The organism is Candidatus Binatia bacterium, from assembly GCA_023150935.1.
Taxonomy (GTDB): Bacteria; Desulfobacterota; Binatia; order HRBIN30; family HRBIN30; genus JAKLJW01.
Genome location: JAKLJW010000038.1, coordinates 1 through 48,754 on the forward strand (window position 1 = coordinate 1; position 48,754 = coordinate 48,754).

Annotated in this window: 40 protein-coding genes and 1 pseudogene; 18 read left to right on the forward strand and 23 right to left on the reverse strand. The window is 67.3% G+C overall.

Translation table 11 applies throughout. The annotated features are described in order from the left end of the window. Positions 1–336: 336 nt before the first annotated feature. The 3 genes from L6Q96_18205 to L6Q96_18215 form a co-directional block, all read right to left on the reverse strand. Positions 337–1,152 (reverse strand): pyridoxamine 5'-phosphate oxidase family protein, encoded by an 816-nt coding sequence (locus tag L6Q96_18205; GenBank protein ID MCK6556488.1) that lies wholly within the window; start codon positions 1,150–1,152, stop codon positions 337–339. A gap of 77 nt (positions 1,153–1,229) precedes the next feature. Beyond that, positions 1,230–2,198: a glycyl-radical enzyme activating protein gene (locus L6Q96_18210; protein MCK6556489.1), complete on the reverse strand. Its 969-nt coding sequence runs from the start codon at positions 2,196–2,198 to the stop codon at positions 1,230–1,232. An 89-nt stretch (positions 2,199–2,287) separates the two neighbouring features. Continuing rightward, positions 2,288–4,795, reverse strand: a complete 2,508-nt coding sequence (locus L6Q96_18215; protein MCK6556490.1) for a hypothetical protein — start codon at positions 4,793–4,795, stop codon at positions 2,288–2,290. Between L6Q96_18215 and L6Q96_18220 the strand changes: the two genes are divergently transcribed. From L6Q96_18220 to L6Q96_18240, 5 genes are all read left to right on the forward strand, one after another. After that, the gene (locus tag L6Q96_18220) at positions 4,764–5,009 is read left to right on the forward strand and encodes a hypothetical protein (protein MCK6556491.1); all 246 of its coding nucleotides are present in this window, start codon (positions 4,764–4,766) and stop codon (positions 5,007–5,009) included. The two genes, L6Q96_18215 and L6Q96_18220, sit on opposite strands and share 32 nt — an antisense overlap. Positions 5,010–5,128: 119 nt before the next feature. Continuing rightward, positions 5,129–5,362 carry a type II toxin-antitoxin system Phd/YefM family antitoxin gene (locus L6Q96_18225; GenBank protein MCK6556492.1) on the forward strand — a complete coding sequence of 78 codons (234 nt, stop codon included), beginning with the start codon at positions 5,129–5,131 and terminating at the stop codon, positions 5,360–5,362. Next, on the forward strand, positions 5,359–5,772 hold the full coding sequence (locus L6Q96_18230; GenBank protein ID MCK6556493.1) for a type II toxin-antitoxin system VapC family toxin: 414 nt from the start codon (positions 5,359–5,361) through the stop codon (positions 5,770–5,772). The genes L6Q96_18225 and L6Q96_18230 overlap by 4 nt, the downstream gene beginning before the upstream one ends. A 5-nt stretch (positions 5,773–5,777) precedes the next feature. Beyond that, positions 5,778–7,499, forward strand: a complete 1,722-nt coding sequence (locus L6Q96_18235) for a DUF2813 domain-containing protein (GenBank protein ID MCK6556494.1) — start codon at positions 5,778–5,780, stop codon at positions 7,497–7,499. 46 nt (positions 7,500–7,545) lie between these two features. Then, complete coding sequence (locus L6Q96_18240; protein MCK6556495.1) at positions 7,546–9,849, forward strand: DNA polymerase II; 2,304 nt, start codon at positions 7,546–7,548, stop codon at positions 9,847–9,849. 478 nt (positions 9,850–10,327) lie between these two features. Here the strand turns inward: L6Q96_18240 and L6Q96_18245 are convergent, their stop codons facing one another. From L6Q96_18245 to L6Q96_18260, 4 genes are all read right to left on the reverse strand, one after another. Next, the gene (locus L6Q96_18245; GenBank protein ID MCK6556496.1) at positions 10,328–12,334 is read right to left on the reverse strand and encodes an aminotransferase class I/II-fold pyridoxal phosphate-dependent enzyme; all 2,007 of its coding nucleotides are present in this window, start codon (positions 12,332–12,334) and stop codon (positions 10,328–10,330) included. Then, positions 12,331–12,951 (reverse strand): histidine phosphatase family protein, encoded by a 621-nt coding sequence (locus L6Q96_18250; GenBank protein ID MCK6556497.1) that lies wholly within the window; start codon positions 12,949–12,951, stop codon positions 12,331–12,333. The genes L6Q96_18245 and L6Q96_18250 overlap by 4 nt, the downstream gene beginning before the upstream one ends. A gap of 689 nt (positions 12,952–13,640) precedes the next feature. Beyond that, a complete protein-coding gene (locus L6Q96_18255; GenBank protein ID MCK6556498.1) occupies positions 13,641–15,071 on the reverse strand; it encodes a sigma-54 dependent transcriptional regulator in 1,431 nt (476 codons plus the stop codon). A gap of 4 nt (positions 15,072–15,075) precedes the next feature. After that, entirely contained in the window at positions 15,076–15,531 is a 456-nt protein-coding gene (locus L6Q96_18260) for a CBS domain-containing protein (protein ID MCK6556499.1), read from the reverse strand. A 378-nt stretch (positions 15,532–15,909) separates the two neighbouring features. Here L6Q96_18260 and L6Q96_18265 point away from each other — a divergent pair, with 378 nt between their 5' ends. After that, positions 15,910–16,368: a hypothetical protein gene (locus L6Q96_18265; protein MCK6556500.1), complete on the forward strand. Its 459-nt coding sequence runs from the start codon at positions 15,910–15,912 to the stop codon at positions 16,366–16,368. 74 nt (positions 16,369–16,442) lie between these two features. Here the strand turns inward: L6Q96_18265 and L6Q96_18270 are convergent, their stop codons facing one another. The 7 genes from L6Q96_18270 to L6Q96_18300 all read right to left on the reverse strand — a co-directional run bounded on the left by L6Q96_18270 (position 16,443) and on the right by L6Q96_18300 (position 23,677). Then, positions 16,443–16,928: a YajQ family cyclic di-GMP-binding protein gene (locus L6Q96_18270; protein ID MCK6556501.1), complete on the reverse strand. Its 486-nt coding sequence runs from the start codon at positions 16,926–16,928 to the stop codon at positions 16,443–16,445. Between the two features lie 13 nt (positions 16,929–16,941). After that, entirely contained in the window at positions 16,942–17,601 is a 660-nt protein-coding gene (locus L6Q96_18275) for an outer membrane lipoprotein carrier protein LolA (GenBank protein ID MCK6556502.1), read from the reverse strand. A gap of 1 nt (position 17,602) precedes the next feature. Beyond that, on the reverse strand, positions 17,603–19,816 hold the full coding sequence (locus L6Q96_18280; GenBank protein MCK6556503.1) for a DNA translocase FtsK 4TM domain-containing protein: 2,214 nt from the start codon (positions 19,814–19,816) through the stop codon (positions 17,603–17,605). Position 19,817: 1 nt separating this feature from the next. Continuing rightward, entirely contained in the window at positions 19,818–21,509 is a 1,692-nt protein-coding gene (locus L6Q96_18285) for a ribonuclease J (GenBank protein ID MCK6556504.1), read from the reverse strand. Between the two features lie 205 nt (positions 21,510–21,714). Beyond that, positions 21,715–22,578 carry a hypothetical protein gene (locus L6Q96_18290; GenBank protein MCK6556505.1) on the reverse strand — a complete coding sequence of 288 codons (864 nt, stop codon included), beginning with the start codon at positions 22,576–22,578 and terminating at the stop codon, positions 21,715–21,717. A 361-nt stretch (positions 22,579–22,939) separates the two neighbouring features. Beyond that, positions 22,940–23,125 (reverse strand): hypothetical protein, encoded by a 186-nt coding sequence (locus L6Q96_18295; protein ID MCK6556506.1) that lies wholly within the window; start codon positions 23,123–23,125, stop codon positions 22,940–22,942. Between the two features lie 84 nt (positions 23,126–23,209). Continuing rightward, positions 23,210–23,677: a hypothetical protein gene (locus tag L6Q96_18300; protein ID MCK6556507.1), complete on the reverse strand. Its 468-nt coding sequence runs from the start codon at positions 23,675–23,677 to the stop codon at positions 23,210–23,212. On the opposite strand from L6Q96_18300, the gene L6Q96_18305 reads away from it, so the two are divergent. From L6Q96_18305 to apbC, 7 genes are all read left to right on the forward strand, one after another. Beyond that, positions 23,670–24,053: a hypothetical protein gene (locus L6Q96_18305; protein ID MCK6556508.1), complete on the forward strand. Its 384-nt coding sequence runs from the start codon at positions 23,670–23,672 to the stop codon at positions 24,051–24,053. The two genes, L6Q96_18300 and L6Q96_18305, sit on opposite strands and share 8 nt — an antisense overlap. Positions 24,054–24,215: 162 nt before the next feature. Continuing rightward, a complete protein-coding gene (locus tag L6Q96_18310; GenBank protein MCK6556509.1) occupies positions 24,216–24,416 on the forward strand; it encodes a cold-shock protein in 201 nt (66 codons plus the stop codon). A gap of 86 nt (positions 24,417–24,502) precedes the next feature. Further along, positions 24,503–25,624, forward strand: coding sequence for a metallophosphoesterase (locus L6Q96_18315; protein MCK6556510.1), 1,122 nt, complete (start codon positions 24,503–24,505; stop codon positions 25,622–25,624). A gap of 94 nt (positions 25,625–25,718) precedes the next feature. Continuing rightward, the gene (locus tag L6Q96_18320; GenBank protein MCK6556511.1) at positions 25,719–26,831 is read left to right on the forward strand and encodes an FAD-binding oxidoreductase; all 1,113 of its coding nucleotides are present in this window, start codon (positions 25,719–25,721) and stop codon (positions 26,829–26,831) included. Between the two features lie 45 nt (positions 26,832–26,876). Beyond that, positions 26,877–27,200, forward strand: coding sequence for a hypothetical protein (locus L6Q96_18325; GenBank protein ID MCK6556512.1), 324 nt, complete (start codon positions 26,877–26,879; stop codon positions 27,198–27,200). A 15-nt stretch (positions 27,201–27,215) separates the two neighbouring features. After that, positions 27,216–29,555 (forward strand): endonuclease MutS2, encoded by a 2,340-nt coding sequence (locus tag L6Q96_18330; GenBank protein ID MCK6556513.1) that lies wholly within the window; start codon positions 27,216–27,218, stop codon positions 29,553–29,555. Positions 29,556–29,716: 161 nt separating this feature from the next. Continuing rightward, positions 29,717–30,775 carry an iron-sulfur cluster carrier protein ApbC gene (gene apbC / locus L6Q96_18335; protein MCK6556514.1) on the forward strand — a complete coding sequence of 353 codons (1,059 nt, stop codon included), beginning with the start codon at positions 29,717–29,719 and terminating at the stop codon, positions 30,773–30,775. Between the two features lie 71 nt (positions 30,776–30,846). Here apbC and lhgO read toward each other — a convergent pair whose 3' ends face one another. Continuing rightward, on the reverse strand, positions 30,847–32,052 hold the full coding sequence (gene lhgO, locus L6Q96_18340) for an L-2-hydroxyglutarate oxidase (GenBank protein MCK6556515.1): 1,206 nt from the start codon (positions 32,050–32,052) through the stop codon (positions 30,847–30,849). 22 nt (positions 32,053–32,074) lie between these two features. Beyond that, a complete protein-coding gene (locus L6Q96_18345) occupies positions 32,075–32,506 on the reverse strand; it encodes a hypothetical protein (GenBank protein MCK6556516.1) in 432 nt (143 codons plus the stop codon). 352 nt (positions 32,507–32,858) lie between these two features. Between L6Q96_18345 and L6Q96_18350 the strand changes: the two are divergent. Beyond that, a pseudogene (locus tag L6Q96_18350) lies at positions 32,859–33,425 on the forward strand (transposase). A 198-nt stretch (positions 33,426–33,623) separates the two neighbouring features. Here the strand turns inward: L6Q96_18350 and hpnK are convergent. From hpnK to L6Q96_18385, 7 genes are read right to left on the reverse strand one after another with little or no spacing between them, the layout of a single operon-like run. Continuing rightward, positions 33,624–34,475 carry a hopanoid biosynthesis-associated protein HpnK gene (hpnK, locus tag L6Q96_18355; protein MCK6556517.1) on the reverse strand — a complete coding sequence of 284 codons (852 nt, stop codon included), beginning with the start codon at positions 34,473–34,475 and terminating at the stop codon, positions 33,624–33,626. A 57-nt stretch (positions 34,476–34,532) separates the two neighbouring features. Next, entirely contained in the window at positions 34,533–36,830 is a 2,298-nt protein-coding gene (locus L6Q96_18360) for a lysylphosphatidylglycerol synthase domain-containing protein (protein MCK6556518.1), read from the reverse strand. Further along, the gene (locus L6Q96_18365; protein ID MCK6556519.1) at positions 36,793–37,866 is read right to left on the reverse strand and encodes a Gfo/Idh/MocA family oxidoreductase; all 1,074 of its coding nucleotides are present in this window, start codon (positions 37,864–37,866) and stop codon (positions 36,793–36,795) included. The genes L6Q96_18360 and L6Q96_18365 overlap by 38 nt, the downstream gene beginning before the upstream one ends. Further along, positions 37,863–39,230 (reverse strand): aspartate aminotransferase family protein, encoded by a 1,368-nt coding sequence (locus L6Q96_18370; protein ID MCK6556520.1) that lies wholly within the window; start codon positions 39,228–39,230, stop codon positions 37,863–37,865. Before L6Q96_18370 ends, L6Q96_18365 begins: the two co-directional genes overlap by 4 nt. Then, on the reverse strand, positions 39,227–40,030 hold the full coding sequence (locus L6Q96_18375) for a hypothetical protein (GenBank protein MCK6556521.1): 804 nt from the start codon (positions 40,028–40,030) through the stop codon (positions 39,227–39,229). Before L6Q96_18375 ends, L6Q96_18370 begins: the two co-directional genes overlap by 4 nt. Further along, positions 40,027–40,734 carry an NDP-sugar synthase gene (locus tag L6Q96_18380; protein ID MCK6556522.1) on the reverse strand — a complete coding sequence of 236 codons (708 nt, stop codon included), beginning with the start codon at positions 40,732–40,734 and terminating at the stop codon, positions 40,027–40,029. The genes L6Q96_18375 and L6Q96_18380 overlap by 4 nt, the downstream gene beginning before the upstream one ends. A 1-nt stretch (position 40,735) precedes the next feature. Beyond that, on the reverse strand, positions 40,736–41,722 hold the full coding sequence (locus L6Q96_18385) for an HAD family hydrolase (GenBank protein ID MCK6556523.1): 987 nt from the start codon (positions 41,720–41,722) through the stop codon (positions 40,736–40,738). Between L6Q96_18385 and L6Q96_18390 the strand changes: the two genes are divergently transcribed. The 4 genes from L6Q96_18390 (at position 41,721) to L6Q96_18405 (ending at position 48,683) form a co-directional block, all read left to right on the forward strand. After that, positions 41,721–43,412: a glycerol-3-phosphate dehydrogenase/oxidase gene (locus L6Q96_18390; protein MCK6556524.1), complete on the forward strand. Its 1,692-nt coding sequence runs from the start codon at positions 41,721–41,723 to the stop codon at positions 43,410–43,412. The two genes, L6Q96_18385 and L6Q96_18390, sit on opposite strands and share 2 nt — an antisense overlap. Positions 43,413–43,468: 56 nt before the next feature. After that, the gene (gene glpK, locus L6Q96_18395; protein MCK6556525.1) at positions 43,469–44,929 is read left to right on the forward strand and encodes a glycerol kinase GlpK; all 1,461 of its coding nucleotides are present in this window, start codon (positions 43,469–43,471) and stop codon (positions 44,927–44,929) included. A 129-nt stretch (positions 44,930–45,058) separates the two neighbouring features. Beyond that, entirely contained in the window at positions 45,059–47,827 is a 2,769-nt protein-coding gene (locus L6Q96_18400; GenBank protein MCK6556526.1) for an MMPL family transporter, read from the forward strand. Positions 47,828–47,909: 82 nt separating this feature from the next. Further along, complete coding sequence (locus L6Q96_18405) at positions 47,910–48,683, forward strand: outer membrane lipoprotein-sorting protein (GenBank protein MCK6556527.1); 774 nt, start codon at positions 47,910–47,912, stop codon at positions 48,681–48,683. Positions 48,684–48,754 lie beyond the last annotated feature (71 nt).

The window sequence follows — 48,754 nt, forward strand, 5'->3', positions numbered from 1 at the left end:
CGCGAGAATGTCGATCCACGGACTTCAGCCTCCTGGCGCGTTCGTACGACCAGGCGGCAAATTCCAAGCTCACCTGGCAAACGTCCAACCGTTCGTGGTCCAACTTCACCGCCGCGGGTCCTCAGTCCGTGTACGAGTACGTGTACGAGTACGTGTACCGCTTCGCTGAGTACGTGTACGGAGTCAAAGCCGAACTTCAGCATATCGGTGCGGTCGTGGGGAGTATACGGCGATTTGGCGGCGGCGGTGTCGACGCTTCCGTAGCCGCGCCCGTTCGATGGAAAAGGGGATCGGGTGGTTTGTCCGGTGCGACCGTTCCCGATCGCGCCGCGCCGGCTACGATTCGAAGCGCACCGCTTCCAGCGGCTGCGGGGGGTAGACGACGCCGTGCTTGGGCGGCATGGAATTGTAGACCTGGTCGACGTCGACGACGGCGGCGCGCATGCCGAGAACACGGCGCCAACGCGTCAACGGGCCGCTGACCAGCACGCTCTCCATTCCGAGATTGAGGCCGTAGCAGGCCACGACAGCACCCGGGCGCAGGTCCGCCATTTCGGGGTGCCGCCGCCCCGGCAACACCGCGATCCGAGTCGAACCCACCGGAGGACACGGCACCAGCGGCACGATCGAAGGGAAGCCGTCGGCACCGACGAAAGCGACAAAGGTCAGAGTCGCCGGGCGACCGAGATGCCTTACTGCCCACGGGGACATGACCCGCCGGTCGGAGGCGGGGCGCAGGAACGGCCGGGCGCACTGGGCCTTGAGCGCGCTCAGCATCAGCCCCGCCTTAGAGACCTGTTCGGCCGGGGTTGCCGCGACCAGGTCGAAGTAGTGAATGGTGTGGATGCCGACGTAGGCGTTGTACCGGAACATCGGCTTCTGGTTGTAGAGCTCGTACTCCGCGCCGTGTTGCGTCTCGCCGGTCCACCGCGCCTTGCAGCGCCACAGACGCAAATCGCGGGTCATCGCCAACACCCCGACGCGTGGCTCGCGGCGCACGTTGTCTTTGCTGCGGCCCTCGCAGAACTGCCCGAACATCAACTCGCTCGGGTTGCGGGCGTGGATCGAGGTGATCAACGTGATGTGCGGCCGTCCGTCCGGGTCGACCGTCGCCAGCAACGCTACCTTCGCGTCGGCCGCAAACGCTTGCACCGCCGCATCGTCGAGCCTTGCTCTCGTTTCTGCGGGTGTTGCGCTGCCGGCGGCGCCTGCGCTTCGCATCGGTACGGTCACGACGCGGCCTCCAGTCGCACCGCGTCGCCGGCGGCCGGCGCGGAGTCGGCGACGCGGGTCATGCCGGTGGCCACGACGATCTTCGGATCGACTCCCGAGCGTCGAGCTACCGCCGCGGCGTGTTCCAGCTCGCTCGCGCCGATCGGCGGCGCGCCGGCAAACGTCCACTCGAGCTGTAGCCGCTCGTACTTGTCGGTCGCCAGCGGATTGAACGCGCACAGCTCCCAGCGGCTGACCACGTCGGCGAGGTACGTGGCGATGAAGCGTCCGATGCCCTCGATGTTCTCGTCGGTCAACGTCGCTCCGGGAATCAACGGCGTGCGGATCCACAGGGCCGGCGGGGTCGCCTCGGTGCGCATCCGATCGGCCAGAGCCCGCAGGTTGGCGAGGATCTTATCGTTCGGCTGTCCGGTGAAGCAGGCGTGGCGTTCGCTGTCGATTTCCTTGAGATCGTACAGGATCAAATCGGTGTGGCGCGCCAGATCGAGCAGCGCTCCGAGGGCCACGAGTCCGGCCGTGTCGACCGCCGTGCGCAGTCCGATGGCACGGCAGCGCTCGAGAAAGGCCGCCACGAAGGCGGCGTGCAGTCCGGGCTCGCCGCCCGACACCGTCACGCCGCCGCCCGACGACTCGTAGTAGCTGCGATCCCGGGCCACCTCGGCAACCAGCGCATCGAGATCCCAGGTTTTCCCCAGCAGTTCGAAGGCGCCACCGGGGCACTGCTCGACGCAAGCGCCACAGGCATTGCAGCGCTCGGGGTCGATGCGCACGCCCGCTCCGTCGCGCCGGAGCGCCTGCTCGCGACATACCGTGTCGCACACGCGCGTGCCCACGCAGCGCGTCCGATGCCATACCACCTGCGGCGCGAAGCAGATGGCCTCCGGGTTGTGGCACCAGGCGCATTGGAGGCTGCAACCCTTGAGGAAGACGGTGGTGCGCAGTCCCGGCCCATCCTCCGTCGACATGCGCTGGATGTTCAGGACCGACACGGTCCGCGCGCGCTCGGAGGCCGGAACGCGCCGGGCGGGTGTAGACGCCGACTGCACGGCCCGGCTCACATGCGCGCGTGGCTTTCGCGCGCAATGACTTCGTCCTGCAGCTCGCGGCCGATGCTGGTGAAGTAGGCGTTGTAACCCGTGACCCGCACCAGCAGATGGCGGTAGTTCTCGGGATGGCGCTGCGCGTCCTTCAGGGTCTCCGCATCGATCACGTTCACCTGCAGAGCCGTGCCGCCGTTGCGGCAGTACCCCCGCAGGAAGGCTTTGAACTTCTCGCGATGCTCGCGGTCGCGGAGCAGGCCAGGGCTGAACGTCATGGTGTGACTGGCGCCGTTCGGAAGCAGGTTCCGGAAATCGCCCCAATCGCCGGCTTCGAGGTTACCCGAGAGAGCCTTGCCGACGGAGTTCGCGTTGGCGGTCGGGCCGGCAATGTCCGCGCCGTTGGATGGGCAGATGGCGTTCGACAGAAACTGGCCCTGGGGCCGGCCGTCGGCGCTTGCGGCCATGATGTACCCGTCGCCGACCCAGTAGTTCCAGCTCAGCATGCCCGGCCGGAACCGGCGGCCGGTGGAGCGCGTGGTGTGCTTCCAGGTCTCCTCGGTCCAGACCGTCATGACATTGCGCGCCACGGTGTCGGCCGCATCGTCGTCGCGGCCGAACTTGGGGGCGCGGAACCGTGCCCAGGCCTGCAACGACTCGTGTCCTTTCCAGTTGTCCCGCAGCGCGGCGATCAACTCCGCCATCGTGCACTTCCGGGCGTCGAAGACGAGGTACTTGATTGCGAGCAGCGAATCGACGGTGGTCGCGAAGGTTACCGCCTCGACGGTCGTGAAGCTGAGTTCGGCACCGCCGCGGGTGATATCGAGCCCCTTCTCGGCGCAACCGCGCACCAGACACGACAGGTACGGGGTCGGCGCCAGCTCGGCACGCAACGACTCGGTCATTTCGTACAGATCGACGCAGCGGCGCAGGATGTAGCGGGTCTGCTCGACGTACGCGTGCCAGAACTCGTCCCACGTGCGGAACCGCGTCGCATCGCCGGTGCGCGGGCCGTCCTGGGTAACGCGATGGCGCCGGCCGCCGATCGGGTCGACGGCGGGTACGAGGTCGCGACCGCCGGTGAGGGCCAGTTCGACGGCCTTGAGCAGGTTCAGGTTGTTGTCGACGGTGCCGGACCGGTCGTTCCCGACCATGGTGTTCTCGAGGCAACCGACCGAAGCGTAGTCATGGACGTTGCCTGGGTTGACGAGGTGTTCGACGCCGGCCACGCGCGCTTCGCGCAAGAGTCCGGCCATGGAGCGTTCGTCGAAGTTGAGCAGGAAGGGAGCGCCCTGACTGCCGGCGATCATCTCGACGACGCGGTCGAGCAGTGGCTCGGGCGTGCCGCAATGGAGGCGGACGTTGGGCTTGGGTTCGAGGATTGGCGACATGTCGTCGATGACGTCGAGGACCGCATAGGTGAGATCGTTGGTCATGTCCCGGCTGTCCGGTCCGAGGCCGGACAGACTGATGAGTTGTCCGAAGCTGGAGTTGATGCCCTGATTGCCGCCCATACGGATCATCGCGTCGTAGGCGGTGTTGGCATGCACCCAGAAGCAGCCAAGGATCTCCTTGCCGAACTCGCGGGTCATGCCCTCGGCGAGCGAACGCTCCCAGTACGGCAACAGATACTGGTCGAAGCGGCCGAAGCTCACGCCCGCGCCGGGGTAGTTCTCGTCGGCGAGTACGAGCATATGCGTGAGCCAGAGGGCCTGCACGGCTTCCCAGAAGTCGCGCGCCGGTTGCCACGGGACGCGTTCGAGATTGTCGGCCATGCGCTCGAGCTCGGCGCGACGGGCGGCGTCCGACTCCGAAGCGGCCAGCGCTCGGCATCGGAGCGCGTACTTCGCGGCCACGTCGCGGGCCATGGTCGCGGCGGTCATCATCGCGCGTAGCTGCGCCCCCGTCGGCCCCCGTTGTTCCGCCGGTGCAAGCTCGGCGTGGCGCTCCGCCAGGTCGCTATGGATCGCCGCCCAGCCCGCGGTGAGCACGCGGGCGTAATCGGGAATGATATGACCGGGGGTGGCTCCGGCGTTGCCGTAGCCATGGTCGTGGAACCGGCGCAGAGCGGCGCGCACGCCGTCGCGGCCGGCGAGCCGGCGCTCGCGGCGCCGGGTTTCCTCGGCGGTCCAGCAGCGGGACACGAGCACGTTGAAACGAGCGCCGGCGACGAGGTCGCCGGGAAGAATATCCTGCGGCACGCAGTCGACCATGACCTTGCGATTGAGCCAGGCGCGGCGTTCGGGAAGGCTCCACGACCAGAAGTCGGGATCGAGATCCACGGGCCGCGCCGCCTGCAGCGCCGAGGCCGTAAACGGTCCCATGAAAGCGAACGTCTCCGGTACGATGTGGTAATTGGTCTCGTCGTACACGACGTCCCACGGCGTCCCGGTGGTCCAGCACGTAAACTCGTTATTCCACGGACGGCGCACACCTTCGAAATAGAGATCGCGCAGCCGTCGGATGCGCGGGGAAAGTCCGTGCGGTTCCTTGATGGCCGGGCCGATCGTGTATGCGGTTACCATCGCGGGTCCTCCCGATCGCTCCGGGGTCGGCACCCCCGGGCAGCAGTCCAACCCCACCTCTTTACGGCGAGAACCGCCGAATCACAAGGAAGGTCCGCCCCTCGCCTCGGTGGACTTCCTGCGGCGCCAGGGCCAACCGGTGCGGCTCGCCAGTTACGACGAGCGCATGCTTCGCGGCGCCACGGCGCTCGGAATCGACGTCTACCCCCTGTAGCCAGCCCGGTGCGCTCGGCAGCTCGGGGGAAGGCACGACGGAGAGATGCCCACCGGTTTCGCCCTCCCCGTGCCGCAGGTGCATTGACAGGTCAATCTGACCATGTCAGTGGTCAGCACATGGAAACGGTGAGCGCCACGGAGTTCAAGGCCCACTGCCTGCAACTAATGGAGCGTGTCCGTAAGACCCGTAAGCCGGTGCTGATCACCAAACGCGGGAGGCCTCTAGCGCAGCTCGTGCCTCCGCCGGCAACCGAAGAGCGGCCGTGGCAGAAGCTGCGCGGGAGCGTCCTTCACATGGGGGATGTGCTCTCGCCGGTTGTCGTAGACGAGGACATACAGGCGTTGAAATGACCGCGCCGCCACTGCTCGACACGCACGCGTGGCTGTGGTGGCTCGACGGAACCGGAGACCTGAGCGCGGCGGAACGGCAGGCGCTCGACGCCCTGGCCGAAACTGGCCGCCCGCCGTTTCTCTCCACTATCAGCCTCTGGGAGATGGCCCTCCTTGTCGAACTCGGCCGCGTGCGGTTGCAGCCTGGTTTCGACGAGTGGATTGAGATTGCTGCTTCACCGGCAACCGTGTCCCTGGTCGACGTCTCTCCGGCCGTCGCCAAACGACTCTTGCGCCTACCGAGGAGTTTTCATCGCGACCCCGCCGATCGCGTCATCGTTGCCACGGCGCAAGCTCTCAATCTGCCTCTCCTCACGCGCGATCGAGCCATTCGCCGTGCCGGTCTCGTGGGCCTCTGGAAGCCACGTTGACCCCCGTGGCCCAACGCCGCGACGCCATGCTCCTCGCCCACGCCACGATCGAGAACTTCCGCGGCATCCGTGCCCTCGACATGGACCTCGATCCGGTCACCGCGCTCATCGGCGAGAACAACTTCGGCAAGACCAGCATTCTCGATGCACTGGCGATCTGCCTCGGCGCCGGCGCGGAGGGTACCGCGTTCGCCTTCGAACCGGGTGACTTCCACGAGCCGGCCGAGAAGGGCGCCGCGGCCGGCGGCGCGCCGATCCGCATCGTGCTCACCTTCGAGGCCGCCGACGACGGCGATGCGATTCCGGACACGTCGCCCCTGCGCAAGGCTGTCCTTGCCGGCCCGTCGCGTCGGACGCGCTTGCGTCTCGCGGTCGAGGCTACGAGGGAAGACGGGGGTATTCGTACGGTGTGGAGCTTCGCCGATGCCAGCGGGAAACCGCTGGCCGGCGCGACCGGGCCGGAACCGTTGCTCGCCCTGCGGCGACGCTACCCGATGCTGCTCCTCCGTTCCGACGCGGTGGGGGCTCCGGAAGCGGAGAGCGACCGGGCGAAGAGGCTCGATACGGACGGCGGCGAAGGTCGCCGCCGCCGGCTGGAGGCCGAGATACTGCGCGCCTATCGCACGCTGCGGGGGACGCGCACGGAGCCGCGGCCCAGCGATATCGCGCGGGCAGTAGCGGCCGCCGACCGGCTTTACGGTCCCGGGGTGCCCTGGCCGGTAGCGACCGCCGCGCAGCCGCCGCGGTTGATCGAGGCGCTTGTCGAGGCCCCGGGGAGCATGTCTCCGGACACGGTGCGGCGCGACGCGCTGCGCCGGGCCGGGTCGGGCACCCGCAGCGTGGCCCAGCTTGCGGTCGTCGGGGCGATGCTGGCGGCGCGCGGCGACCGCCAGTTCGCCAGTGACGCGCACCCGATCGTGGCTCTCGAGGATCCCGAGGTGCACCTGCACCCGGTGATGCTCGCGTCGCTCTGGGAACTGATCGCTCGCGTACCCGCGCAGAAGATCATCAGCACGAATTCCGGGGAGTTGCTCGCTTCGATTCCGATGCACTCGGTGCGGCGCCTGGAGCGGCGGCCGCAACGGGTTCACGTGCATCGACTGCACGCCGACACCTTTAGCCTGGAGGAGCTGCGGCGGCTCGGATACCACATCCGCGTCAACCGCGCGTCGGCGATGTTCGCCCGCTGCTGGCTGCTCGTCGAAGGCGAGACCGAGTTCTGGCTGCTGCCCGAGCTGGCGCGCCAGTGTGGTTACCACTTTCCCGCCGAGGGGGTTCGCTGTCTGGAATTCGCCCAGTGCGGCGTCGAACCGCTCATCAAGCTGGCGGCCGGGCTGGGCATTCCATGGCACCTGCTCGCCGACGGGGACCTGGCGGGCCGCGGTTACGCGGAGCTGGCGCGGGAGCGGCTCGGCGGCGCTCCGGCGGAGGCGCACATTACCCAGGTGCGCCAGCGCGATATCGAGCTGTGCCTGTGGAACAGCGGTTACGCCGAGGTCTACCGCCGCGCCGCCCGCCTGGTCGACAAGGCCGGCCGCCCGCTGCCCCCCGGGCGCAACGAGAAGCCGGCCGCCGTAATTGCCCGCGCCATTCGCGCGGTCTCGAAGCCGCGCCTGGCCCTGGACGTCGCCGAGGCCGCGAACGCCGCGGGTTCGCCCGGCGTCCCGCCGGTATTGCGCGGCACCATCGAGGCGGCGGTGCGGCTGGCCAGATCGGTGGGACGGTGATGCGGGTTGTCGGGCGGCCGAACCGCCAGCCCGCGGAGTCCGGAGGATGCGCGGTTTCATTCTAACGCCGACTTACCGGGTCGTGCGGGGCGTTCCGGAGGTAAGGCTGTACGGTGTCCTCGAGTCCGGCGAGCCCTGCCTCGTCGTCGACGATCGCACCCGGCCGTATTTCTTTGTCCCTGCCCGCGACGGTAGTCGGCTCGCCGGTGTGGCGCCGCTGGCCCACGTCGAACCGAGCGAGCTGCTAACCCTTGACGGCCGGCCGGTGGTCAAGGTCACCGTCGAGTTGCCCGGCGACATCCCGCCGCTCAGGCGGAAACTGGAAGACGCGGGCATCGCGTGCCTCGAGGCGGATGTCCGGTTCGCCTATCGCTACCTGATCGACCGTGGCATCCGCGGGGCGTTTGCCGTCGAGGGGCACGGCGAGGTTCACGGTCGCATCGGGCGGGTCTTCCTCAATCCCGCGCTGCAGCCTGCGACCTGGGCGCCGCGGCTGCGCGTGCTGTCGATCGACGTGGAGACCAACGCCACGGCGGACGAGGTCCGGTCGATTGCGCTGCACATGGCCGATTTCGAGCGGGTCATCCTCGTGCATCACGATATCTTCCAGCATGCGGAGCCGGTGCCGTCGGAGAAGGCCGCCGTGCGCCGGTTTCTCGAGTACCTGCGCGTACTCGATCCCGACGTCATCACCGGGTGGAACGTCGTCGACTTCGATCTCGCGGTCCTCGCCCGTGCGGCCCGCCGCCACGGTGTGACCTTCGCCATCGGGCGGACCGAGGATGCGCTGGATTTGCGCAAGGACCAGTCGTTCGGCCGCGAGTCGCGCGCCGTGGTGATGGGCCGCCAGGCGCTCGACGGGCTGGCCTTGATGCGCGGTGCGTTCATCAAGCTCGACGATTACAAGCTCGAAACCGCGGCGCAGACCTTCCTCGGTCGCGGCAAACTGTTCGCCGGCGACGAGCGCTTCGCAGCCATCGACGACGCCTACCTGCACGCGCCGCAGAAGCTGGTCGATTACAACCTGCAGGACGCGCGTCTGGTCAACGAGATTCTCGACGCCACCGGCTTGATCGACCTCGCCGTCGAGCGCAGTCTGCTCACCGGCATGCAGCTCGATCGGGTGAGCGCGGCAATCGCTTCGGTCGACTCGCTCTACTTGCACGCGCTACGCCAGCGCGGCGCGGTGGCGCCCTCGGTAAACCCGCACGAGGCGGCGGCCCATATCGCCGGCGGCTACGTCATGGACTCGGTGCCGGGTCTGTACCGCAACGTGCTGGTGTTCGATTTCAAGAGCCTGTATCCGAGCATCATCCGCACCTTCAACCTCGACCCTCTGACTCTCGTGCGCGGGGCCGCGCCTCCGACCGCCGTCCGGGCGCCCAACGGCGCCGCGTTCCGGCAGGACCTCCCCGGCGTCCTGCCCGAACTGCTGGCGACGCTCGCCGCCGAACGCGAAGCGGCCAAGCGCGCCGGCCAGACAGTAAAGTCGAATGCCATCAAGATCCTGATGAATTCCTTTTACGGCGTTCTCGGCGCGGGCGCCTCGCGGCTTTTTTCGCCCGAGGTTGCCAACGCGGTGACCCACTTCGGTCAGGATCTGATTCGCCGTGCCGCCGCCGAGGCGCGCGCCAGGGATCACGCCGTGCTCTACGGCGATACAGACTCGCTGTTCGTTCTCTCCGCCGAGGCGGACCCGGCGGCGGCGCTCGTTCTGGGGCAGAGGCTATGCGCGGAGATTGGCGCGGCGGTTGCCGGACACATCGAAAGAACTTACGGCTGCAAGAGTCATCTCGAGCTCGAGTTCGAGAAGCTCTACACGCGCTTCTTTCTGCCCGAACTCCGCGGGGGCAAGGGGGGTAGCAAGAAGCGGTACGCAGGTCTGGTCGCGGCCGGCGGCGACGAGACCATCGAGTTCGTCGGTCTGGAAGCGGTGCGTCGCGACTGGAGCGCGGTCAGCAAGCGTTTCCAGCGCGGTCTTCTCGACCGGGTCTTCCACGACGTTGCCGTGGACGACTACGTTCGCGAATTCGTCGCCGATCTGCAGGCGGGTCGGTTCGACGACGAACTGGTCTACAAGAAGGCGATCCGCAAGGAGCTCGCGGCATACACCCGAACCACCCCGCCGCACGTCAAGGCGGCGCGCAAACAGGGAACCTTGCCCGGCCGTATCGTCGCGTACGTGATGACGACGAACGGACCGGAACCGGTAGGAGCGCTGACCGCCGTGCCCGACTATGCGCACTACATCGATCATCAGCTCGCCCCGGTAGCCGACGCGATTCTGCGTTTTCTCGGCACCGACTTCGCCACGGTGACGCGAAGGAAGAGGCAGTTGGAGTTGTTTTGAGGCCGAGCCCGGCGCAGCCCGCGCGCGTTCGGACTCGCCGCGCCGTCCACCCGACGTCCGTCATGAAGAGAAGAGAGCGCGCGCGGAGCGCACGCTCCACCATGGTGCCGGCTGCCGATTTGGTCTGCCCCCCCCATAGCGAGTTCCTGAGTACCATGGCGGCGAGAACAATATCAATGAAAGATCGCTCGACCGAAGGATGCGCTTGCCGGCCCGGACCCCCTTCACTGGCCGCGTCGGGGCTAACCCTGATGTGACAATAGACCCGGGGTCCGCAGATGGCGCAGATGAACGCAGATGCCTGCAAACAGCCGCCGGGAGTGACGCCGCCCTCGAAGCTCAGGAGCCGATCCGAAGCTCATTGGCAATGGGTTCGAAGACGAGTTCCGCACGCGGGCGATTCCAGCGCCTGATCTGCGAAATCTGCGCCATCTGCGGATTTACTTTGTCATATCAAGGCTAACTGCCTGTCCCCTGCTCACCGCAGCGCGGACGCTTCGCGCTCCAGGAAGCGCTGCACGACGTCCGGGGCGATGCCGAGCAGGCGTGCCACCATGGCGCTGGCGGTGAGGGCGTAGAGGCTGCTGTCGCCGACGATCTCGCGCCCCAGTCGGTAGTCCTGTCCCTCGACCGCAAGCCAGCGCTCCCCGCCGCGCTCGCGGAGAGCCGCGGTCGAGAAGCGATGCGCCGCGCCCGACGGGTCCATGGCCTGAAGCGCCGGATCGTCGCCGCACAATACGACGCTTCCACCTCTCTGCCGGGTCGCCTCGACGAGCGTTGCCATCTCGTTGCGCAGGACCGTCAAGCCGTCCTGGTCATCGGAGTAACTCGGCGACAGCGGGGTGATCACGGCGACGTCGGGCTGGACGATGCGCAGCAGGCGCCGCATGTCGCCTGGTTGCCGAACCCCCAGCTCGACCACCAGAACGTCGACCGGCGACGGGAACAGAGCGTGCCACACGGCGCGGGCGAGCCCGGTCGCTAAGGACAACGCGCTGCGCGTGTCGGGGGTTATGTCGAGGACGCCCAAGGCAACGCCGACCTCGGTGTTGTACGAGAGGGGGTTGCTGCGCACCCGCAACGGGACGGCGAGCAGCTCCGTGAGCAGGCGTTTGAGCACGGTGCGCCCCCTCCCGCCGGCGATGGCGACGATCCGCGGCTTGCCCCGGGCAATCGATAGCCGCGCCAGTCCGTGCAGGGTCTCGACGGCGACCTGACGCAGCGGGTGCGGTGCGGCCGGAGCGGGAGGCGGTGGCGGCGGGACGGCTGCGTACGCGCGCGGTACGCGGCCGGCGAAGTAGTCGGTCAGCCGGTCGAAAGCACGGTCGATGTCGTCGATCTCGCGCGCATAACAGAAACGGAGATGGGCCTCGCCGCTGGGGCCGAAAGCCACACCGGGCACGACCGCAACCCGGACGCGCTCGAGAATGTCGGCGGCCAGCGCTCTGGAGTCGCGCGCCATGGTTACGGTGTCCTTCACCCTCGGAAACGCGAAGTAAGACGCGTTCGGCTTCTGGTAGTCGAACACCCTCGGCAGGGCATCGAGCCGTTCTATGATGCGAGCGCGGCGCCGGCGGAACTCCTCGCGGAACTGCGCGATGAACGGCTCGCCGAGTTCGAGGGCGGCAATGGCCGCGTATTGCGATACGACCGGGGCACAGGTTACCAGCGTGTCGTGCACCTTTAGAATCGCGTCGGCCAGCGGGCGCGCCGTGTGCAGGAAACCCACCCGCCAGCCGGTCATGCCGTACGCCTTGGAGAACGAGCAGATGCGGACCACCCGGTCGCGATGCGCGGGCAGCTTCGCCGGACACCCCGGCGGCTCGTTGGTGTAAATGAAATCCTTGTACACCTCGTCGGTAATGACCAGCAGGCCGTGGCGGGCGGCCAGAGCCATCATGCGCTCGGTCGCGGCCGTGGAGTAGATCGTTCCGGTCGGGTTGTTGGGATTACAGAGGAGGATCGCGCGGGTGTTGCGGGTGATCGTATCGGCGATGGCATCGGGGTCGAGGTCGAAGTTGGCGTCCTCGTCCAGCGCCACGAAGCGGGGCCGGCCGCCGGCCAGTTGAATGGCCGGGATGTACGACGCATAGGTCGGCGACGCGAGGATGACCTCGTCGCCCGGCTCCACAAATGCCAGCAGGGTTGCGGTTACCGCCTCGATGGCGCCGCACGTGACCACGATCTCGCCATCGGGATCGTACTGCATGCCGTCGTGGCGCAGGGCCTCGCCGATCAGTTCGCGCAGTTGCGGCAATCCCGGCGTCAGCGAGTACTTCGCGCAGGCGCCCTCGGCGATCTTGTCGGCCGCGTAGCGTTTTATGGGCTCCGGGGTGTCGAAGCTCGGAATGCCCTGCGCGAGCGATACGACGTCGGCGAGTCGGCTCGCCTGCAGCTCGACGGCCTTGATGGGCGACAGCTCGAGGTCATCGACCGCGGCGCCGGGTGGACCGCCGAACAGGGCGAGGCTGCCGCGGCGCTTCACAACGGTTCGCCCAGGTGCCGGACGTCGTTCAAGACGTCGGCGACCCAGCCTCTCCCGTTAGCCGTGCCGAGAATGTGAATCGATGCAAGGTCGATCGTCAGGGTCGCGCGCTCGGCCGGAGCGAGATGCAGCAGCTCGCCGAGAATCGTTCCGATGACACCCTTGTGCGCGATCACGATTACGCGGACCGGCAGTTGCGGGACGATCCGGCGCCACGTCGCGGCAACGCGCCCGCGGAATGCCGCCACGGCGTCGCCGTTCGGATAAGTAAACGCCGCACCCGCGGCCTGCCATGCCGCGTAGCGCTCGGGGTCGCGGCGGGCGATCTCGTCGCGGGTCAGGCCTTCCCAGTCGCCGAAATCGATCTCGTTGAAACCGGGCAACGCTCGCGCCGGTACTGCCGGTGCGACGATGGCCGCCGCCGCTATCGTACGCTGCAGAGCGCTGGTAATCGCCAGGTCGAAGCTCTCTTCCGCAAGAGCCCCGCGCACCCGATTCATCTGGGCGACGCCGACTTCGTTCAAGGCCACGTCGGTAACGCCGTGATACCGGGTACTGGACTCGCCGACGGTTTCGCCGTGGCGGACGAGTACGAGGCGGCGCAGGGCGGTCTCCATGTGGGCTCCGGTCGGAGCCAGAGGTACGCGCGCAGAGCGGCGCGGTCAATGGGGCGGCGGAGGGCGGGCAGCGGGTGGAGCGCAGGGGCGCCGATTCACGTCGACACGGGGCACCCCTGCGCGGGCGAAGGTGGGGACGAAGCTGACGGCCGGGATGCGCGTAATAGCGCGGGCGACAGCGACTCGTTGCTCCTGAGTGCAGTCCGTGGGGCGGACTCCGAGGCCGGTGTGGCCTCTGCATCGCTGTCGCGGTTGGCGAGGGCGCAAGCGGACGACATCCGCTCGCCGGGCTTCGTCCTCAACTGCTTTCGCGGGACGTCGACGGACGGCGGTTCGAACCGCCGGGCGGCGAGGCGATCGGGCACGCGCCTGCCCCGGTCCGATCCGGGTTGCGGCCTGCTCGGCTTGCCGTCGGTCTGACTCGAACCGTCCATCCGGCGTCCCTCGGAATCCGTATGCTACGAATCGTTCGCGGCCGCTGTGACCAGCAGCACGAACCGGGCCAGTAGACGGACGTCAACCGCCGGCTACCCCGTGTCGTGTCGCCGGGGCAGGGCGGCTTCGCGCCGGTGCGAAGCCTTCTTGTCTACCGGAACGGGGGCGCCGCGCCGCGCCGATCGGCGTGGCGACGCGCCGCGGCGACTTCACCGCCGTGTCATGGTCAAATGCACCGGGTTCGTGCCCGGCATTCAGGCGGGTAGGGCGTGGTGGCTGGGGCCGATCTCGAACTCCTCGAGCTTGCGGTAGAGCGACGACAGAGACACGCCAAGGCGTTTGGCGGCGGCCTTCTTGTCCTGGTCGACTCTGGCGAGCACCGCCTGGATATGCGCCTTTTCGTAGGCCCGCAACGCGTCGCGCAGGTTATCGCTGGCCGGGGCGGCGGGCACGCCGGCATCCTGTTGCAGGGCGCGCGGGAGATCCTTGAGCGTGATCCACTCGCCCTCGCCGAGGATCATGGCGTGCTCGACGATGTTGTCGAGTTCGCGGACATTGCCCTTCCAGGGCAGCGACATCAGCAGCTTGAGCGTCGCACTGTCGGTACTCTTGAAGGCCTTCTTCAGTTCGCGATTGTGCATCGCGATGAAGTGCTCGACGAGGGCCGGAATATCCTCGCGCCGCTCGCGCAGGGGCGGGATTTCGATGTTAACGACATTGAGCCTGTAGAAGAGGTCGTCGCGGAACCGGCCCTGCTCGACTGCCTGCCCGAGGTCCCGATTAGTTGACGCGATAATCCGGACTTCGATTCGCAGCGGCTGGCCGGCGCCCAGGGGTTGGATCTCCTTGCCCTCGATGGCTCGCAGCAGTTTGACCTGGAGATTGAAGGGCATATCGGCAATCTCGTCGAGGAAGATCGTGCCGCCCTTGGCGCGCTGGAAGAGACCCTCCTGATTGCTGACCGCCCCGGTAAACGCGCCGCGGACGTGGCCGAACAACTGACTTTCGAGGAGGTTTTCGGGGATCGCGCCGCAGTTGACGGGCAGGAAGATGCGATCGCGATAATCGCTGAAGTGATGCACCGCGCGCGCGACGACTTCCTTGCCGACGCCGCTCTCGCCGGTGATCAGCACGGTGCTCGGGGTCGGACCGACGCGGCGTACCAGGTTCATGACCTCGCGCATCGCCGTCGAACGTCCGACGAGGCTGTCGAAGTCCCACTGGCACTCGACCTGGTGACGCAGCTCCTCGTTCTCCCAGGCGATTTGCTGGGTGTGCAGATGCTGCTCGATCTTCGAGAGCATCTCGGTAACGTGGAACGGCTTGAGGACGTAGTCCCTGGCGCCACGGCGCAGGGCTTCGACCGCCGTTTCGACCGTGGCGTGGGCGGTCATGAGGATGACCGGTACGTGCGGCGCCACCTCGCGCGCATGTCTCAGCACGTCGAGGCCGTCGATACCGGGCATGCGAATGTCCGTGATGATCAGCTCGAACGGCTGCTTGTCGAGCAGAACGATGGCCTCCTCGCCGTTCATGGCGCCGGTGACCTCGTATCCCTCGTCACGGAGGTTCTCGAGGAGGCCGTTGAGATGCACGCCCTCGTCATCGACGACGAGTATGCTGCCGCGCGCATGCGGCTGGCTGCGGACACCCGGCGGGGAGCCGGCGCCGGATGCGATGCTCATGGGGTCACGTCGACTCCTCCGGTAACTCGGGGAGGCGGTTCTTGGCCTCCGAAATGTCGAGGAGCCTGGCCAGGTGGCGCAGGCAATCGCTTTCGCTCAGAAGGCCGATCAGGCGTCCCTGATCGACCACCGGAAGGCAGCCGATACGCCGGTCGAGCATCAGTCGGACGGCTTCCGCGAGAGTGGCGCCGGGGCCGACCGTGACCACGGTGCCGGTCATGACATCGCGGACCGGAATCTTCGCCAGCCACTCGCGTTCGGCGCTGCGGTGCATCTTAAGAGACGAAGAAACCGCGGCGCGGAACAGATCCCGCTGCGAGAGGATGCCAACCAGGCGTTCTCCGGATACCACCGGCATGTGCCGGATGCGGCCGAGCCGCATCACGTCGTCAGCCAGATCGAGGCTGTCGGCCGCTTCGAGGGTCGCAACCTCGCGCTGCATTAAATCGGACACAAGCATGCGAGAATCTCCTCAGGCAAATTGCGTGCCCCCCGGTCCCGTTTTTTCAAACCGAGGTCCAAGTCTAGCCCGGGGGCACTCTGCATTCCTAGACCTCGCAAGGCTGGGAGAGCGGCACCCGCCCTATTCCCAGCCGTCGGAAAAGGCTGGGCGCAATGTATGCGGTCGGAGGCGCTTGGCGCCGCGGCATGGGCTCGGCGGGCGCATGTCGGATGCTATCGGGAGACAAGTTGCGGGGGCAGTAAAACTTCGTTGCTAGATCGTTGCCAGCGGGATATAAGCGAAATACAGCCTCTGATCCCAGTGGCGGTGGGGCGTGCATGGGTGGGGCGATTGAATCGGCGGTCTCTGGCTGTGACTTTCCAGAGGGTCGTGCAGATGAATCGCCAGCACAAACACCAAGCCGCCAGAAACGCCGTCTCCTTACGCCTCCGCCGCATGGGGTTCGAAGTCAAGGACGTACCCCGCAACGGCAAGTTCGACCTCTTGGTCAACGGGTATATCCGGGTTGCCCTGAGAGTGGCCTTTCCGGGCCGCTACGCCCATACGGTCACGGTCAACGGGCGCCGTTACGCTTACGATTACAGGAGCTGGAATTTCAACTTCCACCGGCACGGCCACTGGGAACGCAAGTATTGCGATGTGTTCGTCTGCGTCGCCAAGCGGCGCCGTACCGAAGACGAGATCTTCGTGATTCCGGCAACGGCGGTCACCGGTCCGACCTTCAGCTTGCACGGGGCGGGTAAGCCCTATCGGGGCCGTTACGCGCAGTACCGCAATGCCTGGAGAGTTTTCTACGAGACGCCGCGCGAGACGGAGCCACGGAAAGTGGCTTAAGCGGCGGCCTTGTCGCGCCGGCCTGCGGTTCGGCCGCAGCCGCCGGCGGATAGGGCGGAGGCCGGGACGGCGGGTTATTCGCGGAAATTGACGAACTGCAGGGGCAGGTCGAGGTCCTGCGCTTTCAGCAGTTGTATTGCTGCCTGCAGGTCGTCGCGTTTCTTGCCGATCACTCGCACCTGATCGCCTTGCACCTGAGCCTGCACTTTCATCTTGCTGTCGCGGATCAGTTTGGTGAGCTCGCGCGCGTGGTCGGCGTCGATCCCCTGGCGCACGGTGATGACCTGGCGTGCGAGGCCGCCGGCAGCCGGTTCGATCTTGCCGTACTCCAGGGCTTTCAACGAAACCCCGCGCCGCACCAGCTTGGATTGCAGAACGTCGACTACGGCCTTCACCTTGTAGTCGTCATCCGACACGACGCGGAGGGTATCTTCCTCGACAGCGATTTCGGTCTTCGACCCTCTGAAGTCATAACGCTGTCCCACTTCTTTGCGGGCCTGATTGACGGCGTTGTCGATCTCCTGGCGATCCACCTGCGAGACAATATCGAAAGAAGGCATGGCAGGACCTCGCTCATTCGGGCAACGGTGCGGTGACGACATCGACTCCCGGCGGCACCTGGAATACGAAGCGGTCGTCGTCAACGCCGACGTTGCGACGCATACGCGTGAAGGTCAGGCGACTGACGTTGCCCTGGGGGTCGTGCACCTCGGCGCCGCGGATGTCGTAGTTGTCTCGCGCGACGTACAGCCGCAGCTTTCCGACCCCGCCGTTCGCCTTGCGGGGCGTGAGATCGAGGACAAGCGCGTTTTCGGCCGCGTCAGGCGGCGCGAGGCTCGCGGAGAAGTTGTCCGCGATACGGCCGACTCCGGTGAGGAACGACACCGGCGTGGTGGCGCGAAACGCCGCATCGAAGGGCGTCTTCAACACCTGGCGCTCCTCCGGTTGATAGAGCCACAGGGTCGTCCCGTCGGCGACCATGATTTGCGCCGCGTCGCCTCCGAGCTCGAAACGCATGCGGCCCGGTTTCTTGAACACCATGGTTCCTTCGGCGGTCACGGTCTTGCCGAGACTGGCCACGGTTGTCGCCTGGACGACGTCGGCGGTGAAATCGCGCGTTTCGTCGTAGCGCTGCTGAACCTTGCGCACGACGCTGTCGGCGTCCGGGCCGGCGGCCGCTGCCACAGTGGCGAGCAGGAGCGTCGCCAACGAGCCGGCGCAGATACGAGTCACGTCAATCCTCCAGCGCCTGCGCGAGAACTTCACGGGGGCGGCCTCCTTCGCCGGGACTTATGACTCCCTCGCGCTCCATGCGTTCGATCATCCGCGCCGCCCGGTTGTATCCGACCCGCAGGCGGCGCTGCACCCACGAAATCGACGCCTGGCGGCTCTCGGTAACGAGGCGCACGGCCTGGTCGTACATCTCGTCGTTGTATTCGTCATCCTCGCCGCCTCCGTCCTCGTCGTCCTTGCCCTCGAGGAGTTCCATCGCGTAGCAGGGCCGATCCTGCTGCTTGGCGTAGCCCACCACCTTGCGAATCTCGGCCTCCGAGACGTACGCACCGTGCAACCGTTGCACCCGCGCCTGACCGGGCGGCAGGAACAGCATGTCACCGCCGCCGAGCAGCCGTTCGGCGCCGATGGAGTCGAGAATGGTGCGCGAGTCCACGCGCGCCGTCACCTGAAACGAGAGGCGCGCCGGGAAGTTTGCCTTGATGAGACCCGTGATAACGTCCACCGACGGCCGCTGCGTGGCGCAGATCAGGTGAATGCCGGCCGCACGGGCCTTCTGCGCCAGGCGCGTGATCGGCTCCTCGACGTGGCGCCCGACGGTCATCATGAGGTCGGCCAGCTCGTCGATGATGACGACGATCTTCGGCATGTGCTCGTGACGCCGGAGCGGCTCGGCTTCGTCGTCGTCCACAAGGTCAGTGAGCTCGATGATCCCGCCCGATTCCGCCTCCTGCTCGATCACGCGGTTGTAGCTGTCGATGTGGCGCACCCCTTTCTCTTTCAAGAGCCGGTAGCGTTCGTCCATTTGTTCGACGAGGTTCTTCAAGACAATGACCGCCTTCTTGGGGTCGGTCACCACGGGAACCAACAGGTGCGGAAGGTCCTCGTAGAGCGAGAGCTCGAGCATCTTGAGGTCTATGAGCACGAAGCGGACATCGCGCGGTGTAGCCTTGAAGAGCACGCTCATGATCATGGCGTTGATCGACACGGACTTGCCGGTGCCCGTCGCTCCAGCCATCAGGAGGTGCGGCATGCGTGCGAGGTCGGCGACTACCGGGTTGCCGGCACTGTCCTTGCCCAGCGCGAGGGTCAGCTTCGAAGCCGAGTGGGCAAAGGGCTCGCTCTCGAGGATCTCGGTAAGGAAGACGTGTTCGCGATCCTTGTTGGCGACCTCGATGCCGACCACGGCCTTGCCGGGGACGGGAGCCAGGATGCGTACGCCCACGGCGCGCAGTGCCATGGCAAGGTCGTCCTGCAGATTGGTGATCCGATTGACCTTAACGCCGGGGGCCGGCTCGATCTCGAAGGTGGTGATCACCGGCCCGGGGCGTACCGCTACGACGCGTCCCTCTATGCCGAAGTTGGCGAGCTTCGCTTCCAGGATCTCGGAGCTCTTGCGCAGCGTCTCCTCCTCGATGCGAACGCCGCTGTGTTTCGGTTCGTCGAGCAGACTGAGCGGTGGCAGGTCGTAATCGCCGTCACCGGCAAACGGCAGGGACGGTTGCGGCGACTCCCGCGTCGTGCGGGAAGACGGGAGCGGCTCGGGTGCGTCGCGCAAAACGATCAAGGGCGCCGTGCCCTTTCCGGTCGGCGAGCGCTTGCGGTTGGCCGCACTGCGCTCCGGGGCGGACGCGGGCGGTTCCCCGTCGCTGCCGCTGCCGCGCAGTCGATCGACTGCTGCGCGCGCGCGGACGGTCAGGGCCGAGGCGCCGGCCTGCAGTGTCCAGCGCGTCGAGAACATAAACGACAGCACGCACGATGCTCCCGTCACGACGACCGCACCGACGGCGCCGAATCCCTCCCGCAAGATGGTGGCGACGAAACCGCCGAACCAGCCGCCGGCGCGTATCACCTCCGCGGTCGGGTTCAGCAGTCCCAGGGTCACCGCCACGCTGCCGAGGGCAGTGCACGCCGCGGCGAGCCGGACGATCGACAGTTCCGCAAACCCGGAACGTAGCAAGCGCCATCCCAGAGCCACGAGATAGACCGGCAGCAGGAAGGCGGCGCGGCCGAGTGCCGGCATCAGCAGGCTGCCGATACCGTAGCCGATCGGGCCGCCCAGATTGGCGCGCGGCTGTCCCGCCTGGAACGACAGCAGGCTCAAGAGTGCGAACGCCGCCAGTGCGAACACGACCACGCCCGCCACCTCGTTCAGTCGTTGGGCCGAGCCCGGCTCTTCCACCGGCCTTACTGCCGCTCCACTGCGTGCGCCCACCTCACATCTCCATGACGAACGGCACGATCACCGGACGACGCTCCAGGGTCTTGGTGAAGAACCGCTTGAGCGCTTTGCGCACCTCTTCCTTGACTTCGAGCGAGTCCGCGCGCGATTCCGCCGTGAGTTCGGCGAGCGCATCGAGAACCACCGTGCGTGCCCGCTGGATGTATTCCTGGGTGTCCTGCTCCGGAATGAACCCCCGCGTAACGAGGTCCGGTCCCTGAATGACCTCGCCGCTTTGCTGATCGATGGCCAGGATGGCGAGGACCAGGCCGTCGGAGGACAGGTGGCGGCGGTCGCGCAGGACGACATCCTCGACGTCGCCCACGCCCTTTCCGTCGACAAACACCCGACCCGCGTGCACCGGTTCGACCACCGCCGCCCCGCCGCCGTCGATCTGCAGCACCTGGCCGTCTTCGAGGAGAAAAGTCCGTTCGGCGGGTATGCCCACGGACTGCGCCAGGCCGCGGTGCTCGACCAGTTGGCGATACTCGCCATGGATCGGCACGAAATACCGGGGACGCACCAGCGTCAACAGCAGTTTGAGCTCTTCCTGACTGGCGTGTCCGGAAACGTGCACGGGCGCGCTGCCGGCATGGCACACGGTCGCCCCGCGGCGATACATGTGGTTGATGAGACTGCCGATGGGCTTCTCGTTTCCCGGGATGATGCGCGACGACAGCACGACGACGTCGCCGGGATCGACGCGTGCCTGTCCGTGGTCGCCCACGGCCATGCGCATCAGCGCCGAGAGCGGCTCGCCCTGGCTACCCGCCACGAGCAAGGTCACGGCGCCGGCAGGCAACTGCCTGAGATCGCTCACCTCGGCGAACAGCGACGGGGGGAACTCGAGGTAGCCGAGTTGCTCGGCGATGCGGATGCTGGTGTTGATGCTGCGCCCGAGGGTGACCACACGGCGCCCGTAACGCTGGGACAGGTCCAGTACCTGGGAGAGCCGGTGCACGTGCGACGAGAATGTGGAGAAGATCACCTTGCCCCCGGCGTCGCCGAAGATGCGGTCGAGGCCGCTGTGCACCTGACGTTCCGAGGGGGTGTAGCCGGGGCGATCGGCGTTGGTCGAATCGGAGAGAAGCAGGAGCACTCCCCGCGCGGCGTACTCGGCAAGCCCCTGCAGATCCGACGTCACTCCGTCGATCGGTGTCTGGTCGAGCTTGAAGTCGCCGCTATGAATGATCGTCCCCAGCGGGGTCGTGATCGCCAGGGCAACGGCATCGACGATCGAGTGCGTCATCTGGACCGCTTCGATGCCGAAGGGACCCATTTGCCACGGCCGGCGGGGTCGGAAGACCTCGAGGCGCGCGCGTCCGGCAAGGTCGTACTCGCGCAGCTTCTCGGTGAGCAACCCCACGGCCAGAGGCGGCGCGTACACCGGCACGTCGATCTCGCGCAGTACGTACCGCAAGGCACCGATGTGATCCTCGTGGCCATGAGTGATCACGAAGCCGAGGAAACGCTCCCCCAGGCTGTCCAGATAGCTGAGATCGGGAATCACCAGGTCGATGCCGAGCATGTGCATCTCGGGAAACATCAACCCGCAATCGATGCCGATCGCGAAGCCGTTGTATTCGATGAGCAGGCAGTTGAGCCCGATCTCGCCGAGGCCGCCGAGCGGAACGATCCGCAGCGTTCCCGTGGCGCCGCCGTTGTCGCCGACCGCGTTAGCGTCCATCGTCGCCGATCAGGTCCGCCCACTTAGCGGCGCAGAGTTGTCCACGAAGGAGCAAGGCAAGAACCTCACCATCCACCCAACAGCACGGCTGATGATACGCACGGCCCGCCGCCCCAGTCAACGCGAGCACGATCGGCCAGCGCCGATCCTTGACCTTGGCTTCGAGGGAGGGAGACCGCGGTTCGGGCGAACCGCCGCTGTGCGGCTACGGGGTGAAATTCAGTCGGTCCCGGTCGCTTCGCCGTCGCCCCGCCGTGGTGCCCCGCGCAATCAACTTCACGGCGCCGCGCGTGAACACCGGCGGCAACACCACATCGACCTTGCGCGTGCACCCCGGCGTGATCGGCGTGAACGCCGCGCTCAGGTCCTGCGCCTCCATGCGCGCGACCTTGAGCGTTACGGAGAACGCGGGGCGGCGCTCTCCCGGCAGTTGCACGCCGAGGTCGGGAACGCCGGCGTAGTTGACGACGAGCCGACACGTGTTCGCCGGCTGATTGCAGTCAGTGTCGGTGAGGCACGGGTCTGCGACCTTGCCGGCCGTGCACAAGCCCGTTGCCAGGTGGCACGTCCCGCTGGTAGCGCAGATAGGATTGGTCGCAACAGACACGTCCCGGTCGCTCGGGGCGCGGAACGCGAGCAGCACTTCTCCGCCACTCTGGCTGCGACCGCCGGAGAAGACATTGGCTTGCAGCGGAATCTCGGCCGGGTCGAGCGGATTGCAGGACACCTGTTGCTCGGCAGCGTCACAGTAGCCGTCGGCATCGGTATCCGCGCCGCCGGTGCCGACGCACACGCCGCCTTCGCAAACGTCGCTTGTCGTGCATATGTCGTCGTCTTCGCAACGGAAGCCGTCGACCATTGGCGTCCCGGGCTGACAGGTCTGCCCGGGGCCGCAAGTCTCGATTCCGTTGCACAACTCCCCGTCATCGCACTCCGCGTCCGAAGTGCACGCGGCGGCCACTCCAACGGCGGTGAGCAAGAAGATCAGCATCGCCGCAGTTGCCGCGATCCCCCGCCCCACGCGCGCATAATGCTTGCCGGCGAGCGGAAATCCCCGGTTCGGCCCCATTATGGCTCTATTCGGACAATACAGCATGAGGCGCCCCCTTTCTCAGCGCGCGCGACCCATTCCGTGGCGCGTCAATCCGACACACGTACAGCTTCCCTGTCACACGGGCGGGGGCGCGTTGTCAAGAAAATTCTCTGGCGCGCCGGCGTTCCGGCGAGCTTCCTGGCAACTGGATGCGGATCGGTAAGGATCAGGAGCCCTGCCGGGCCCCGGCGACGCGAGTCGTTTGCCGTCGCCGTGCGAACGTGGCACGGTGGCGCGTCGGGGAGCTTGCCGTGCTGGTCGCCCTGGTCGCGCTCGTCCTTCTCATCGGAAATCCCGCTCCCGCCGCAGATTGCTCCGGCGACTGCAATACCGATGGTCAGGTTACCGTCGATGACCTCCTGACGCTGGTAACCATCGCCATCGGCGACCGCGCCCTCTCGGCCTGCCCGATCGGCGACGCCAACGCCGACGGCGCCATCGCCATCGACGACATTCTGACCGCGGTCGCCAACGCGGTAAACGGCTGCCCGCCGCCGACCCACAGCCCTACGCCGGCGCCCACCGCTTCGCCGACGCCAGCTCCCGACGCGACGGCAACCGCAACGCTTCCTGCAACCCGGTCCCCAACACCCGTGTCGTCACCGGTTCAGCCGGCCACCGCGACGGCAACAGAACCACCCACGGCAACGGCGCCGCCGACCGCGACACCGCCGGCCACCGCAACATCGCCCGCCGCCGTAACACCCTCGGCCACCGCCACGCCGCCCCCGAGCGCCACGGCCACACCGGAGCCCTCGGCCACCGGAACGACGTCGTTCACCGCCTCGCCGAGCGCCGGACCCAGCTCGACGCGCACACCGTCGCGCACCATGACCGGGTCACCCACCGCAACCGGCCCGCCGACCTTCACACGTACACCGTCTCGATCTCCGACGAGGACCCCGACCCGCACGGCGACTCGCCCCCCAGTCCCCACCGCTACCCGTTCGGCCACCGCGCCACCAGGCACCGCAACCGTAACCCCGACGCCGCTGGTGTATTGCCGCGAACCTCCCGGCGGACTCCTCATCCCGGACGGCAACGCCAGCACCGGGGTAACGGATTCGATGACCATACCCGATCTCGGCGGCGTCACACGCCTGCGCGTTCACGTCACCATCGACCATGGCCTTGTCGGCGATCTCATCGTCGAACTCGAGCATGTCGACAGCGAACGCGTGGCTTTGTTGCTCGACGCCCCCGGCCATCCGATCACCGAGTACGGCTGCGACAAGGCCAACGTGAACTGCGTTTTCGACGACACCGCCGTCCTCGAAGCGGAGTTGATGTGCAACCCGACGCCGCCGGCGATCGGTGGCACGGTCCTGCCCATCGACCCGTTGCTACCGCTCGCCCTCGATGCCGTCGACGGCACCTGGGAACTCAGTGTCTACGACGAGATCTTCGAGGTCCAGGGACGCCTCCTGCGCTGGTGCCTCGAGTTCCGCTGATGCCGCGACCTTGAAACCCTGAGCGCGGTTGGCTACCTAGCGAGCCACAGTTACACCGGTCGCTTCGGGAAGTTCATGCAGCACCATCAGCACCATCGTACGTGCGCCACTGAACGTGCGGTGCCTCCGGTTAACGAGTTACACGAAAGGGAGGAATCGCAGATGGCGACCGGAACCGTGAAATGGTTCAACGCAGAAAAAGGCTACGGCTTTATCCGCCAGGAGAATGGCGAAGACGTCTTCGTCCACTACTCCGCAATCGTCGGCGACGGGTTTAAAAGCCTGGAGCAGGGCGAGCAGGTGAGTTTCGACGTCACCGATGGCCGCAAGGGCCCGCAGGCGAGCAACGTCTCCAAGGCCTGATCTGCCTCATCCAACGGAGACGCCAGCCGCACCGGCGGCCGGCGTCTCCCGTTGACTCTCCCCTTCCTACCGGTAACAGTCGGCGAATGTCGACTTTTGCAATCGTTTCGGATCCCCACGTCGCGATCCCAAATCCCGAGACCGGCTGGACGCCGCCGCCCATGCCGCACGAGCCAACGATGTACGCCCAGAGCGTCGAGCTCGTGACCGCCGCAATCGAGGAAATCAACGCCGACCCTACCATCGACTTCGTCGTTGTTCTGGGCGACCTCACCAAGGATTCCGAACCCTACAACCACAGCCGGGCCCGTGAGATATTCAGCGGCTTTCGCAAGCCGGTCTTCTGCATCTCCGGCAATCATGACCAGCCGCGCCCGCCCCGCCTGCGGCCGGCCAATCTGCTCGACCCCGACGTCGCCCCGGTGCGGACCCCCGAGATTCCCCGCCTGTACGGCGATTTCGGCTTCGATCGGACCGACCGTATCGCCTATAGCCGCAATCCTACGGCAGACATACATCTCGTCGGCATCTGCTCGGCGAAACCCGACGACGACCGCGGCTACATCGCCCCTGAAATCCTCGCCTGGCTCGACGACGACCTCACCCGTAACGCGGGCAGCGGTCGCGAGCCCATCGTCATGCTGCACCACAGTATCATCGAGCACGTTCCCGGGGAGCGCGTGAACCCGCACTTCTCGTGGTTCCACGTCGAGAACGTCGACGATTTGAAAGCCGTGCTGCGCAAACACGCCGTCCGCATCTCGCTCACGGGGCATCTGCACATTCAGGACGTCAAACGGGAGAACGGACTGTACAATATCGTCACCTCGTCCCTCGCGGGCTATCCGCACGCCTACCGCGTCGTAACCCTGCACGACGGGACGCTGAGCATTCGCAGCCGCAGGCTGAAGGCGATTCCGTCGATTCCGGACCTGCAGGCATACTCGCGGCGCTTCACCGGGGATGCGTTCGTCGGCATCCTGACCGACGTGATGGGCGCCGCCCCCTTCAATTACACCCGCGAGCAGGCCGAGACGCGCGCCGAGGCGCTGCGCGACTGGTGGCCAAACATCGCCGACGGCGATGAGCGCTTCGCTTACACGGAAGAACAGGTTGGCGATCCCATGCTCGCCTCCTACGTGAACGGCTTCAGCGACAGCGATCCGCCGGACAACGATCTGGCGATCGAATTGAAGGCGCGGTCCTGAGGGTTAGCAGGCGCCCACCGCGCAACCGCGGGTCCGGGTTCGATTGCTTGCCGGCCGGCGCTGCCCTGCTACTTTCCCGAGCGAGGCCGAATCCGTGCGCACTGCCGAGGTCGTCATTGTCGGGGCCGGTTTTGCCGGTGCCGCGACCGCGTATCGTCTTGTTCGCCGTGGCGTGCGCAACGTCGTCTTGATCGAACGGGAGCCGGTACCCGGAATGCACGCCTCGGGACGTAACGCCGCCCTGGCGTTCCAGGCACTGGCCGATGCGGTGGAGGCACGTCTGGCCGTGGAAGGGGCGGCGTTCATTGCCGCGCCGCCGGAAGGATTTGCCGATGCGCCGCTGCTCCGGCGTACCGGTTCGCTGCTGGTCGCCGGTGCCGAGGGGGTCACCGCGCTGCGCGCACTGGAAACGCCTTTGCGCGCACTCGGCCTCTCGCAGGCGGGTGCGATTTCCGTGGCCGACGCGCGGCGCGCCGTTCCGGCGCTGCGTGGCGCCCCGTTCGCCGCCGCCTTCTGGAACCCATCCGACGGCGTGGTCGACATTCATGCCTTGCTGCGGGGCTATCTCGACGGAGTCCGTGCCCACGGGGGCCGCGTGGTCTATCGGCGCATGCTCACGGGCGTCGAGACCGCGGGTGGACGTGTCGCCGGCGTTGCCACCGACGACGGAAACATCTCGACGCCGTGCATCGTCGACGCCGGAGGGGCATGGGCCGGCACGGTGGGCGCGCTCGCCGGAGTCGGTACGCGGACGCTGCAGCCGCGCCGGCGCCATCTCTTCCAGACTGCGGTCGATATCCCCATCGACCGCGATTGGCCGTTCGTGTGGCACAACGATCTCGACGTGTACTTCAGGCCCGAGGGCGACGGCTTGTTGACGAGCCCGTGCGACGCGACCGATCACCCACCCGTCGAGCCCGTCGTCGACGAGACGGCGGCGCAGTTGCTCGCCGACAAGATGCCGAGGGCGTTCCCGGCGCTGGCCGGCGCGCGCATCGTTTCCGGGTGGGCGTGTCTGCGCACCTTCTCTCGCGACGGCCGCTTCGTCATCGGCCGCGACCCCGATCTCGACGGTCTGGTGTGGGTCGGTGGTCTGGGCGGCCACGGCATGACCACCAGTCCCGCCGTGGGCCGCCTCGGCGCCGCGGCGGTCTGCGGCGAAACCTCCGAAGCCCTGGCCTACTTCTCGCCCGCCCGACTGGCTTGAGAGGTCGAGATCGATCCGTTAGAGGTCGACGAGGCTCGCACCGCCATGGCCTCCAGTTCCAGCCCGCTGCCGAAGATGATGCTCGGCTTTGTCGTTCGCCGTTGTGCGACCGCGCTCGGCCGCGCACCCTCGCCCGAGGAACTTGCGGAGTGGGCCAACAACTACCGGGAGGGTGGCCGTACCGTGTACCTCTTCGGACGCAAGATCTCGCCGGCCGAAGCGCGCCTAATCCTCCGCTACCCAAGCCGGCCGGTCACCGCCCGCGGCGCCAGGCCGGCCGAGCAATCCCCTGCCGATTGCGACCTGCCCCCCAATGTCGTTCGTCTGCCGGATCCGACCCGACGTCGCGGGCGCCGGGCCGGCCGGTGACGGCCCGCACCCGCCATGCGGCCGCGTGACCTTGCCGCGCTGGAGCTGGATCGCGTTGGCGCTCGACTCGCCGACTTCGCGCATTCGATCCCGGGTAAAGAGCGCTGCCGCGAACTGAAGCCGCTGGCAAGTCGCGATGCGGCGGTCGCCGCCCTCGACGAAGCGTGGCAGGCGGTGCGGCTGATCGAGGAGGCGGGCGACCTTCCGCTCGGCGAATTTCCCGACATCCGTATCACCCTGCGGCGCGCCAGCCACGAGGGCTTTGTGCTCGACGGCCCGGCGCTGATCGAGGTCCGCGCAGTGGTCCAGTCGGCCGCTACGCTGCGCGCGTTTCTGCTGCGCCATGCGGAGAGCTTCACGCGCTTGGCCGGGTTGCCCGAGCGCCTGCGGCCGCTCCCGGCCTTGCGGACCACCCTGGAACGCGCCCTCGACGAACGCGGCGAGGTCACCGACGACGCCAGCGATGAACTCGCCGAGGTACGGCGGACGGTGCGGCAGTTGCGCGAACAGGTGACGCGCCGCCTCGATCGTCTGCTGGAACGGCCCAGCATGACGGAGCTGGCCGCCGATAAGTTCGTCACGCTGCGCAACAACCGCTTCGTGATACCGATCCGCACCGCTGTCGCCGGGCGATTTCAGGGGGTGGTGCAGGATCGTTCGGTGTCGGGAGAAACTACGTTCGTCGAGCCGCTGTTCGCCGTCGAGCTTAACAATCGCCTGCTGCTCGCGGCCAAAGAGGAGGAGCGTCTCGTCCGCCGTATTCTCGCCGATCTGACCGAACTGGTGCGTGACGCTCATGAAGCGTTGGCGGAGACCTTCGCCGCTCTGACGGATATCGACGTACTCTCCGCCAGGGCGCGTTTCGCCCGCCAGTACCGGTGTACCCAACCGCTGCTCGACGACGCGGAAGTGGACCTGCGCGCCGCCCGGCACCCGGGCTTGCTGTTCACGGAACGCCCGGTAACTCCGATCGACCTGCGCCTGCCGTGCGGCAAGCGCGTGCTTGTCGTCACTGGACCGAACACCGGCGGCAAGACGGTGGCCCTGAAGACCCTCGGCTTGCTCACGCTCATGGCTCAAAGCGGGCTGCTCGTCCCCGCCGCGGAAGGCAGCCGGCTGCCTTACGTCACCTCGGTCTACGCCGACGTCGGCGACGACCAGAGCATCGAACGTAACCTGTCGACCTTCTCTGCCCACGTCGCCAATCTCGCGCAAATCCTCGCCGCCGATCTGACCGCCGCCCTGGTTCTGCTCGACGAGCCGGGTGTCGGCACCGACCCGGAGGAAGGCGCGGCACTGGGAATCGCCCTCATCCGGGCACTGGCCGCCCGCGGCGCTCGCGTCGCAGTGACGACCCACTACGCGGCGCTGAAGGTGTTCGGTCTGACCGACGCGAACTGCGTGACGACCGCGGTGGACTTCGACGTCGAGCGCCTCCAGCCGCTCTATCGCATGACCTACCACTCCGTCGGCGAGAGTCTGGCGCTGCCGATCGCGCGTCGCCTCGGCTTACCGGCCGCCGTTCTGGACGCGGCGGAGCACGAGCGCTCGGCCGACGCGCGGGCGCTTTCCGCTGCCATGACGCGGCTGGAAAGCGCCCGCCGGACTTACGAAGAACGCCTGGCCGCGGTCGAACAGGATGCGCGCGCCGCGGCGGCTGCCCGGGCGGAGGCCGAACGATTGCAAAGCGAGTTGCTCGGCAAACGGCAGCATGCCTGGCAGGACGAACTGGAGTCGGCGAGGTCGTTTGTCAGGGACTTGCGGGCCGAAGGCCGTGAGATGATTGCCCGTCTGGAGCGCGGCCAGGCGGACCGGCGGGCGCTCGAACGGCTGGTGCGTGCGCAGGACACGGCCGTGCGGGAGCGCGCGGCAGCGGTAACGGTGCCGGCCATGGCAGAACCGGTGCCGGCGGGGCCGCCCCGCGCCGGCGACGAGGTGGTGGTGGGAGACCGGGGCATACGCGGGCAGTTGCTCAGCGTCGACGGGGATCGCGCCTGGATACAGCGCGGCAACATGCGCTTCGAGGTCGCCACGGCCCTCCTGCGGCGGGTCGAACCGGTACGCAGCGTGCAAGTTGCCGTTCGTCTCGAAGCGGCGCCGGCCGAGGCGGCGCCGGAGATCAGCCTGATCGGCATGCGGGTGCGCGAGGCGATTGCCGCCCTCGACGGATTCCTGGATCGGGCCGCGCAGACGAGTCTTGGTTCGGTTCGTATCATTCACGGCATCGGCAGCGGCGCGCTGCGCCGTGCCGTTGCAGAGTACCTTTCGATGTCACCCTATTGCGTCGGCTTCCGCTCCGGCGAGGCGAATGAGGGTGGGGCAGGAGTCACGATTGCCGAGCTCGCGTCCGGGTAGCCAACCGGCGCCCAACCGCAAAGTCGGCTGAGGAAGTACCTCGATGCGCGGCCACGGGGCGGGTCCCGCTCGCCTCCGCTCGCCTTTCCGGCTACGTTCGACGGCGATAAGTGGGTGAGGAGTCGCGCGCCCCCGAATCGCCGTTATTACAAGGGATGCCCATGCCCACACCGCAGGAGATCCTCGAAACGCTCAAGACCGTGAAGTACCCGGGTCTCGGCCGCGACATCGTTTCGTTCGGCCTGGTCAGGGACATCGAGGTCGGATCGGACGGAATCACCGTCATATTGGCCCCCACCACGACACGGGAAGAGGCGATCGCCGAGTTGCGGGCGGCCGTTGCCCGGGCGGTGACGACGATGCCGGGAGTGGCCACGGTCGACATCGTCATCGCTCCACCGCCACCCCCTGCTCGGCGGGCGAGTTCGACCCCGGCCGGCCTCCCGGGCGTTACTCATATCGTGGCCGTGGCCAGCGGCAAGGGCGGCGTCGGTAAGTCAACGGTAGCGGTCAATCTGGCCCTGGCCCTGGCCCGGTCGGGAAACCGGGTCGGCCTCCTCGATGCGGATGTTTACGGACCGAGTGTGCCCCTCATGCTGGGGCTGACGGAACGGGCCGCGGCCACCGCCGACAAACGAATTCTTCCCATCGATAAGTTCGGTATCAAGATCGTTTCGCTGGGTCTGTTCGTCGACGACCGAACCCCGATCATCTGGCGCGGGCCGATGCTCGGCAAGGCGTTGACGCAGTTCCTGCGCGACGTCCAGTGGGGCGATCTGGATTACCTGGTCATCGACCTGCCGCCGGGAACCGGCGATGCCCAGCTCACCATCACGCAGCAGGTTGCGCTTACCGGTGGGCTGATCGTTACCACGCCGCAGGATGTCGCTTTGCTCGACGTCAGACGTGGTGTGGCCATGTTCCAGCAGGTCGACGTTCCCGTCCTCGGCGTGGTCGAGAACATGAGCTACCACATCTGTGGCGGTTGCGGCGCTCGCGCCGAGCTGTTCGGCCACGGCGGCGGTGCGCGCATGGCCGCCGAGCTTCACGTACCGTTTCTCGGCGAAGTCCCGCTGGTGCGCGACATACGTGCCGCCGCCGACGCCGGGGAGCCGATCGTTGCCGCCGATCCCGACCATCCGCAGAGCCGGGCTTTTCGCGAGATCGCGCAACGCCTGGTCACCGAGTTGGCCGAGCGCCGGCTAGCGGCAAAGGGGTGAGAGGCGACCGGGAGCCTCGCCCTCCCCATCCGAATTCCTCGCGCCGTGCGCGCAAACTCGGAAATCGCGGATCAGGCTCTATTCGCCAGCACGACCCCCGCAATGTGGCGGCCGATAGCCAACGACGCCGTGGCCGCCGGCGATGGCGCGTTCAGAACATGCACGGCATTCGGCGTTTCGACGATGTGGAAGTCGTCAACCATCGACCCGTCGGCGGCAACGGCCTGCGCCCTTACGCCGGCGCCGCCCGGACCCATGTCCGACTCGCGCAAGTCCGGCACCAGGCGCTGCAGCGCGCGAAGAAACGCCTGCTTGTTCGCGGAGCGGTACATCTCATAGAGGCCGGTGCGCCAGTAACGCGCGCTCATCGCCCAGAAGCCGCGATAAGCTATCGTGCCGAGAACCTCGCGCGGTCGCACGGTGGTCCAGCGGTATCCTTCGCGAGCCAGGGCCAGCACGGCGTTGGGCCCGGCCTCCACTTCGCCTCCGATGCGGCGCGTGAAGTGAACGCCGAGGAAAGGGAAGGTCGGGTCCGGCACCGGGTAGATCAGGCCGCGAACGACCCGCTGCTCCGGCCGCAGCGTGTAGTACTCGCCGCGAAACGGGATGATGCGGACGTCGGGGCGCAACCCCATCGACACGGCGACGCGGTCGGCGTGCAGGCCGGCGCAGTTAACGAGCTTGTGCGCGGTCAAAGATCCGGAAGTCGTCTCGATGTGCACGCGGCTACCGGTCACGCCGATCGATTGCACGCGGGCGTGGGTGCGAATCGTCACATCCCGCTCGCGCAGGACCGTGGCGAAGGCGCGAGCGACTTCCCCGAAGTCGACAATGCCGGTGTGCGGCGAGTGCAATGCCTGTACGGCCCGCGCGTGCGGCTCGATCTGCCGCAGTTGCGCGGGATCGACGATCGCGAGACCCGGGACTCCGTTCGCGATGCCGCGCTCGTGCAGTGCATGCAGGCGCGGGACCTCGGCGGCGTCGGTGGCGACGATGACCTTGCCGCAGCGTTCGTAGCGAATGCCGTGCGTGTCGCAGAACTCGGTTAGCAGTCGCGCTCCTTCGACGCAGAGCCGCGCCTTGTGCGATCCCGGCTTGTAGTAGATGCCGGCGTGGATGACGCCGCTGTTGTGTCCGGTCTGATGTCGCGCGACGTCGCTTTCCTTCTCGAGCACCGTAATGGCCGCGCCGCTCCGCTTCTCGCTCAACGCGAGCGCGGTTGCCAGGCCCACGATTCCGCCGCCGACAATGGCGATGTCCGTGTCCGGCGCACTCACCGCGGCACCCGTTTCGCTTCGATTAGTCTCGCCTTTGCGCGAGCGTGCGCGAACCTTCGCGGAATATGACGTCGATCTTGTCGCCGCGCTCCGAGGTCACCACGCCGAGCCCGAAGGTCGGGTGGGCCAACAGATCGTTCACCCGGAAGGCGTCGCGAACCGAGTACGAGCGTGCTGCACCCCCGTCACGGCCGCGGACGAGGGCGTCGTAGTCGACCGGCGGGTTGCCGGTTCGGGGCGAGGTCCGCCGCGCCCCCGGCGCCGACGATCGGCTCCGGGTTGCCCGCGTGGTAGAGCCCGGCGCGTTCGCCCGCCATGCGTGCTGCGCCCCACACGTATTGCAGTGAACGCGGGTGATGCGTTCCCGTATTAGCGCTTCGATGGTATGCGCCAGCACCAGCTTGCACTTCGCGCACCATCCATCGACGTTCTGCCCGACGCTCCGGTTTCCCATGCAACCTCCAGGACCACCGAACCCGGACGACGGGCGGTGGGTCCCGGGACCATAGCGCTGCAACGCGCGGCCGCCAGTCCCGACGCCACCCATTCTGACGAGCCCGCGCCGAGAGGACGGCGCTCCTTCTCCTTCCAGCCGGCCCTCGCACGAGATGTTGAGGGTCTGGCTGAGGACCCGGGATTGGGGCTTTGGACTTGAGGCCCAGGATGCGGGTAGATCTGGTGGACGAGGGTAGACGTAGGGGCACGTTGCTACGTGCCCCTACGTCGGATGATGTTACGGGCACGTTGCTACGTGCCCCTACGTCGGATGACGATGCGACCGCGGATGACGGTTGATTGATCCTGCCATGAGCCGATTCGACCCCGACACCCATCGCCGCCGCTCGGTCCGCCTGCCCGGTTATGACTATGCCCAGGCCGGCTGGTATTTCGTGACGGTCTGCACGCATGACCGCGCGCTCCTCTTCGGCGATGTGGTGAACGGGGCAATGCAGCCGAACGACCTTGGCGAGATCGTGGCCGAGGAATGGGCGCGGACCGCCGCGATGCGCCCCACCGTGACGGTCGATGCATTCGTTATCATGCCCAATCACATCCACGGCATCATCGTGATCGGTAGGGATAGGGGCACGTTGCAACGTGCCCCTACCGTTTCGGGCGCCGATGCGGGCGCCCCACGTGCGACAACAACGGAACGATTCGGCAAGCCGACGCCCAATTCCATCCCCACCATCGTCCGCCTGTTCAAATCCGCGACCACCAGGCGGATCAACGCGCGGCGCGGACTCCCTGGTGTGCCGGTGTGGCAACGCAATTATTACGAACACATCATTCGCGACGAAACATCCCTGCACCGTATCCGGCAGTACATCGGCGACAATCCGGGGCGATGGGACAGAGACCCGGAAAATCCGGCGTACGGGCACGTTGCTACGTGCCCCTATCCCGGATGGCGTACGGGCACGTTGCTACGTGCCCCTATCCCGGATGGCGTACGGGCACGTTGCTACGTGCCCCTACTATTTCGCCCGGGGCTGGCGTTTCGTCGAGGCGCACGGTCCGCGCGGCGCGAAGGTTTTCCGAAACGTCGCCGGCGGGCGCCGGCAAGGTCGCTACAGGTCGCGATAGCTCGCTAACTCGATCTCGCGTTTCGGTAGCGCCTCTCGCACCCGCGCGCTGCACAAAGCTTCCACCTCTGCGTCGCACTCGTAGTCGCGGGGACGCCACCGCGCCGCTTCCGCGTCGACGTGACTGGCGTGGCAGTAGATCTCCGTCGTCCCCCGCGGCAGAGCCGCGAGCACGCCGAGCAGGTACGCCTCGGTGACGTGGCCGCTCTGGTGCAGCCCGAAGACCCGATCGACGCAGCGGATGCCTTGCGCGGCAAGCCGCGGCGCCGCATACCTCGCCAGACTCCGGAAGATCGCCGCCTCTGCGACCTTGCGCGCCGGCGCGCGCCGGTCGAGCCGCAGCGACGTGCGCAGCGGCTCCCGCGGCAGACGCAACGCCCGAATCCCATAATCCGGCGCGAACTGCAGAAGGATGTTCAGCACCGTCGGATGGACGTGGACGTTCAGATGGCCGTCGACGTGTGAGAGGGGCAGGCCGGTCGCCGAGAACGCCTCCAGTTGAGCGCGGATCTCCCGCGCCAATTCCGCCCGGATGCGCGGCGTGAAGAAGTAGCGGAACCCGGCCGCAACCGGACTCGTGCGAAACATACCGTCCGCCCCGACGAGCCGCGGGATCGCCGGCGGCAACACGGCCGCCCGGCCCTGGACCAGTACGAGGTGCAGCCCGACGGAGAGAGTTGGCGTCTCTCGCGCCAAACGCGCAGCCTCGTCGCACGCGGCACCGGTGACCATCAGGCCGGCGTTCGTAAGGATACCGTTGCGATGCGCCCCGAGGATGCCCGCGTTCACGCCGGAAGAAAGGCCGAAGTCGTCGGCGGAGACGATGAGACGCCGCATTGCCGGGTTCGCCACCAAACGGGCTCGGCCTCTCTGTCCCGCGGGCTCTTCACCCTCTCATCGGGATAGCGCCCCGGACGGGGGCGAACTCGAAGCTGCAGACAGAGCGCGCAGCAAGCCCTGCTGGCGCCAGAGTATAATCAGCCCGATGAATGCCCATGTCAGCTCGCGGATGCGCCGGACGATACCCGCCGCCAGTCCCTTGGCCGGTCCGAGACCGAGGACCGTGAAGATCAAGACCTTGCCCCCCTCCTGCGTCCCGGCTTTCACCGGCACGAAGAACAGCAGACCGTCTATGGCAGCAGAGAGCACTTCGATCGTCAGGGCGCGCTCGACACTGGCGCCGACGTCGAGAAACCACAGAATTAGGTACATCTCCAGCACGCCGCAGGTCCATCCGACAAAGAAACAACCCGCGGAGCGAACAAAGGCGCGACTCGACTTGCCGTGGAAGCGCGCGATCTCGGCGTCGAGACGCTCGAAGCTTCTCAGCAGGTGCGGTCCACGCTCCGGCAATCCCAGCCGGTGCGCCGCTCGCAATAGCGGCGCGAACATCCCCCGGCGCTGCGCCCAGATCAACGCTGCCGCCGCGGCCGAGAAGAGCGCCAGACCGATGAGCATGCCCCGGCGGACCCCCGACGGCAGCGGCGCCTCGTCGAGCACCAGTAGCAGTCCGACCACGATGAAACCGATCTGTCCCACCGCCTGCGTCAGCTTGGCCACCGCCACCGACGCGACCAGCGAAGTCATCGGGGCCGCGTCCCGCAGGAGCCGCGTGCGCACGAACTCGCCGCCGAGCGTCGCCGTCGGCGTCGTGTAGTTCACCCCGTCGCCGGCAATGCGCGCCGCAACGAATCGCCGGAACGGGATCCGCGGCCGGGGCTCGGGAAAGGCGAAAAACCAACCGAACGTGTTGGCCGTAATGGCCAGCGACTCCTGCGCGATGATGAGGAGAATTCCCCAGCCCACGAGCCGCAGGTTGGCGAGTACCGAGGCGGCACCGAGCTGGTAGACCAGGAAGACGAATAGTCCGATGCCGGCCGCCAGCAAGAGGCGCTCGATGTTGCGCAACGGCCCACTCGGCCGACCCGCGCCCGCGCCCGCATCGATCGGCTCTGCCTCGCTTGCCGCCCTCTGCGGTCGTTCCGGGACCTCTTCGGCGGCGGGGATCACAATCCACCAGTACGCGACGACGACGAGAGCCGCAAACGCATACGACCCCACCGCGGCTCCCCAGACGAACCACGCCAAACGGTCAACCACGGCGAAGAGCACCAGCAGATAGGCGAAGTCGCGACCCATCACCGCCTCGATCGCCCGCAGCAGCCAACGCCGCTTCCGGTGCCTCGGCAGGTCGCACGGAACGCGCGTCAACGCCTCGATGCCGGGGAGATATCGGTACGCGACGAGGCCGTTGACGGCGAACCCGCCGAGCAGCAACGCCAATAACCATCCGAACGGAGCCTCGGCATCGCGGCGGTAGAGACCAATCCCGAGACCGACAAAGATAGCGGCGTGTACGATGTTGTCGTTGAGGATGTCGAAACGCCGCCCCGCATCGGAGTCCTGAAAGCGTAATCGTGCCACCTCCCCGTCGCAGCCGTCGACCATGGTCGAGAACAGGAACAGGAGCGTGCCGGCCAGCCCTGTCCAATAGGTTCCCGCCCCGAGAAAGACCGCTCCCAACAGGCCGACGGCCGTTGCCAGCACGGTCACCTGATTGGGCGTGAACTCGGTGTGTCGGACCAACCAGCGGCTGATCGGCGTCGAGATGCGACGGTCGAGGAGTCGCGCCAACGGTCCGTCGGTTGCAGCACGTTCTTGACGCAGTTGTTCCGCAAGCGCCGTCTCCGCCGCCTTGACCTGTGCCTCGTCGGCCACGCGCCAGCAGAAGACGCCGTCGCCCGGGGTCGACCGCCATGCACCCTTCGCGTTCAGAAAGGCGTCAAGCGCAGGTCCGACATCGGCTGCCGTTTCGTAAAGGCCGGAAGCGCGCAGGTCCGCCGCCCGAATCAGCGCGACGCCGGCACCGGTGCCGGCGAACTGCAACGGTGTGCCGTCTAGCTGCGCGTCCGCAAGGCGTTCGAAAGTCGCCTGGGTCACCACGCAGTCGGCCGGAACGACGACGACGCGCTCATCGTCGTCGGACGAGCAGGCGCGGCCGATCTCGACCGCGCGAGTGCGCGGATCGGCATCGAACAACGCTTGCACACGCTGCGTATGCGGCCCGTCGGCAATGACGATGCGAGCGAAGCCGGCGCGCTGCCCCGCCAGCACGGCGCGCAGCAAGATCGGCAGGCCGGCAACGCGCAGGAAGCTAGCCGCCGTGGGCGGCAGTACGAGGAGCGTCGACACGGCCGTCCTTCACCGGGAGTTGGCGCGGCAGGGCCAGCACTACGCCGCCGCTGCGGCTCGAGGCATAGGCCAGGTGGAGCATCGTCAGGCAAAGCTCGGCCTCTTTGCGGCCGCGCCCACGAGCCGCCGGATCATCGAGTTCTCGCTCGAACTCGGCCACCACGCCTGCGAACCAATCCGGATGGTGCGATCCGGCAGACAGCGCCGTACCCAGCATGCGGGTTTCGCGACCGCCGTCGGTGTCGAGGTCGACCCGGGCGTCGTCCACCAGCAATTCGCCGCGGCTGCCGAGCAAGCGCCAGCGGGTGCTCCGACCGGTCGCCGCCCACGTCAGCCGCACTTCGGCGGTCAACGAAGGGAAGCCGACGGTGCAGGTCGCCGTGTCCTCGACGTCCGCATCGACGAAGCGCCGCCGCTCCAACCGGGCGGCAATGTGCGCCGGTGACTCGCCGGCAAGTCCGAGCAGGAGATAGAACGCATGCCAGCCGTGGTCGACGAGGATCCCGCCGCCACCGATACCGGCCTGCAACCGCCAGTTCTCGGCCGTCGTCACCGAACAGCCGTCGCGCTCGGTTTCGATCTCGATGCGGCGCAAGGCACCGAGCCGACCGTCGGCCAGGATCGCTCTGACCAGCCGATACGCCTCGGCATGGCGCCAATTGTGTACCGGGAAGAGCACTACGCCCGCGCTATCCACGGCATCCGCCGCCGGCGCGTAGTCCGCCAGCGAAGTCGCGAGCGGTTTCTCGCACAGCACGTGCGCGCCGCCGGCGGCGGCAGCAACGATCGCCGCGGTGTGCATGGCCGGCGGGGCCGCGATGTCGACAAAGTCGAGTCTCTCGGCCGCGAGCAAGGAGGCGATGTCCGGATAAACCCGTGCCGCCGGCAGGAGTTCCTGCGCGAGCAGGCGCCGGCGCGGGTCGGGATCGGTGACGGCGACAATGCGGAACCGGTCGCACGCTCGCCAGCCCGGCACGTGGCCGTTGGCGGCGACGTTGCCGAACCCGACGATGGCGCCGTCGCGCACCGCGGTCATTTCCGGTACGCGCCCGAGGCCGCCACTTCGGCGAATACTTCGTCGAGAATGGCGATGCCGTCGCGGGCTTCGCTTTCGGTGATTATGAGCGGCGGATTGATCCGCACGCGCGCGAAGTAGCCCATGAGAAGCAGACCGCGCCGCAGCGCGCCGAGGAAGATCCGCTCGCTCACCGCGGCGGACAGCGGCTCTCTGGTGGCGCGGTCTTTGACCAGATCGAGACCGATCAGCAGGCCATGTCCGCGCACGTCGCCGATGAACTCGTACTTCTCCTGCAGGGCCTTCAACTCGTCGAGGAGAAAAGCTCCGACCCGACGCGAGTTGTCGACGAGTTCGTCATCGATGATCGTCTCAACCGTGGTCAGGGCCGCCGTCGCCGCCAGCGCGTTGCCGCCGTAGCTCGACGAGGAGCTACTGGGCCTGGCAAACGGCAGTGACGAGGTGATCGCGTCGGTCGAGATCAGGCCGGTGACCGGAAAGCCGCAACCGAATCCCTTGCCGATGGTCATGATGTCGGGCTCGGTATCGGTGTGTTCGCAGCCGAACATCGTCCCGGTCCGACCGAATCCGGTGATCATCTCGTCGGCGATCAGCAGGGCCTCGTTCTCGCGGGCGATCTCGGCAATGCCCGGAAGGAACTCCGGCGGCGGGACGATGTTGCCGGCGGTGCCCTGAATCGGCTCGACGATGATCGCCGCCACCGAACCGGCCGTGGCGGTCTTGAGCGAATCGCGCACGAAGTCCAGGCAGAACATGCCGCAGTCGGGATGCTTTAGCCGGAAGGGACAGCGATAGCAGTCGGCGTAAGGAACGAGATGCGTGCCCGGGTAGAGCGGACCCCACTTCTGCTTCCACGGATCGCCAATGAGACCCATGACGCCACCGGTCTTGCCGTGAAAGCCGCCCCAGAAACCGACGATTTCGTGTTTCTTCGTATATGACTTGGCGAGACGCACGGCGGCTTCGACGGCCTCGGCGCCGCCGCTGTATAGCTGGGTGCGTTTGAGCGCACCGGGCGTCAACTCGGCAAGCAACTTGAGCAGTGCGGCGCGCGGCTCGCTGGTGAAGCTGCCAACGGCGAGACGGCCGACCTGGTCGGTCAGCGCCCGCACGAAGCGGGGGTGGGAGTGCCCGAGGCTGGCCACCGCCACGCCGGCGAAGAAGTCGAGGTACTCGTTGCCGTCGGCGTCGTACAGCCGGCAACCCTTGCCCTCGACCATGGCGAGTTCGGAGAGCTGGGCGATGCGTTGCAAACCCGGCGCGATCCAGTCGCGTTCGGCGTCGATAATGGCCTTCGAGCGCGGTCCCGGCAGGCGCAGCGCGTGCGCCTCCTGGGGCCTGTCCTGTTTCTGCACAGTCTTCACTGGAGCGTCGTAACCTCTTGAATGTACGCGGCAATTGCCGATGCCGCCCGAGAGCGACAGCGAGCGTAGCTAGGCCAATCGTTCAAGTCAATCAGGGTCAGGCGGCCGCTCGGATCGCAGACGCAATCGCCACCGTAGATCTCGACACCAAGCGCCGCCGCCGCCTGCTGGCCGAGGCGATCGATGCCGTCGTGCACGCTGTCGGCGAGGCCCCCACCGGGAGGTCTGACACCGAAAAAGAAGCGTCCGCGCACGGCGTAGAACTTCACGACCGCGCCGGGGACATGGCGTTGCACGACCGCGGCGCGAATACCGCGACTGCGGAAGCCGGACACCGCGGCGTCGAAGGCGGCGGGCGTGTCGACGAAGACGACGTCGTCGGGGTCGGTGGCATGCACGTCGCCGCGCTTGAGCCAGGCACCGTCGGGGAACATCGCGCCGGCCGGCACCGCGTCGGTCGCGATCATCCGGCTTTCTGGAAACGCGATCCCGGCGGCAGTGAGTAGCGGCACGGTGCGGTGCCGCTGACAGTTGAGGATGGCCTCGGGCGTGTTGACGACGCGGATACCGCGCCGCTCCCATGCCGCCAACCGCGCGAGGGCGCGGTCGCCCTGGGCCATCGTGAACACGACGGTACCGACTTGCGGCTCCGGCCAGCGTTCGTCGTCGCCATCGACGACACCGACCGCACACCCCGCCGCGCGCAGGGTGTCGATCACCGCGTCGAGGATGGCTCGGTCGTCGTCGACGCGGCCCGGGGAGAATACCCTCTCGCGCCTGATGCCGAGGAACGCGCTCATGCGCGATAGCCTCCGCGGACAAATACCTCCGCCACGGCCAGGTCCTCCGGGCGATCCACGTCCACGGTCTTGCCGACCCGGGTGCCGTACAGCCGGTATCCGCTCGTCAGCAGATGGCCGAGGAACTGCCGCAGGGCGGTGAACCCGCGTTGCCGCGCCGTGTCGATCTCGCGGAAGATGACCGGATCGAAGACGTAGAAGCCGGCGGTGACCAGGCCGCTGCCACTGGCCTCCGGGCCCAGCGCGCTCAGGCGGCCATCGGGATCGAGTCGGGCCCAGAGCGGTTTCTCGTCGTCGACGAACGTGCTGAGGGCCAGTACCGCATCGGCCTCGGTACGATCGGTCGCCCCAACAGCGAAGTCGCGAATCGTGATCGAGCTGCAAACGCCGTCCACCGTCAGCAGCAGGAAGCGCGACGGACCCAGCAGGGGAGCAAGCGTGAACAAACTTTCCATCGAACTGGGCGTCGTGCGCCGCACGAAGGCGAAGCGCAGCCCGGGCCAGCGGCGGCGGCAGTGGTCCTCGATGCCGGTGGACATCTCATTCACGATGCAGGCAACCTCGGCGATGCCCGCCGCCGACACCCCGGCCAGGACGTAGTCGATGAGGGCCTGTCCGGCGACCTCGACCAGCGGCTTCGGCCGGGAAATACCCGCGGCGACCAGACGTTCGCCCAGCCCCGCAGCGATGATCGCAGCCTGCATATCAGCCTCTTGCCCCCGCAACGATGGCCGGCAACTCCGCCAGAGCGTGGATTCGATGATCGACTATGAGCGGGTCGGGACACACGGGAGGCGGCGAGCCGACCAGCCACGCCGTACGCAAACCGGCGCCCCATGCACCGGCGATGTCGTTGTTGAACGAATCGCCCACGTAGAGAGCCTCCAGGGGCAGGCAACCGACCCGCCGCAGGGCGAGCGTGAAAATGCCGGGAGCGGGCTTGCGGAGGCCGACGCGGTTCGAATCGACGATAGCGTCGAGCAGCGGGGCGATGCCGTTGTCGGCGAGGACACGGTCGACGTTGCCGTAGAAGTTCGACACGACGCCCAACGCCACGTGGGGACGGAGGAGTTCGAGGACGCTGCGGCTTGCCGCGAGCGCGGCGGCCGCCCGATCGAGGAAAGCGTCGGCGATGCGGTCGGCGACCGCCGCCGCGGCGGGTCCGAGATGCGCGACTTGATGGCGCGTGTGGAACGTTACGGTAGCCCGCAGGTCCATCCCCGCCACGGCCGGGTTGGCGTACGCGGCCCGAGTTGCGGCGTCGAAGGCGGGGCGGAACCGCTCGAAGGACAGGTCGACGCCCGCATCGCGATAGAGGGCGAGGAAGCGATCGAGCCAGTGTGAAGCCGGCCCGTCGAGCGTGCCGCCAAAGTCGAACAGGACGGCGCGGAGGCGCATCAGCGGGACGTAAGCCACGCAGCCCGGCGGAGTCAACGGCCGGACAAAGGAGCCGGAGACCGGGAACCGGCGAGGAGCGAGGGGACTGCGACGGACGCCGCTCGGCCCCTCGCGCGCCCGGCGGCCCCGCTTCCGAATCGTTGACAAACCGCGGCGCCGCTGATTGATGTCGGAATGGGTGTCGGTGGAGCCGGCACACCACCCGGCGCACGACCACGAGTGATAATGGTGCAGGCGGGGATAGAGCGTGTCGCGGACCGCGTGAGCGTGCGGCTGGAGAATCGAGCGTGGCATGAGAAGTCCCGTCGAGTTTTCACATCGGACGCGAACCAGGGCGCTGGAGACGCTCGACCGCGAGCCATTCGACCTCCTGGTCATCGGCGGCGGCATCACCGGCGCCGGCATCGCGCGGGACGCCGCGCTGCGCGGCATGCGGGTGCTGCTGACCGAACGGCGCGACTTCGCCGTCGGGACCAGTAGCCGATCCTCGAAACTCATCCACGGCGGCGTGCGCTACCTGCAACAGGGCGACGTCGGGCTGGTCATGGAGGCCGCCAACGAGCGCCGCGTCCTGCGTCGTCTCGTGCCGTACCTGGCGCGGCCGATCCAGATGCTGGTGCCCGCGCAGCGGCGTTCGGGGTACGCCAAGCTGAGTGCCGGTCTGTGGACCTTCGACCGCATGGCGCGGGTGTCTCACGACGAACGTAACCAGATGCTCGACCGTGAGGAGACGTTGCGCCTCGAGCCGTTGCTGCGCGCCGATAACATCTACGGGGCGGCCGTGTATTACGAGTGCCTGACCGACGACGCGCGTCTGGTACTCGAGAACCTCAAGTCGGCAGTGGCGTTTGGAGCCACGGCCGTGAACTACGCCCCGGTTGAACGGCTCGTCATCGAGGGTGGCAAGGTCGTGGGAGCCGTGGTGCGCGACGTCCTCGGCGAGCGGGCGATCGAGGCCAGGGCCAGCGTGGCGGTCAATGCCGCCGGGCCGTGGGTCGACGAAGTGCGACTATTGCAGGGCGGCGGCGAGAAGCCGCGCTTGCACCTGACCAAGGGCATTCACCTGATCGTGCCCCGCGAGCGTCTGCCGGTGGTGCGCAGTGTGGTCATGACGGCGCGCGACAAGCGGCCGGTGTTCGCGGTGCCGCGCGGCGATACCGTTTATCTCGGTACCACCGATACCAATTACGACGGACAGTACGACGACCCCGCAATCACCCGGGAAGACGTCCAGTACCTGCTCGATGCGGCCAACGACACGTTCGACGTCGCGCCGCTGGGCTTCGACGACGTCGTCGGCGCGTGGGCCGGCTTGCGTCCGTTGCTGCACCAGGACGGCAAGAAGCCGGAGGAGATCTCGCGCAAGGACGAGATCATGGTGGGACCTGCAGGCTTGATATCGATTGCCGGCGGCAAGCTCACTACGTACCGGAGAATGGCCGAGCGAGTCGTCGACATGGCGGCCGAGCGAGCCGCCAGATTAGACGGCAAGCGGCCGCACCGCCGGGGCGAGAGCGATAGCGAGTTGCTGTGCGGTGGCGCCACCGACGAGGACCTCGCAGCGTTTATCGCGCGGCTGCGAACGAAATGGCCGGAGGCGGACGCCGACATCGTCGAGCGTCTGGTCGGCACGTACGGCAGCAACGGATCACGGATCGTGGAGGGGATGATGGCGGACCCGGCCCTGGGCGAGCGCGCGGTGCCGGACCTCGCTCTGACCCGCGGCGAGGTCGCCTACGCCGTGCACGACGAAATGGCGATGACGCTGGAGGACGTGCTGGAGCGGCGGACAAGGCTGTTCTTATGGGACGTCCACAACGGTCTGACCGCGGCGCCGCGGGTCGCCGACTGGATGGCGCAACTCCTTGGCTGGAGTCCCGATCGTCGCCGCGCGGAGCTTGCAGCCTACGAGGACCACGTGCGCGACGTGAAGGGCTTTCTCGGGGACGCCGAGCCGGAGGAGTTGCGGGCCCTGAGGGCGTGACCCGTTGGGGCGGGCCGGCCTTTCGTCCCGCCGCCCGCCTCTGGTAGACAGCGGCCATGCCGCTGATTCTTGCCATCGACGAGGGGACCACGGGCGTTCGCGCCCATGTCATCGACGAATCGAGCACCGTGCGCGGGGCGGCGTACCGCGAGTTGACGCCGCTCTATCCGATGGCCGGTTGGGTGGAGTTGGATCCCGAGGCCATCTGGGATGCGACACGCACCGTATGCGCGGCGGCCCTGGCGGCAGCCGGGGCCCGACCCGCCGACCTCGCGGCCATCGGTATCTGCAATCAGCGCGCGACGACGATCGTGTGGGAGCGGAAGTCGGGTCGGCCCGTGTATCCCGCGATCGTCTGGCACGACACGCGCACGGCGGACCGTGTGCCGGACTTGCTCGCTCGGGGGGTGTTCACCAACGCCATGGCGTCGGCGACGAAGCTCGAGTGGATACTTGCCACCATTCCACACGGGCCGGAACGCGCCGAACGTGGCGAACTCTGCTTCGGCACGGTCGACACGTGGCTCGTCTGGAAGCTGACCGGTGGTGCGGCGCACGTTACCGACAGTTCCAACGCTTCGTGCACGACGCTCTTCGATCCGCTTCAGGGCGTATGGGACGCAAGCATCCTGGCGGCGCTGCGGGTGCCGCCGGCGATTCTGCCCGAGGTGCGTGCGAGCAGCGAGGTGTACGCCATCGCGGCGAAGGACGCCATCGGGGCGTCGTGTCCGGTCGCCGGCATGGCCGGCGACCAGCAAGCGGCGATGTTCGGCGAACTCGGCGTCGATCGCGGTGCCGTGAAGATCACCTTCGGCACGTCGGCCATGGCCGACGTCAACACCGGCGAGTACCCGGTGCTCTCGATGCGCGGGGCTTACCCGCTGGTGCTGTGGCAGCTCGGTGGGCGGCGCACCTATTGTCTCGAAGGGACAGCGATCAGTGCGGGCGCAGCCGTGCAATGGCTGCGCGACGGCCTCGGCATTATCGAGCGCATCGACGACAGCGGGCCGTTGGCGTTCGGCGTCGCCGACAGCGGCGGGGCGTGGGCGGTGCCGGCGTTTCAAGGGCTGGGAACGCCGCACATGGATCCCGGCGCGCGGGCAGTGATCGGTGGCCTGTCGCGGGCGACGACGCGCGCCCACGTCGTACGCGCCGTGCTCGAGGGGATCGTGTACCGCAGCCGCGAGGTGCTGGAGACCTTGTTCGAAGATGCAGCAGTGCCGGCGCCGGAGCGGTTGCGGGTCGACGGCGGAGCAGCCAGCAACGACTTCCTGTTGCAGCACCTGGCGGACGTGCTGGGAGTCGCCGTCGAGCGGCCGCAATCGGTACAGGCATCGGCCCTCGGCGCCGCCTATCTGGCAGGTTTGGCCACGGGCATTTGGCGAAGCCTCGACGACGTCGCCCACGCCTGGCGTTCCGGCCGCATCTTCGAACCGGAGTGGAGTGCCGACCGCCGCGACGCTACGTTCCGCGCCTGGCAAAAGACCATCGCCGCAGCGCGAGAACGAGTGTTCTGACTTACGATTTCCCAGTTTGTGCGCCGTGCGAAGAAATCAGATGGGGGAGAGCGAGGCTCCATGCTCGACGCGTCGGTGCTTGCCTCCTCCGGCTTGAGGTGAAAGCATCGGACCGGTCCGGAGTTGATAGTGGACGTCCATTTGCGCGGCTTGCGCAGTGTGCCGCTGCGGGCACCGCGCCTCACCCTCGCGGCGGTACTGGCGCTGACCGTGCCGCTGGTGTGGCAGGCCCGCAACCTGCGCATCGAAGGCGCGGTCGCCGATCTCCTGCCCGCACGGCACGCCGACCGCGCGTACTACGACGAAGTCCGTCGCGTCTTCGGCAGCGACGAAGCCACCCTGGTGGGGGTGTTTGCGAGCGACGTTTTCGCGCCGCCCGTACTGGCAGCGATCGATCGGGTTTCGACGCGTCTCGCCGCCATTGACGGCGTGCGCGACGTCGTCAGTCTGACCACGGCCCGCGGCGTCGACAGCGACGAACTCGGTTTACGCGTGGGCAAGCTCATGCGGGTGCTGCCCGACACCCCCGAGGCGGCGGCGGCGTTTCGGCGGACCATGCTCGACAACCGGCTTTACGCGGGCTCCATGGTCACCGGCGACGGGACGGCGACCGGGATCCTCGTACTGTACAACGTCATGGACGAAGCCGAGTTCGCGCGGCGGCAGATGGACAGCCAGGTGCGAGCCGCAGTGGCCGAGCTCGACGGCATCGCGGGCGTTGCGGTCACCGGCCTGCAGACTCTCAAGGTGCGCGGTACGCAGGCCATGCAGCACGATTTGCGACGCCTGCTGCCGCTGGCTCTGGCCGTCGTGACGCTGGTTCTCGTATGGGCATTTCGCACCCGGCGCGGCGTGCTGCTGACCTTATCGGCCGCGCTCCTCGGCGGCGCCTGGACCGGCGGGGCAATGGCCGTGGTCGGAGTCCCCCTCAACATCGGCACGGTCGTCCTGCCTCCTCTCGTCGTTGCCATCGGCGTGACCTACGCGATCCATCTCGTGAGCCGTTACTACCAGGAAGCGCGCCCCGGACGAGCGCCCCGAGAGGCGATCGGCGTGGCGGTCGAGGCGGTGGCCTTACCGCTCGGCATCGCGGCCCTGACAACCATCCTCGGCTTCGGCATCCTCGCCATCAGTCGGATCGACGCGATCCGGGGCCTCGGGATCAGCGCCGCACTCGGCGTGGGCTTCGCGCTGGTCGCAACCTTCGCCTTTATTCCCGCCGTGCTCATGCTGATGCCGCAACTGCGCGAGCGGCCGGTCACCCATCACCGTTGGACCGTCCTGGTACTCGACTGGTGCGGGCGAGTGGCCTTGGCGCATCGGCGCCTGGTCATCGGCGTCACGGCAATCGTCGGGTTGGTGGCAGTGGGCGGCGCTGCGCGGGTGCGGGTCGAAACCGACTATCTGACCTTCTTCGGCCCGCAGAGCCGCGTTCGCCTCGACCACGAGCGCATCGCCGCGGCGCTTGGCGGCACGCAGCCAATCTTCCTGGTAATCGACGGCCGCGAACCGAACAGTCTGCGCCGACTCGAAACTCTGCAAGCGCTGATTGGTTTGCAGGCATTCGTCCGTGACCAGCCCGGCGTCGACAGTGTCGTGTCGCCGGTTGACTTCGTTGCCCTGACCCAGAGCGTGCTCAATCCCGACGGCCCGGGGCCGCTGCCGGCCACGCAGGCGGAACTCGAACAACTGCTCGTTTTCCTCGACCCGGAGGATGTTCGTTACGTCCTCGATGAAGACGGGTCGCGCGCCAACATGATCGTGCGGACCCGACTATCGCGTTCTGCCGACGTTGCCGACTTCGTGCGGACCGTGGAGGTGGAGGCCCGCCGCCGTCTCGCCGGCGATGTGAAAGTTCGCGCCACGGGTGTCGTCCCTCTGCTGAGTCGCTCGGCCGACGAACTGGCCCGCGCCGAATTGACCGGGCTGACGCAGATGCTCGCCACGCTGCTCGTCCTGATGTCCTTTCTGTATCTATCTCTGCGCGGCGGCCTCTTGTCGTTGATACCGAACGTCTTCCCGGTGCTCGTTCTCTTCGGCGGTCTCGGCTGGTACGGCCTGCCGATCAACGTCACGACGAGCATGATCGCCCTGATCGCCATCGCGGTAACGCTGGCCGACACGACACACTATCTGAGCGCGTTGAACGCCGAACTCCGCCGCGCCGGGACAGAAGAGGGAGCGCTGCCGAGTGTCGCGCGCGCAGTCGGGCGCCCGATCATGTTCTCGTCGATCGCACTCACCGCGGGATTCCTCGTTCTGGGGTTTGCGAGCTTCGAACCGATCCGTCAGTTCGGGATCCTGGCCGGGTTTGCAATGCTGCTGGCGCTGGCGGCGGATCTGCTGCTGACGCCCGCGCTGGCGACGTCGGCGCGGGTGGTGACGCTCTGGGATCTCCTGCGGATGCGTCTCGGTCCCGCCCCGCACATGGAAATCCCACTGTTCGACGGGTTGCGTCCCTTTCAGGCGAAGCTCGTTGTGCTCATGGGTCAGCTCGCGACGGTATCGGCCGGCACTCGAATCACCCGCCGTGGCGAGATGAAGCGCGAACTCTACGTCCTCCTGCGCGGTCGCGCCGCCGTCCGGGCCCATGAAGGAGAACCGGTCATTCGCTATCTCGGTCGCGGCGACGTCGTCGGTGAGATGGGATTGGTGCGCGACCAGCCGCGGTCGGCGGATGTCACCGCCGTCGAGCCCACGGACTATCTGGTGCTCGATGCGACGTTCCTCCGCCGGATTCGGCGCCGTTACCCGCATCTCGCCGCCTCGCTGTTGCTTAACCTGGCCCGCATCCTCAGCGATCGGCTGGAGAACACCACCGAGCAACTGACCGCGCAGCCGGCAGCGGCCGCGGGGAGCGCCGAGCCGGGATTGCGCGGCGCGGAACCGATTCGGTAACCTCCCGCATGCGCTTGGTCTTTCCGGACAAATCGGCTAAGCGGGAGATCGCTTTACGACAACAAGGGAGGAAGAGCTGACCATGGCGATCAAGCTGAAGTGCGGCGCGGCAGCGTTGTGCGCGATGACGGTTACGGTACTGGCGGCGGGACGACCGGCGGCGGCCCAGGACGTAGACGCTCGCGAACTCGTCAAGCGGGTCATGGAGGCATTGCCCAAAGCCTCGTTCAAATCCAAGGTCAACCTCACCACCCCCTCGGGGCCGCGTCTCCTCGAACTCGATCACAAGTTCGTCGACGGGGCCCGCGCCAGCTACCTCGAGCTGCTGGCGCCGGAACAGTTGAAAGGCATTCGCTTCCTGTTCGTCGAGCGGCTGAACGCGCCTTCCGAGCAGTACATGAAGGTGGCGGCCGCCAAGACCATCGTGCGGGTCGCCAACGAGGTGCGCAAGCAACCGTTCCTCAACTCGACCTTCTACATCGCCGACCTGATCGAACCGGCGCTCGACGACTCGACCTACAAGTACGTCGGCGAGGAGAACCTGCTCGGGCGCCGCTGCATGCTGGTCGAAGCGACGCCGAAGGACCCCGAAAAGGCCATTTACGGAAAGACCGTCCTCGCGCTCGATCCGAAGGACCTGCTGGCTTTGCGCCGCCAGTTCTACGACCACAAGGGGAAGATCCTGAAGGTCTGGACGGTGGAGACCGTCGAGAAGATCGACGGCATCTGGACCTTGAAGCAACAGCGGATGACGAACACTCAGACCGAGGAGCAGTCGCGGATCGACGTGCAGGAGATCAAGTACAACGTCGAGCTGCCCGATTCGATGTTCGTACCTAAGTACCTGCTGCACTAAGTACTCCGGTTCATTAGTCCGGCGACGTATTCCGTTCGTCCCGAGTAGCGCCATCTTTTCGGCGGCGTATC

What these genes read in the sequence shown, in the direction of transcription:
- L6Q96_18285 (MCK6556504.1), bottom strand. Translation starts at nt 21,509, where the DNA reads ATGGACGCTAACGCGGTCGGCGACAACGGCGGCGCCACGGGAACGCTG.
- L6Q96_18315 (MCK6556510.1), top strand. Translation starts at nt 24,503, where the DNA reads ATGTCGACTTTTGCAATCGTTTCGGATCCCCACGTCGCGATCCCAAAT.
- L6Q96_18310 (MCK6556509.1), top strand. Translation starts at nt 24,216, where the DNA reads ATGGCGACCGGAACCGTGAAATGGTTCAACGCAGAAAAAGGCTACGGC.
- L6Q96_18270 (MCK6556501.1), bottom strand. Translation starts at nt 16,928, where the DNA reads ATGCCTTCTTTCGATATTGTCTCGCAGGTGGATCGCCAGGAGATCGAC.
- L6Q96_18300 (MCK6556507.1), bottom strand. Translation starts at nt 23,677, where the DNA reads ATGGTCATCGAATCCGTTACCCCGGTGCTGGCGTTGCCGTCCGGGATG.
- L6Q96_18260 (MCK6556499.1), bottom strand. Translation starts at nt 15,531, where the DNA reads ATGCTTGTGTCCGATTTAATGCAGCGCGAGGTTGCGACCCTCGAAGCG.
- L6Q96_18240 (MCK6556495.1), top strand. Translation starts at nt 7,546, where the DNA reads ATGCGCGGTTTCATTCTAACGCCGACTTACCGGGTCGTGCGGGGCGTT.
- L6Q96_18375 (MCK6556521.1), bottom strand. Translation starts at nt 40,030, where the DNA reads ATGAGCGCGTTCCTCGGCATCAGGCGCGAGAGGGTATTCTCCCCGGGC.
- hpnK (MCK6556517.1), bottom strand. Translation starts at nt 34,475, where the DNA reads ATGCGGCGTCTCATCGTCTCCGCCGACGACTTCGGCCTTTCTTCCGGC.
- glpK (MCK6556525.1), top strand. Translation starts at nt 43,469, where the DNA reads ATGCCGCTGATTCTTGCCATCGACGAGGGGACCACGGGCGTTCGCGCC.
- L6Q96_18325 (MCK6556512.1), top strand. Translation starts at nt 26,877, where the DNA reads ATGGCCTCCAGTTCCAGCCCGCTGCCGAAGATGATGCTCGGCTTTGTC.
- L6Q96_18365 (MCK6556519.1), bottom strand. Translation starts at nt 37,866, where the DNA reads ATGACCGCGGTGCGCGACGGCGCCATCGTCGGGTTCGGCAACGTCGCC.
- L6Q96_18265 (MCK6556500.1), top strand. Translation starts at nt 15,910, where the DNA reads ATGAATCGCCAGCACAAACACCAAGCCGCCAGAAACGCCGTCTCCTTA.
- L6Q96_18250 (MCK6556497.1), bottom strand. Translation starts at nt 12,951, where the DNA reads ATGGAGACCGCCCTGCGCCGCCTCGTACTCGTCCGCCACGGCGAAACC.
- L6Q96_18405 (MCK6556527.1), top strand. Translation starts at nt 47,910, where the DNA reads ATGGCGATCAAGCTGAAGTGCGGCGCGGCAGCGTTGTGCGCGATGACG.
- apbC (MCK6556514.1), top strand. Translation starts at nt 29,717, where the DNA reads ATGCCCACACCGCAGGAGATCCTCGAAACGCTCAAGACCGTGAAGTAC.
- L6Q96_18290 (MCK6556505.1), bottom strand. Translation starts at nt 22,578, where the DNA reads ATGGGGCCGAACCGGGGATTTCCGCTCGCCGGCAAGCATTATGCGCGC.
- L6Q96_18385 (MCK6556523.1), bottom strand. Translation starts at nt 41,722, where the DNA reads ATGCCACGCTCGATTCTCCAGCCGCACGCTCACGCGGTCCGCGACACG.
- L6Q96_18210 (MCK6556489.1), bottom strand. Translation starts at nt 2,198, where the DNA reads ATGTCGACGGAGGATGGGCCGGGACTGCGCACCACCGTCTTCCTCAAG.
- L6Q96_18255 (MCK6556498.1), bottom strand. Translation starts at nt 15,071, where the DNA reads ATGAGCATCGCATCCGGCGCCGGCTCCCCGCCGGGTGTCCGCAGCCAG.
- L6Q96_18330 (MCK6556513.1), top strand. Translation starts at nt 27,216, where the DNA reads ATGCGGCCGCGTGACCTTGCCGCGCTGGAGCTGGATCGCGTTGGCGCT.
- L6Q96_18220 (MCK6556491.1), top strand. Translation starts at nt 4,764, where the DNA reads ATGGCCGGGCCGATCGTGTATGCGGTTACCATCGCGGGTCCTCCCGAT.
- L6Q96_18345 (MCK6556516.1), bottom strand. Translation starts at nt 32,506, where the DNA reads ATGGGAAACCGGAGCGTCGGGCAGAACGTCGATGGATGGTGCGCGAAG.
- L6Q96_18390 (MCK6556524.1), top strand. Translation starts at nt 41,721, where the DNA reads ATGAGAAGTCCCGTCGAGTTTTCACATCGGACGCGAACCAGGGCGCTG.
- L6Q96_18380 (MCK6556522.1), bottom strand. Translation starts at nt 40,734, where the DNA reads ATGCAGGCTGCGATCATCGCTGCGGGGCTGGGCGAACGTCTGGTCGCC.
- L6Q96_18225 (MCK6556492.1), top strand. Translation starts at nt 5,129, where the DNA reads ATGGAAACGGTGAGCGCCACGGAGTTCAAGGCCCACTGCCTGCAACTA.
- L6Q96_18215 (MCK6556490.1), bottom strand. Translation starts at nt 4,795, where the DNA reads ATGGTAACCGCATACACGATCGGCCCGGCCATCAAGGAACCGCACGGA.
- L6Q96_18305 (MCK6556508.1), top strand. Translation starts at nt 23,670, where the DNA reads ATGACCATACCCGATCTCGGCGGCGTCACACGCCTGCGCGTTCACGTC.
- L6Q96_18230 (MCK6556493.1), top strand. Translation starts at nt 5,359, where the DNA reads ATGACCGCGCCGCCACTGCTCGACACGCACGCGTGGCTGTGGTGGCTC.